We start from the raw sequence: 56,704 nt of genomic DNA, 5'->3' as shown, positions 1-56,704 counted from the left end.
GCCACCGCGCCCTTGTTGTGGGAAAAGCCCTGCCAGAACTCCTTCAGCGGCGAGGGATAGGCCAGCGCCAGGTCCGGCCCGGCGTTGACTTGCGTAGTCTGAGTCATAAGTCCACCTACTGGCTGTTACTTGGCGTGACGGATGCGCGGATTGGCGATGCCGTACAGGATGTCGACGATGAAGTTGGTGACGATCACCAGCGTCGCCACCATCAGGATGCCGTTCTGCACCACCGGATAATCGCGGCGGCTGATGGCGTCGATCAGCCATTTGCCTATGCCCGGCCAGGAGAAGATGGTTTCGGTCAGCACCGCGCCGCCCATCAGCGTGCCCACCTGCAGGCCGATCACGGTCAACACCGGGATCAGCGCGTTGCGCAGGGTGTGGATGAAGATCACTCGCGCCGGCGACAGGCCCTTGGCGCGCGCGGTGCGCACATAGTCTTCGCGCAGCACTTCCAGCATCGACGAGCGCGTCATCCGCGCGATCACCGCCAGCGGAATGGTGCCCAGCACGATGGCGGGCAGGATCAGGTGCATCAAAGCGTTCTTGAAGGCGCCGGCGTTCACTTCCGGATCCGCGACCTCCGCCATCCAGGAGTCGATCAGCATGAAGCCGGTATGCGGCGCGATGTCGAAGGTCAGGTCGACGCGGCCGGACACCGGGGTCCAGCCCAGCTTGACCGAGAAGAACATGATCAGGATCAGGCCCCACCAGAAGATGGGCATGGAGAAACCGGTCAGCGAGATGCCCATCACGCCGTGGTCGAACAGCGAGCCGCGCTTGATGGCGGCGATGACGCCGGCCAGCAGACCCAGCACGGTGGCGAAGATCAAGGCGGAGATCGCCAATTCCAGCGTGGCGGGGAACAGGGTTTTGAACTCGGTCCACACCCCGGTCTTGGTCACCAGGGACTCGCCCAGGTCGCCATGCAGCAGATTGACCACGTAGTCGAAATACTGAGCGTACAGCGGCTTGTCCAGACCCAGGCGATGCAAGGCTTCGGCGTGCATTTGCGGATCGAGCGCGCGCTCGCCCACCATCACCTCCACCGGATCGCCCGGAATCATGCGGATCAGGCCGAAGGTCAGCAGCGTGATGCCGAAGAAGGTTGGCACCAATAAACCCAACCTTCGCAGAATAAAGGAAAACATGAGGACTTCTCCCTTGCGCCGGCCCCGCTGGGCGACTGGGCGCAATACTCAAATGAGACCCAGAGCGACGACGCCTTGCATGGCAAACGGCGAACGACGGCTCTATTGCGTTTTGGGGAGACGTTACCGGAATCGGACGGAGAAGAAGCAAGGAAAACAGCAAGAAGAGCGCCGAAGCGATGGCATGCAACTGAACCACCCACCCACATCAGCTGCGCCACCGCCACGGCAAGTGCAAGATAGCACCCCTCGCCGCAGACGAGCTTGACCCAGGTCAAGCCGGACGCACAGCCTCTCCACGCTGTGACTGACTACCCTCTGAAAACCACCCAGTAGACGTTCCGCCGCCATCGGGCCCGCCGCCTCTGCGTGCGACTGGAAACCCAAGGCTTGTAGTGGCCAATAGCGCTCCGCTTCAGCGTCGGTCCCGGCCGCAACGCGGACAGGCCGGCATCAGGAGCGCCATTCGCCGAACTTAGCCAAAACATCGGGGGCCAGGCCCCCGATGTCGCCGTGTTTTTATTATTTCAGGCTTACTTGACGCTGACGCCATAGAAGGAGTTCAGGCCGAAGGGGCTGACCTTGAAGCCCTGCACCGATTTCAGCATCGGCTGATTGACGGTGGAGTGGGCGATGGTGGTCATCGGCACTTGCTGTTTGACGATTTCCTGAGCCTTCATGTACAGCTTGGTGCGCTCGGCCACGTTGGCGGTGCGCTTGCCCTTCTGGATCAGGTCTTCAAACGGCTTGTAGCACCACTTGGAGAAGTTGTTGCCGTTCATCGCGTCGCAGCCGAACAGCACGCCCAGCCAGTTGTCCGGATCGCCGTTGTCGCCGGTCCAGCCGATCAACATGGTGTCATGCTCGCCGGCCTTGGCGCGCTTGATGTACTCGCCCCATTCGTAGGAAGTGATCTTGGCCTTGACGCCGATCTTGGCCCAGTCCGACTGCACCATTTCCGCCATCAGTTTGGCGTTGGGGTTGTACGGACGCTGCACCGGCATCGCCCACAAGCTCAGTTCAAAGCCGTTGGGGTAGCCGGCCTTGGCCAGCAGCGCCTTGGCCTTGGCCACATCGTAAGGCGCGTCTTTCAGGCTCTTGTTGTAGGACCACTGGGTCGGCGGCATCGGATTGGTGGCCGGCTGGCCGGCGCCCTGGTACACCGCGTCGATGATGGCTTTCTTATTGATCGCCATGTCCAGCGCCTGACGCACTTCCAGCTTTTCCAGCGGCTTGTGCTTGACGTTGTAAGCCAGGTAGCCCAGGTTGAAGCCCGGCTGCGCGGTCACCGACAGCTTGGAATCGGCCTTCATCGCGGCCAGATCAGTCGGACGCGGGTTGACGGTGATCTGGCACTCGCCGGCTTTCAGCTTCTGGTAACGCACGGAAGCGTCGGTGGTGATGGCGAACACCAGATTGTCCACTTTCGGGCCGTCGGCCTTGTTCCAGTATTCCTTGTTGGCGGCGAAACGGATCTGCGCGTCTTTCTGGTAACGCTTGAAGATGAACGGGCCGGTGCCCACCGGCTGCTGATTGATCAGTTGCGGCTTGCCGGCCTTGAGCAGCTTGTCCGCGTACTCGGCGGACTGCACCGAGGCGAAGCTCATCGCCAGGTTCTGCAGGAAGGCCGCGTCCAGGCTCTTCAGAGTGAACTTGACGGTGTTGGCGTCAATTTTCTCGACCTTGACGATATTGGTGTCCAGGCCCATATCGGTGAAATACGGGAATTCGGTCGGATAGGCTTTGCGGAACGGATGGTTTTTGTCGACCATGCGGCTGAAGGTGAACACCACATCGTCGGCGTTGAATTCACGGGTCGGCTTGAAGTAGTCGGTGGTCTGGAACTTCACGCCCTTGCGCAGATGGAAGGTGTAGCTCAGGCCGTCGGCGGCCACATCCCATTTCTCTGCCAGCGCCGGCACCACCTTGGTGCCGCCGCGTTGGAACTGCACCAGGCGGTTGAACACGGTTTCGGCGGAAGCGTCGAAATCGGTGCCGGTAGTGTATTGACCAGGGTCGAAACCCGCCGGGCTGCCTTCGGAGCAGTACACCAGGGTGCCGGCGGCCTGGGCGGCCATCGCGGTCCCGGCGATCAGGCCGGCTGCCAACAGCGCTTTCTTGACAGTTTGCATCTTTATTTCCTTTCCCTTGTACAGACTCATCGGTCTTTCTTGTCAGCGGGATCCTAGCCCGCCATGGGGGGATACATTATGCAGAGAGGACGCTTTTGACAAGCGTCCTCTGCTTTTTTCTGCCAAGGGCCCTTCGCGCTAGGACTATTTTTTCCGGCTTATCAGATTTTCCTCAGCACAACGCTGCCCACCGAATAGCCCGCGCCAAAAGATGAAATGACGCCGACATCTCCGCTCCGCAGGTCATCCGAATGCAGATGGAATGCAATCACGGAGCCGGCGGAACTGGTGTTGGCGTAACGGTCCAGAATCACCGGCGCCTCTTGATCGCCGGCCTCGCGGCCCAGCACGCGCCGGGAGATCAGCTGGTTCATCGCCAGATTGGCCTGGTGTAGCCAGAAGCGCGCCACCTCGGCCGGCGCGATGCCCAGGCCTTCCAGATGCGCGGCGATATGATCGCCCACCATCGGGCAGACTTCCTTGAACACCTTGCGGCCTTGCTGCACGAAAAGCTTGTCCGGCTGGCCTATCCCCGCCTCGTCGCAACGATTGAGGAAGCCGAAGTTGTTGCGGATATTATTGGAGAACACCGTGGCCAGCTTGCTGCCCAGCACCTCGTAACGCTGCGCCGAGCTCGCCGCCTCGGCGCGCTCCAGCACCACCGCGGTGCAAGCGTCGCCAAAGATGAAGTGGCTGTCGCGGTCGCGGAAGTTCAAATGGGCGGAACAGATTTCCGGATTCACCATCAGCACCGCGCGCGCCTGGCCGCAAGCGACGGCGTTGACCGCGGTCTGAATGCCGAAGGTGGCGGACGAGCAGGCCACGTTCATATCGAAGGCGTAGCCCTGGATGCCGAGCGCCTGCTGCACTTCGATGGACACCGCCGGGTACGGACGCTGCATATTGGAGCAGGCGACGATGACCATGTCGATGTCCGCGGCGCGGCGGCCAGCGCGTTCCAGCGCCTGGCGCGCCGCGGCCACCGCCATCTCCGCCTGCACCGACAACTCGTCGTTGCCGCGCTCCGGCAAACGCGGCGCCATTCTGGCCGGATCCAGCACCCCGCTCTTGTCCATCAGGAAACGCTGCTTGATGCCGGAGGCTTTCTCAATGAATTCGGAACTGGACTCGGCCAGCGCTTCCATTTCTCCGGCGGCGATCCGGTCCGCGTGCTGCTGATTGTGAGCGTGTACAAAGGCATTGAAAGCCGCGACCAGTTCCTGGTTGCTGACCGCGTGCGGCGGCGTGAACAAGCCGGTTCCGCTAATGACGACCTTGTGCATGAATTGTCCTTTTAGCCCCCCGTGACCCGGGTAAGTGTAGATTTTTGTTGCGGCGACGACAGTCCTCGCTGCGCCGCCCGAGCGGAAATGCCCGCCCCGTTTCGGCCCGTCCGCGGACGACCCTTATCCGTCGCCGGATTCTACACCAAGCCCTTCATCTGAAAGTAATAAAACCGCAAACGCCGCCGCGGCGCGGCTCGCGGCCCTTCCCGCCTCTGCGCGGCCGGCTCGCGCCGCCCTGCCGACGCCCGATTCCGGCCTGCGGCCTGCCGCGGATCCCGTAGGCAAAACTACCCCTCGAACTAAAAACCGAGTAAAATGATCGGCTTTGCGCAGCCGCATCCTCTTGCCTCCGCCGATAATAGTTGACTAAAACAGTCGGATATTAGGTATAATCGTCTGCATCAGGAATTCATCCTCCTCCAAATACCCACTCTTGGAGACCAGAGACATGCGTTTAACCACTAAAGGGCGTTTTGCCGTCACCGCGATGCTGGATCTGGCATTGCGCGAGAGCGGCGGCCCGGTCACGCTGGCCGGCATCAGCGAGCGTCAAGGCATCTCGCTCTCCTACTTGGAACAACTCTTCGGCAAGCTGCGGCGCGCCGAACTGGTGGACAGCGTGCGCGGCCCCGGCGGCGGCTACACCCTGGCCAAGACCCCGATCGACATCTCCGTGGCCGACATCATCACCGCCGTGGACGAGCCGGTGGACGCCACCCAGTGCGGCGGCCGCGAGAACTGTCGCGGCAATCAGCGCTGCATGACCCATGATTTGTGGACCAATCTGAACGTCACCATTTTCGACTACCTGTCCAAGGTCAGCCTCGCCAGCCTGGTTGAGCAGCAAAAGACCAAGGAAAACACTGTATTGCAGGATAAGCGCGAATGCAGCGTGGTTCACGCTTCTGCCGCCTCCGGCGCCCTGTGAGGCGCGGACCCATCTTCTGTGGAGAGAATATAAATGAGCCAGCTCAAGCATCCGATCTACCTCGACTACTCGGCCACCACGCCGGTAGACCCGCGCGTTGCCGACAAGATGATTCCCTATCTTTACGAAAAGTTCGGCAACCCGGCCTCCCGCAGCCACAGCTTCGGCTGGGACGCGGAGGAAGCGGTGGAGAACGCGCGCGCTGAAGTGGCCAAGCTGATCAACGCCGACTCCAAGGAAATCGTCTGGACCTCCGGCGCCACCGAGTCCGACAACCTGGCGATCAAGGGTGCCGCCCACTTCTACAAGAGCAAGGGCAAGCACCTAATCACCGTCAAGACCGAACACAAGGCGGTGCTGGACACCATGCGCGAGCTGGAGCGCCAGGGCTTTGAAGTGACCTATCTGGGCGTGCAGGACAACGGCCTGCTGGACATTGAAGAATTCAAGGCCGCCATCCGCCCGGACACCATCGTCGCCTCGGTAATGTTCGTCAACAATGAAATCGGCGTGGTGCAGGACATCGAACAGCTGGGCGAAATCTGCCGCGCCAAGGGCGTGATCTTCCATGTCGACGCCACCCAGGCGCCGGGCAAGGTAATCATCGACATGGAAAAGCAGAAAGTGGACCTGCTCAGCCTGTCCGCCCACAAAGTGTACGGCCCCAAAGGCATCGGCGCCCTGTACGTGCGCCGCAAGCCGCGCGTGCGCCTGGAAGCGCAGATGCACGGCGGCGGCCATGAGCGCGGCTTCCGCTCCGGCACCCTGGCCACCCACCAGATCGTGGGCATGGGCGAAGCCTTCCGCATCGCCCGCGAAGAGATGGACAGCGAGCGCGAACGCATCCGCATGCTGCGCGACCGCCTGTGGAACGGCATCAAGAACATGGAAGAGGTCTACATCAACGGCGACATCGACCAACGCGTGCCGCACAACCTCAATGTCAGCTTCAACTTCGTCGAAGGCGAAAGCCTGATCATGGCGATCAAGGAGCTGGCCGTATCCAGCGGTTCAGCTTGTACCTCGGCTTCGCTGGAGCCGTCCTACGTGCTGCGCGCGCTGGGCCGCAACGACGAAATGGCCCACAGCTCGATCCGCTTCACGCTGGGCCGCTTCACCACCGAGGAGGAAATCGACTTCGCGGTGAATCTGCTAAACCAAAAGATCGGCAAGCTGCGCGAACTGTCCCCCTTGTGGGAAATGTTCAAAGACGGCGTGGATCTGAATTCGGTTCAATGGGCCGCCCACTAAGGGCGACAGCAATATCCAGCGCCGAGCCGGCCAGGCCGGAGCGGCGCTGAAGGAGACAATCATGGCATACAGCGACAAGGTAATGGATCACTACGAAAACCCGCGCAACGTGGGCTCTTTCGAAAAAGGCGACGACAGCGTGGGCACCGGCATGGTGGGCGCGCCGGCCTGTGGCGACGTGATGAAGCTGCAAATCAAGGTGGGCGAGGACGGCGTGATTCAGGATGCCAAGTTCAAGACTTACGGCTGCGGCTCCGCCATCGCCTCCTCCTCGCTGGTGACCGAATGGGTCAAGGGCAAATCGCTGGACGAGGCGCTGGATATCAAGAACACCGCCATCGCCGAAGAACTGGCCTTGCCGCCGGTGAAGATTCACTGCTCCATCCTGGCCGAAGACGCGATCAAGGCCGCGGTCAACGACTACAAGCAAAAGCACGGCAAATAATCAGCAGGGACACATCATGGCTATCACCCTTTCCGAACGCGCCGCCGCTCACGTCAGCGCCTTCATCGCCAAACGCGGCAAGGGCTTGGGCATCCGTCTGGGCGTCAAGACCTCCGGCTGCTCCGGCATGGCCTACAAGCTGGAGTTCGTCGACGCGGCCAGCGACGAAGACGTGACCTTTGAAAGCCATGGCGTCACCGTGTTCACCGATGCCAAGAGCCTGGCCTATCTCGACGGCACCGAGCTGGATTACGCCAAGGAAGGCTTGAACGAGGGGTTTCAGTTCAACAACCCCAACGTCAAAAACGAGTGCGGCTGCGGCGAAAGCTTCAACGTCTGACCCCGGCAGGCGGGCGCGCTTCGGCGCCGCCCGCCCGTCGTCCAACTGTACGCTAGGTTTTCCGGCCCCGTCCCTATGAGCACCGATTTCAGCCAAGACTTCTTCTCCCTGTTCAATCTGCCGCGCCGTTTCGCCATCGACGGCCAAGCGCTGGAGCACGCCTGGCGCACCGCCGCGGCCCAGGTCCATCCCGACCGCTACGCCAGCAGCTCCGACGCCGAAAAACGCAGCGCGCTGATGCAGGCCACCCGGGTCAACGAAGCCTACCAAACGCTGAAGTCGCCGCTGAACCGCGCCCGCTACCTGCTGACGCTCGCAGGCGTGGACACCCAGGAAGACACCAACACTCAGATGCCGGCCGCCTTCCTGATGGCGCAGATGGAATGGCGCGAAAACATCGAAGACGCCCGCGCCGGCGGCGAACTCGAACGCCTGGAAGCCTTGTCGCGCCAGTTGCGGGACGAGAGCCGCTCGCATCAGGCCGAGCTGGCGCTGGCGCTGGACCAGCGCGCTGACTTGGACGCCGCCGCGCTTCTAGTGAGAAAATTGCGGTTTTTGGAAAAACTGGACCAGGAAATCGGCGATGCCATCGAGGCGCTGCTTGACTGAGCCCTCGGCCGCCGGCCCTTCCCCGTCGTGGGGATCGCGCTCCGGCCCGTCCTCTCCATCCGCCTCCGCCGCAGCAGGCGGCTTACCTCGAACTGATTTGAACTGAATATGGCCTTACTGCAAATCGCCGAACCCGGCCTCTCCGCCGCCCCTCACCAACACCGCTTGGCGATCGGCATCGATCTGGGCACCACCAATTCCCTGGTGGCCTCGGTGCGCAGCGGATCCGCCGCCGTACTCAAGGACGAGCACGGCCGCAGCCTGCTGCCCTCGGTGGTGCGCTACGCCGAAGAAGGCGGCGTCAGCGTGGGCTACGACGCCCAGAAAGAGCAGAACAAGGACCCGCACAACACCATCGTCTCGGTGAAGCGCTTCATGGGCCGCGGCCTGGCCGATCTGCCGGACGTCCGCAACCTGCCCTATCGCTTCGTCGACGCACCCGGCATGCTGCAACTGGTGACCCGCGGCGGCATCAAAAGCCCGGTGGAAATCTCTGCCGACATTCTGCGCACCCTGAAACAGCGCGCCGAAGCCAGCCTGGGCGGCGATCTGACCGGCGCGGTCATCACCGTGCCGGCCTATTTCGACGACGCCCAGCGTCAGGCCACCAAGGACGCCGCACGTCTGGCCGGCCTGAACGTGCTGCGCCTGCTGAACGAACCCACCGCCGCCGCCATCGCCTACGGGCTGGACAACGGCAGCGAAGGCATATACGTCGTCTACGATCTGGGCGGCGGCACCTTCGACGTATCCATTCTCAAACTCAGCCGCGGCGTGTTCGAAGTGCTGGCCACCAGCGGCGACTCCGCGCTGGGCGGCGACGACTTCGACCATCGCGTCTACTGCTGGATGCTGGAACAAGCCGGCCTGTCCGGGCTAGGCGCCCAGGATACCCGCTTGCTGCTGACCCGCGCCCGCGAGGCCAAGGAAGCGCTGACCGAGCACGCGGAGACTCAGATCACCGCGCTGCTGTCCGACGGCCAGGCCCTGAACCTGACGCTGGACCAGGACACCTTTCGCGGCATCACCAAGAACCTGGTGGACAAGACTCTGCTGCCGGTGCGCAAGGCGCTGCGCGATGCCGGCGTCGCCGCGGACGAGGTCCATGGCGTGGTGATGGTGGGCGGCGCCACCCGCATGCCCCAGGTGCAAAAAGCCGTCGGCGATTTCTTCCGCCAGGAGCCGCTGACCAATCTGGACCCGGACAAGGTCGTCGCCTTGGGCGCGGCGATCCAGGCCAATGTGCTGGCCGGCAACAAGGGCGACGACGAGTGGCTGCTGCTGGACGTGATCCCGCTGTCGCTGGGCATCGAGACCATGGGCGGCCTGACCGAGAAGATCATTCCGCGCAACAGCACCATCCCTGTGGCCCGCGCTCAGGACTTCACCACTTTCAAGGACGGCCAGACCGCGATGTCCATCCACGTGCTGCAAGGCGAGCGCGAGCTGGTGGCCGATTGCCGTTCGCTGGCCAAGTTCACCTTGAGCGGCATCCCGCCGATGGTGGCCGGCGCGGCGCGCATCCGCATCACCTTCCAGGTGGACGCCGACGGCCTGCTGGAAGTGTCCGCCCGCGAACAGACCAGCGGCGTGGAAGCGCGCATCGAGGTCAAGCCCTCCTACGGCCTGAGCGACGAGGAAATCAGCCGCATGCTGACCGAGTCCATGACCCATGTGCATGAAGACATCGAGGCGCGCAAGCTGCGCGAAGCCGTCGTCGACGCCACCAGCCTCAGCGAGGCCTGTCGCGTTGCGCTCGCCAGCGACGGCGATCTGCTGGACGCCGACGAACGCGCCGCGGTGGAAGAGGCGCTGGCCGCCGTGGACGCCGCCATCGCCGCCGCTCAAATCGCGCGCGAGGTCAACGAGGCCTCCGGTCGCCTCAACCGCGCCACCGAAGAATTCGCCTCGCGCCGCATGGATCGCAATATCCGACGCGCGCTCAAAGGCCACAACATTTCCGATTTGTAAGGATCCGCCATGCCGCGAATCATCGTATTGCCCCACGCCGACCTCTGCCCGGAAGGCCTGGTCATCGACAACGCCGAACCCGGCCAGAACATCTGCCAGGTCCTGCTGGATCACGATATCGAGATCGAGCACGCCTGCGAAATGTCCTGTGCCTGCACAACCTGCCATTGCATCGTCCGCGAAGGCGGCGACTCCCTGAACGAAGCCGACGAGCTGGAAGAAGACCTGCTGGACAAGGCCTGGGGACTGGAAGCCCAGTCCCGGCTGTCCTGCCAGGCCATTGTCGCCGGTGAGGATTTGGTGATAGACATTCCCCGGTACACCATCAACCACGCCCGCGAACACCACTAGGAACACGCCCTAAAATCCCTGTAGCCGCGTTGCGCCGCCTTGCCGTACCTCATGTACTGTCCGCGGCGGCGCGCCTTGCTACAGCCGCTGCGCTGGATTTTATGAGCGGTTCCCCGCTCAGGAGACAAGAAGATGAAATGGACCGACGTGCTGGACATCGCCATCGAACTGGCGGAAACCCATCCGGAAGTCGACCCCAAGACCGTGCGCTTCGTTGATCTGCACAACTGGGTCGTCGAGCTGCCGGATTTTGACGACGACCACAGCCGCGGCGGCGAACGCGTGCTGGAGGCGATCCAGCAAGCCTGGATCGACGAGGTGGAATAAGCCTCCCCGCCCCCCGTTTTAGCAAGGCCGCGTCGCAGGATGCGGCCTTTTTGCCGTCTTGGGCCCAAAACCCGCCGTCTCCGCATAGGAAAAGACGGGCCGATGGCGGTATCATCGGACAAAGGCTGCGACAGCCCGCCGGCAGCCTCCTCTTTCGAAACGGAGCTCCCTGATGTTCACCCTCATCATCGGCAATAAAAACTACTCCTCCTGGTCCCTGCGCCCCTGGCTGGTGCTGAAAATGCTGGACGAGCCGTTTGAAGAGCAGCAGATCGATCTCTACCTGTCCGACACCAAGGCCCGCATCCTGGCCGCCAACCCGGCCGGCAAGGTGCCCGTGCTGATAGACCGCAAGCTGCGGATCTGGGATTCGCTGGCCATCTGCGAATACCTGGCCGAATGCTTTCCTGCCGCCAAGCTGTGGCCGGACGACGCGGGACTGCGCGCGGTCGCCCGCTCCATCGTCGCCGAGATCCACTCCGGCTTCTCCGCGCTGCGCGAACACCTGGCGATGAATCTGACGCTGCGCCACATCAATTATCAGAGCACGCCGGCGGTGGAGTTCGACATCGCCCGCATCATCTCGCTGTGGGAAGAGCATCTGCCGCGCCACCAGGCCAACGGCGAATTCATCTTCGGCGGCTTCAGCATCGCCGACGCCTTCTTCGCCCCCATCGCCACCCGCTTCCACACTTATAACGTCAAATTGCCGGAGCAATCGCAGGCTTACGTCGATCGTCTGCTGGCTTTGCCGGCGATGCGGGAGTGGTATGAGGCCGCCCAGGCGGAAGGTCAGCGCGCTTCATAGCGGATAATGTCGCAATTAGAGTGGAAGGACGCGCCATAACTCATTAGAATGGCGCGTTTTTTTATCATTTTTACGCGTAGAAGGATAGTTTCATGACCACCCCGTTCATCATCGGCGTTGCAGGCGGCAGCGGCAGCGGTAAAACCACGGTGACCAATCAAGTGCTGGAAACCATTGGCTCCGAGATGGCGGCAGTGATCATTCAAGACTATTACTACCGCGATCAGAGTCATCTGACCTTCGAACAGCGGCTGGCCACCAACTACGACCACCCGCAAGCCTTCGATTGGCCGCTGCTGATCGAACACATCGACGACCTGCGCAACGGCCGCGCCATCGAAATGCCGGTCTACGACTTCGCCAACCACACCCGCGCCGAGGAAACCATCACCGTGCAGCCGGCGCCGGTCATCGTCATCGAAGGCCTGTTCCCACTGTACGACGCCGCGCTGCGCGACATGATGTCCTTGAAGATCTTCGTCGACACCGATTCCGACGTGCGCTTCATCCGTCGTCTCAAGCGCGACATCACCGAACGCGGCCGCACCACCGACAGCGTGATCGAACAATACCTGACCACGGTGCGCCCGATGCACAACCAGTTCATCGAGCCCACCAAGCGCTTCGCCGACGTGATCCTGCCGCACGGCGCCAATGATCCGGCGGTGGACATCATCACCACCAAGGTGGCCAGCCTGATGGTGCACAACTGATTTACCCGGCGGCGTCCGCGCCGCCGTCTTCCGCCCGCTCAGCGGGCCCCAAGCACAGGAGCACTCCATGCACACGATCAAACCGCGCAATCCGCACGCTTGCGCGCCCATCATGAAAAAAGGCGGCGCCCACGGACAAAGCCGCTCCGGACAGCGCCAGGCCGGACGCCAGGCCATGCTGGCCGAACTGGATCTGGATTGGGATCTGGATTGGAACGAAGCGGACGCCTATCCGCCGCAGCCGCAAGCCGCTGCCGACGACGAGCCGGCGGTTTTTGGCGACGTGAATAACAAAGAGCCGCGCAATGCGCGGCTCTTTGTTATTCACGGGGCCCAGCCGGCGTTTAAACGTCGGACTTCAACTGCAGCAAATCCCAGCGATTGCCGTACAAGTCCTCGAACACCACCACGGTGCCGTATTCCTCCTCGCGCGGCTGCTCGCTGAAGCTCACGCCCGCCGCCGCCATGCGGCGGTAATCGCGCCAGAAATCGTCGGTATGCAGGAAGAAACCCACGCGGCCGCCGGTCTGGCCGCCCACCGCCGCCTGCTGCCGCGCATTGCTCGCCTTGGCCAGCAGCAGCGCGCACTCGCTCGCTCCCGGCGGCGCCACGCGCACCCAGCGCTTGTCCTCGCCCTGGCGCTCATCCTCCAGCAAGACAAAGCCCAGCTTGTCCACATACCAGGCGATGGCTTCATCGTAATCCGTCACCACCAGGGCGACCGAACCCAAAAACTGTTTCATATCACGCTCCAAACAAAAACGGCGCCCCCGAGGACGCCGTGACGCGTTAGCCGCTCAAACCCCAAGGGGCCCAAACCGGCAGCGCTTACTTGCCGATATGCGGCGCCAGCGTATGCAGCAGCTGCGCCAGCACTTTCGGGTTGGCGGCGACGATGTCGCCGGACTCCAGCCAGCCTTGTTCGCCGGACAAATCGGTGACGATGCCGCCCGCTTCCTGCACGATCAGGCTGCCCGCGGCGATGTCCCAAGGCTTGAGGTTCAGCTCCCAGAAACCTTCCACGCGGCCGCAAGCGACATTGCACAGGTCCAGCGAGGCCGCGCCTTCGCGGCGTACTCCGGCGGTCTTGGCCAGCACATCCTTGAGCATGCCCAGGTATTGGTCGATATAGCTTTGGTCGGACACCGGGAAGCCGGTGGCGATCACGCATTCATTCATCATGAAGCGTTTGGACACGCGGATGCGGCGATCGTTGAGGAAGGCGCCGACGCCGCGCGAGGCGGTGAACAGATCGTTGCGGTTGGGGTCGAAGACCACGGCTTGCTGCACCTGGCCCTTGTGCGCCAGCGCGATGGAGATCGCGTACTGCGGGTGGCCGTGCAGGAAGTTGGTAGTGCCGTCGATCGGATCGATGATCCACTCGTATTCCGACGAACCGATGCCTTTCGCGCCGGACTCTTCTGCTAGAATCGCGTGCTTGGGATAAGCTTCCAGAATGGAAGCGATGATGGACTCTTCCGCGGCGCGGTCCACTTCGGTCACGAAGTCATTGTGTTTCTTGCGCTCTACGCGCACCGCGTCGAGATTCAGCGACGCGCGCTGGATGACACTGCCGGCGCGGCGAGCGGCTTTCACCGCGACATTGAGCATCGGATGCATTGACGGCCTCTACACTTTCAACCATGACAGACGTCCGCCACATGACGCGACGTCTGCTAGTAACAATCTGGGTTAAGGAACAAGAAAAACCCGGCGCAATCGGGCAAGGCCGCACGCCTGCCCAATCCGGCAAACGCTGGCCTTGCGCGCAAAACGGCGCGCGGGCTTTTCGATAAGCCGGCTATTTTAATGTGAAACTGCTGATGAATAAACCCCAAGTACCTGATTTTCTGAAAAACATTCGCATCGTGTTGGCCCGCCCCAACCATCCGGGCAATATCGGCTCCGCCGCCCGGGCGATGAAAACCATGGGCCTGAGCCGGCTGTATCTGGTTGAACCCAAAGTGTTTCCCAGCGACGAGGCCAATACGCTGGCCTCCGGCGCGGTGGATCTTCTGGAGCAGGCCACCGTGGTGTCCAGCCTGGCCGAGGCCTTGCAAGACGTCACCATCGCCTGCGCGCTGACCAGCCGCCGTCGCGAGCTGACCACCCCGCTGTCCACCCCGCGCCAGACCACGCCGGAACTGGTGGCGCGCGCCCGCGCCGGCGAACAAGTGGCCCTGGTGTTCGGCAACGAGACCTTCGGCCTGTCCATTGAAGAAGTCGAACAATGCAACCGCCTGGTCACCATCCCCGGCAACCCGGACTACTTCTCGCTGAATCTGGCGATGGCGGTGCAGGTGATGACTTACGAACTGTTCAGCCACACCGGCGTGGACGTCGACTATCTGCGCGCCGACAGCGACGCGGCGGCGCTGGGCGAGGTGGAGGGCTTCTGCGGCCACCTGGAACAGACCATGGACAAGATAGGCTATTTCCGCCGCCGCAACAGCGAACGGATGATGCGCCGGATGCGCACCCTGTTCAACCGCGCCGGCCTGCTGCGCGAGGAAATCGACATCCTGCGCGGCTTCCTCAAACAGGTGCAGCGCGCCGCCGACGGCGAAGTCCGCCGCGACGCGCCCGGACAGGATGGCGAATAAGCCGCCGTTCACCCTGCCCTACGCGCACCCGGCGGTGCGCGATCTGGCTTTTCTGCTCTCCGCGCCCTCTCCCTGGCGCAGCGGCGCGGACATCCCGCCGCAGCGGCTGCTGGGGGCCGACGGCCCGGCCTTGCTGCAAACGCTGGACGCCGATCCTGCCGAACTTCAGCACTGGCTGGCGCGCCAGCCCACCCGCCGTCTGGGCCATTACGCGGAACGGCTGCTGTCCTTCTGGTTCCGGCTGGCGCCGCACATCGAACTGGTGGCCAGCAATCTGCCGGTGCGCGCGCCGGACGGCCGCACCGTCGGCGAGTTCGACTTCCTGCTGCGCCTAGACGGCCAACCGCTGCATCTGGAAGCCGCCAGCAAGTTCTATCTGCAACTGGGCCGCAGCGCGGACACCTTGACCGGCCCCAGCCTGCGCGACGCCTGGGCGCTGAAAGCCCATAAACTGCAAACCCAGCTGCGCCTGTCCCGCCACCCGGCGGCGCAAGCGACGCTGCCGGCGGGCTTTGAGGGCTGCGCGGTCGGCGCCCGGCTCAGCGGCTGGCTGTTCCACGCCCGCGACACCGCGCCGGAAGCGCCGCCCGGCGCCCAGCCGCTGTACGGGCAATACTGGCCGCTGCGCGGCGACTGGCCGGCGTTGAATGCGGATTCGCGCTGGGCCTGGCTGCCCAGGCTCAGTTGGCTGGCGCCGGCGCGCCGCTCGCCGGAACACACCGCCGACGCGGCGGAACTGCGCGCGCGCCTGGAACAGGCCGAGGCGCCGCAGCTGCTGGCCGAACTGCAGCCCGGCCCCGACGGCGACTGGCATGAAGTGGCCCGCGGCTTCGCCGTGCCGCCGGGCTGGCCTCAGGAGGCGCCGCTGTCGCGGCTGCTGCTGCAAATCGCGGACTGCGCGCCGGCCCCATGAAAAAAGGCAAGCCCGAGGGCTTGCCTTGCGTTTTCCATCTGCCCGCCCGCGCGGCGGAATCAATGTCCGTTGGCGTGAGCGCAGCCGGAAATCAGCGCCTTCAATTCGTCCACCATCACCAGTTGGATGTGCTTATGATCGACGGTGATCCAGCCTTGCTGCTGGAACTTGGACAGCGTGCGGCTGACGGTTTCCAGCTTCAGGCCGAGGAAGCTGCCGATTTCCTCGCGGCTCATGCGCAGGATGAAGTCGTTGGCGGCGAAGCCGCGGGTGGACAGACGCTGCGACAGATTGAGCAGGAAGGCGGCCAAGCGCTCTTCCGCCTTCATGTTGCCCAATAACAACATTACATTCTGATCGCGAACGATCTCGCGGCTCATCAGACGGTAGAAATGGTGCTGCAGGGTGGGAATTTCGCGGCCCAGGCTCTCCATGCGGCTGAACGGCAGCTCGCACACCTCGCTGTCCTCCAGCGCGATGGCGTCGCAGCCGTGCACATTGGCGGAAATGCCGTCCAGGCCCATCAGTTCGCCGGACATATGGAAGCCGGTGACCTGCTCGCGGCCGTCCTGACTGGCGACGCTGGTCTTGAAGAAGCCGGTGCGCACCGCGAACAGCGAACGGAAGCCCTCGCCGCTGCGGAACAAGTACTCGCCGCGCTTCAAACGGCGGCTTTGGCGGATCACCGCGTCGAGCTGGGTCAGCTCCTCGCGGTTAAGCCCCACAGGTAGACAAAGTTCCTTCAGGCTGCAGTTGGAGCAGGAGACCTTCAGGTTATGCAAAGAGATATGGTTCTGATCGGACATGGCATGTTTAGTACAAGCTTGCGATGAAGCTTGACCCTTATCAAAGCGAAATTCGCAGGATTTCCGCAAATTTACCAGTCCACCAGAGGTTTTGCCATCCAAATACGACATGAAGACCACCCACCCATTTTCTCCTGCCCATTTTGAATTCGACCGCGCGCTGATTGAGCGCCTCGACGGGACAGGTCCTAGATATACGTCATACCCGACAGCGGATCGCTTTACGCCGGGTTTTGCCGAAAGAGACTACATCCACTGGCTACGGCAGCGCAGCATCGGCGCCAACCGGAAACCTTTATCATTGTACGCTCATATACCTTTTTGCAACACTATCTGCTACTACTGCGGTTGCAACAAGATCATCACCAAGGACAGCGGCAAAGCGGACTTGTACCTGGACTACCTGGAGAAGGAGGTCCGCATGATCGCCTCCTGTCTGGGCCGCCGCGAGCAAGTGATACAGCTGCATTTCGGCGGCGGCACCCCCACTTTCTTGTCCGACGCGCAACTGGAACGATTGATGACCTTGCTCAAGACTCATTTCGAGTTCTTGAAGGAGGGGGAGTATTCCATAGAAATAGACCCGCGCAAAGTCAGCGCGGCGACAATCTTCAAACTGGCCGAACTCGGATTCAACCGCATCAGCGTCGGGATTCAGGACTTTGAACCGGCGGTGCAGCAGGCGGTGAACCGGGTGCAGTCCGAAGAGGAAACACTGGAGGTGATCCAGGCCGCGCGCGACGCCGGCTTCAAGTCCGTCAGCGTCGATCTGATCTACGGCCTGCCGCTGCAGACTCGGGAATCGGTGCGCCGCACGCTGGACAAGGTGATCGCCATCGGGCCGGACCGGCTGGCGCTGTACAACTACGCCCACCTGCCCACCGTGTTCATGCCGCAGCGGCGCATCAACGAGGCCGATCTGCCCTCGCCGGAAACCAAGCTGGACATCCTGCAGGACTCGGTGCAGCGCCTGGCCGACGCCGGCTATGTCTTCATCGGCATGGATCACTTCGCCAAGCCGGACGACGAACTGGCCTCCGCCCTGCGCCAGGGCCGGCTGCAACGCAATTTCCAGGGCTACTCCACCCATGCGGACTGCGACATGATCGGTCTTGGCGTGTCCTCCATCGGCAAGGTCGGCCCCTGTTACAGCCAGAACGCCAAGGACCTGGACAGTTATTACGCGGCGCTGGACAGCGGCCATCTGCCGGTGTTGCGCGGGCTGACGCTGGACAATGACGACATCCTGCGCCGCAGCATCATCCAAGGCCTGATGTGTCGCTTCTCGCTGTCGGTGGAAGCGCTGGAAGAGATCCACGGCATCAACTTCGCCGAGTACTTCGCCGAAGAACTGCCGCAGATCCGCGAATACCAGCAACTGGGCCTGCTGTCCTTCGACGGCGACTTCATCATGGTGGAGCCCAAGGGCCGCTTCCTGATCCGCAATATCGCGATGATCTTCGACCGCCATCTGCGGGAGCGCCGCACCCAGGCGCGCTACTCCAAGACCATTTGAACGGGGCTAGCAACAAAACAGCCCGCGTCAGGACGCGGGCTGTTTATCGTTGGAGCCGGACGCAGGCTTACCAGATGTCTTTTTCCACCTTGGCGGCCAGTTCCGGGTAATCCGCCACCTTGAACACCGGGGTGGACTCGCCCCGCTTCAGCTGACGCTCGTAATCCTTCAGCACAATGAAGAAATAACGCGACAGCAGCACGATGGCCACCAGATTGATCAGCGCCATCAGGCCCATGGCGAAGTCGGCCATATCCCACACCAGCGGCAGGCTGGCCACCGCGCCGAACATCACCATCGCCAGCACGATCAGACGGAAGGCCAGCAAGATCCCCTTATTGCTGCGGATGAATTCGACATTGCCCTCGGCGTAAGCGTAATTGCCGATGATGGTGGAAAAGGCGAACAGGAACATCGCCACCGCCAGGAAGGACGCGCCTATCGGGCCGAACTGCGATTCGATCGCCTTCTGCGTCAGCGCCACGCCGCTCAAACCCTGGTCATACACGCCGGACAGCAGAATGATGGCGGCGGTGGCGGTACAGATCACCATGGTGTCGATGAAGACGCCGAACATCTGGATCGCGCCCTGACTCGCCGGGTGACGCGAAGTCGCCGTCGCCGCCGCGTTGGGAGCGGAGCCCATGCCCGCCTCATTGGAGAACAGGCCGCGCTTGATGCCCAGCATCATCGCCTGGCTCACCGCATAGCCGGCGAAGCCGCCCGCCGCCTGCTCCAGACCGAAGGCGCTCTTGACGATCAGCACGATCAAACCCGGCAGCTCGGCCGCGTGCGCCGCCAAGACATAGAAGGTCATCAGCAGATAAATGGCCGCCATCACCGGCACCAGCCACTCGGCCACCCGCGCCACCGAGCGCACGCCGCCAAAAATGATGGGGGCGGTCATCACCACCAGGGCGATGCCCACCATATAGCGGTTCCAGCCCCAGGCGCCCTCGGTGGCCGCCACGATGGAGTTGGCCTGCACCGCGTTGAACACCAGGCCGAAGGCCAGGATCAGACACAGGGCGAAGATCACGCCCAGCCAGCGTTGCCCCAGGCCTTTCTGGATGTAGTAGGCCGGGCCGCCGCGGAAGGTGTCGTCATGGTGATTGGTCTTGAACAGCTGCGCCAAAGTCGATTCGGCGAAAGCGCTGGCCATGCCCAGCATGGCGGTCAGCCACATCCAGAACACCGCGCCGGGGCCGCCGGCGGCAATGGCGATGGCCACGCCGGCGATATTGCCGGTGCCCACCCGGCTGGCGAGGCCGGTGGCGAAAGCCTGGAACGGCGAAATATCGTCCTTGCTGCGATGGCCGCCGCGGCCGCCCATCATTTCGCGCCAGCCGCGCGCGAACAGCCTCAGCTGCAACAGGCCGGAACGCAACGAGAAATACAAGCCGACGGCCAGCAACAGGCCGATCAGCATCTTGCCCCAAATCACATCATTGGCGGCATTGATAAACGAATGAAGCAAGTCCATGGATCCTCTTAAAGCTCTGAGCGTGGCAATCTGGAAATGGGCGACGCGCGCCGGAAGGATTTCAGACTGGAAGATTGACCCCGTCCCGATCTTGGCGTCGGGCTCGAGGGTTGCGGTCTTGACGAGACAGCTCCCCGCGGCCGTCAGGCCGCCTGCTTCGGGACACCGCTTCGTCAGACTGTTTTGATGCGAAACCCGGCGAATTTAGCAAAATAGAGTGATTGCTGGCAATGCCGGACGCCATCGGCCAAAGCCGCGCCAGCCGGCTTTCCGTCGCAGCCGGACACGCCTTTGTCATTGATCCCGTCCAGAGAGCGGCCTATTTATCCAAGCACAAAACAATCAAAAGTCATTTTTGATGACTTAAGCATTATGGCCGGTTGCCTTCATACGCCAGACAAGGCAAAGCTCATGCTCCCGCCCGCAATGAACTGATACGCGGCGCTTCAGCCCAGCCATCGCATTTCATGCGGCAATCGCAGTCCGTGAAAATTGCCTATTCTGGAACTGGCGCGGTAGACGTTCACATTGCGGGCGTCGCCGCCACAGTCAGGAGCGAAATCATGACAACGCCCGTGGTAAGGCTGATGCAGCGCTTGAGCTACCCCAGCCGCTTTGCGCTGATCGGCGCGGTCTTTGCCGTCGCCTTACTCTATATGGTGTACGGTCTGTATCGAACCAATCAGGACAATATCGACTTTTCGCAAAAAGAAAGAGTCGGCGTGTCCTACATCCAGCCGCTGCATCACCTGCTGGGCGCGCTGGAACAAGCCCAGGATCTGGCCGTGCGAGCGGCGCAGGGCGAGGCCGCCGCCAAGGCGGCGCTGCCGGCAGCGCAGGCGCAGTTGGAACAAGGCTGGAACCGGCTGCAAAGCGCCCATGAACAATACGGCGCCATCCTGCAAACCGACGAGGCCTGGAAAACCGCCAGCGCCGCGCGAGGCACGCTGTCGCGGATAGGCGCGGCGCCGCCGCCGCAAGTGATCGCCAGCTTTGACAGCACCGCGGACAAACTCAACGCCCTGCTCGGCGCCGCCAGCGACAATTCCAATCTGACGCTGGACCCGGACATCGACAGCTATTACCTGATGGACGCCGCCACCGCCAAGCTGCCCTCGCTGAGCAACTACATCGGCGAAGCGCTGGCCTGGGCCGCCAAACCGGAAGCCGGCCAGGCGCTGACGCCGGCGGAACGCGACCGCCTGGTGGAACTGCGCCCGCTGATCAACGGCGCGCTGGACGGCTTGAATGGCGATCTGGCCAAGGCGCTGGCCTACAATCCGGCGCTGAAGACCGCGCTGAACGCCGAATCCCAGGCCTTGGCCGCGTTTCATCAAGGCCAGGGCGCGGCCATAGACAAGGCCATCGCCGGCCAAACCGGCGCGGCCTTGGCTGTGAGCGGCATGGCGGCGAAAAACGCCGAGATCGGCGCCCGCTTCGGCGACGTGACGCTGAACAATCTGGACACGCTGCTGCAAGCCCGCATCGAACGGATGCAGGCCCAGCGCAATTTCTACATCGGCATCGGCCTGGCCGCCATGCTACTGGCCAGCTTCCTGTTCCACCAGCTCTATCTGTCCATCACCCTGCAACTGGGCGGCGAGCCTTTCTACGTTCAAAGCGTGGTCGAGCAATTGGCCGCCGGCCAGCTGGGCACCCGCATCCAGTTGCGCGAACAGGACCGTAGCAGCTTGCTTGCCTCCATCGGCCAGATGCGCGACCAATTGCGCGACACCGTGACCCAGTTGCTGGACACCTCGCGCGAAGTCAATTCGGCCGCCGACCAGATGGCGCAAAGCGCCCAGAACGTGTCCCACAGCAGCACCAAGCAAACTCAGGCGGCGGCCAGCATGGCGGCGGCGATCGAGCAGTTGAGCACCAGCCTGATGGTCAGCGCCGAGCAATCGGAACAAGCCAATCAACTCTCGCGCGCCGCGGTCAGCCAATCCAGCGAGGGCAACGCCATCATCCACGACGCCAGCGCCAGCATGGACAGCATCGTGCGCGACGTGTCCTCGGCCTCGGAAACCATAGGCGCGCTGGGCCAGCAATCGGAGTCCATCGCCAGCATCGTCGATGTGATCCGCGATGTCGCCGACCAAACCAATCTGCTGGCGCTGAACGCCGCCATTGAAGCCGCGCGCGCCGGCGAACAAGGCCGCGGCTTCGCCGTGGTGGCCGACGAGGTGCGCAAGCTGGCGGAACGCACCGCGCAATCCACCACTGAGATCAGCACCATCGTCTCCGACATCCAGCGCACCTCGCAGCAGGCCATCGCCAATATGCAAACCGGCATGAGCGCCATCATGCAAGGCCAGGAAAACACCCGCAACGCCGGCGCCAGCATCGCCTCCATCCGCCAATGCGTGGACCAGGTGCTGGACAGCATCCATCAAATCACTCAGGGGCTGAAGGAACAGAGCAGCGCCAGCCAGTCCCTGGCGCAAAACGTGGAGAGCGTGGCGCGGATGTCGGAAACCAACGCCAGCGCCGTCGAAGCCAGCGCGCAGACCGCCGGCGAACTGCAGTCGGTGTCGCAGCGGCTGGGCCAGCTCGCCGGCCGCTTCAGCGTCTAGGCCGCGATGCGGCGCCTGCTGTGGCTGGGGATCGCGGCGCTGGCCCCGGCGCCGGCCGCGGCGGCCGGGCTGACCATACTGGTCAGCCCTCAGCCTCCCATCATCGAAGTGTCAGCCGATCAGCAACGCGTCTCCGGCGCCGCCATCGACCTGATGCGCGCGCTGTCGCAACGCGCCGGCCTGCCGTTCAAGTTCGCGCCCTACCCCACCGCCCGCGCGGTGCTGCTGGTCCGGCACACCCCGGACACCTGCCTGACCGCCGCCCGCTTTCCCGAACGCGAGGCGCTGTTCCGCTGGAGCGAGCCCATCATCCGCCTGCGGCTGGTGCTGCTGGCGCGTCAAGACGAGACCCGCCGCTTCGGCAAGGCGGAGCAGGCCCGGCAATTCCACATCGGCGCCGTGCGCGGCACCGCCGTGGCCAGCCGGCTAAGACAACAGGGCTGGGCGCTGGACGAAAGCGCGGATTTGGAAACCAGCCTGCGCAAACTGCAATTGGGCCGCATCGACTTGCTGGCCACGCTGGATGTGGGCATACAGGGCATGGCCGACAAAATGAAAATGGCGACGCCGCGCGTCGCCCTGGTGGTGAATGAGACGGACATCTATTTCGCCTGCCATCCTCAATTGAGCGACGACGCCATGCAACGGCTGAACCACGCCATCCTGACGATGAAGGCGGACGGGAGCTTCAAGGCTTTCAATCTGAAATAGGCCGCAGCAAATCCAAGCGATCCGTGCAGACGCTGTCCACGCCCCAGGCCAGCAAGCGCTCGGCGTCGGCCGGCCGGTTCACCGTGTAGCACAGCAATTGAAAGCCGGCTCGCTTGATCTCGGCGCTCAGCTCAGCGCTCAAGCTCTGGTGATCACAGTGCAGCGCAATACAAGCCAGCTCACGCAAACGCGCCTCCCAGTCCGCCGGCGCCTGCTCCACCAGCCAGGCGCGCGGCAGACGTGGCGCGGCGTCGCGCGCGGCGCGCAGCGCCTCGTCGGAAAAAGACGACAGCAAGGGCGGCTGCGCGGCGCCGGCCCATAGCCGCGCGGCTTCCGCCGCCACCGCCGCGCCGGTGTCCGCCTCCCGTCCCGGGCAAGGTTTGATCTCGATGTTCAAGGCGATGCCGTGCGCAAGGCAATAAGCGGCGACATTGTCCAGCGTCGGCATCGGCTCGCCGGCAAAAGCCGCGCCCTTCCAGCCGCCGGCGTCCAGCCGCGCCAATTGCGCCATGCTCATCGCCGCCGCCGCGCCGCGGCCGTTGCTGGTGCGCTCCACCGTGTCGTCGTGCAGCAGAAAGCAGACATTGTCCGCGGACAGCTTCACATCGCATTCCGCGCCGCGGTAGCCGTAGCGCAAGCCTTCGCGAAATCCCGCCAGGGTGTTCTCCGGCGCCAGGACGCCGCCGCCGCGATGGGCGATGAAGCGGGGATAAGGCCATTGCCGGCCGGACGTGGATTGGGACATGGGCGCTTCCTTGCGGACCTCGGACAAAAGGCGTCATTGTCGCCGACGCGGATTGCAGGCGGATGACGCGCTTCCAGTATGGCAAAAGCCGCCTCTGCTCGGCAAAGGCGGCTTCGTCAAGGACGGAAATCGCAAGCTTATTGGTAAGTCAGCGCATTGGCCTTGCCGTGGAACACCCGATAGACGAAGGCCGTGTACAGCAGAATCACCGGCAGCACCACCGCCGCGCCCCAGAAGATCACCCACAGCGCCGCGGTGTCGCTGGCCGCCTGCCAGATGTTCAACCGGCCGATCACCACCTCCGGGAACACGCTATAGGTCAGGCCCCAGAACGACAACAGCACGATGCCGACGGTGCAGGCGAACGGCGCCCAGCACCAATTGTCGTTGCCTGCCGCCTGGCGCACCGCCAGCCGCGGCAGGATCACCCACAAGGTGGCGAACAACACGATGCAACCCAAGGGCAGCGGCAGCAACAGCAGGAACTCCGGCAAGGCGAACCACTTGGCGGCGATATGGCTGCTGGCCAGCGGCGTGGCAGCCGACACCAGCAGCACCGACAGGCCGGCGCCGGCCAGGCTGCGCCGCGCCCAAGCCACCGCCTTGGCCTGCAAAGCGCCGCTGGTCTTCATGATCAACCAGCCTGCGCCCAACAGCGTATAGGCCGCCGCCAGGCCGATGCCGGCCAGCAAGGCGAAACCCCAGGCCAGCCAGCCTTCGGCGAAACCGGTCAGATAGCGGCCCAGCATCACGCCCTGGGTCAACGCCGCCAACAGGGAACCGCAGGCGAAGGCGACGTTCCACCACGGCTTGTGCGGTTCGCGCGCCTTGACGCGGAAATCGAAAGCCACGCCGCGCACGATCAAGCCGGCCAGCATCAGCGCCACCGGCAGATAGAGTTCGCCCAGGATGATGCCGTGCGCCAGCGGGAAGCCCACCAGCAACAAGCCCACGCCGAGCACCAGCCAGGTTTCGTTGGCGTCCCAGAACGGACCGATAGACGCGATCATCATGTCCTTCTCGTCGTCCTCGGCGAAGGGCAGCAACAGGCCCACGCCCAGATCGTAACCGTCCAGCACCACGTAAATCAGCATGGCCAGGGCCATCAGGCCGGCGAACACCACCGGCAACCAGTACACAGCGCCACTCATGCCAGTTTCTCCTCAAGATGCGCGGCCTCGCCGCCGGACTGGCCGGCAGCCTTGCCCGCCATGTAGAACAAGACCGACACATAAGCGGTCAGCAACACCAGGTATAGACCCAGATACATCGCCAGGGTGGACGCCACCATGCCTCCGGTCGCCGGACCCGCCGCCTGCGCGGTGGTCAGCACCCCTTCCACCAGCCACGGCTGACGGCCGATCTCGGTCACGTACCAGCCGGCCAGGGTCGCTACCCAGCCGGCGAAGGTCATGCCCACCAGCGCCCGCAGCATCAGCGGCGCCAGCTGGCCGCGGCGGCGCAGTTGCCAACAGGCCAGCCAGGACACCAGCAGCATCAGCGCGCCGACGCCCGCCATCACCCGGAAGCTCCAGAACACCTTGCCCACCGGCGGATGCTGGGCGAACTCGTTGAGGCCGCGGATCTCGCCGTTGGGATCATGAGTGATGATCAGGCTGGCCAGTTTGGGAATGCCCACCGCCATATCGTTCTGCCGCGTTTCCGCATTGGGCAGCGCGAACAGCAGCAAGGGCGCGCCCTTCTCGGTATGCCAGACGCCTTCAATCGCCGCCAGCTTGGCCGGCTGATGCTTGAAGGTGTTCAGACCGTGCATGTCGCCCACGAAGATCTGCAGCGGAATCAGCAAGGCCGCGGTGATCACGCCGGTTTTCAAGGCCATCTTGGCCCCGTCGCTGCGGTCGCCCTTCAGCCGGCGATAAGCGGACAGGCCGGCCACCAGGAAGGCCGTGGTCAGGCCGGAAGCGATCAGCATATGGGTCAGCCGGTAAGGCAGCGAAGGATTGAAGATCACCTCCAGCCAGCTGGTCACCACCGCCTTGCCGTCCACCATCTTGAAGCCGGCCGGGGTCTGCATCCAGGAATTCAAGGCCAGGATCCAGAACGCCGACACCGTGTTGCCGAAGGCGACCAGGAAGGTGGCCCAGGTATGCACCCGCTCCGACACCCTGGAACGGCCGAACAGCATCACGCCGAGGAAGGTGGCCTCCAGGAAGAAGGCGGTCAGGATTTCGTAAGCCAGCAAGGGACCGGCGATATTGCCCACCGTCTGCATATAGCCCGGCCAGTTGGTGCCGAACTGGAAGCTCATGGTCACGCCGCTGACCACGCCCAGCGCGAAGGACAGCGCGAAAATCTTCACCCAGAAGCCGTAGGCGTCCATCCAGCCCTGCTGGCCGGTCTTGAGATAGCGCAGTTTGAAGAACAGCAGCACCCAGCCCATCGCGATATTGATGGTGGGAAACAAGATGTGGAAGGAAATATTGGCGCCGAACTGAATGCGCGCCAATACCAGCGGGTCAAAGTCCATAGCTACTCCCTGTCGCCGTCGCGACTGGTCAGTTTCGAAAGCGAGTGGGTGAACTGCAGGATCTTCTGCACCTGCGAGCCCAGTTTCATCAAGCGTTGCAAGGTCTCCACGTCCATGTGCTGGATGTCGGAAAACCAGGTGGTCACCAGTTCGATCAACTGGTGCATCTCCTTCATCCGCTGCTGCGCGTGGCGTTCCGCGTCGCTGGCCGGCTTCTCCATGATGGCGCCGCGCAACATGGTCAGCGTGGGCTCCACCTCGCGCTTTTTGCGCTCCTCGGCCAGGGTCTTGAAGATGGCCCACACATCGTCGGGCGTGGAGAAATATTCGCGGCGGTCGCCGGGAAAGTGCTGCAGCCGGACCAGGCGCCAGGACTCCAGCTCCTTGAGTCCCATGCTGACGTTGGAGCGCGAGAAGCTCAGGCTTTCGGCGATTTCATCCGCGTTCAGCGGCTTCTCAGATACATATAGCAGCGCGTAGATCTGCCCGACGGTGCGATTGATGCCCCAGCGGCTGCCCATTTCACCGAAATGCAGCACGAAAGACTGGACGAGTGGCGATAGATTCATGACGTTCTCAATTTTCAGGAATTTCTGAAACTTTGATATAAATCATAAATTCGCAATGAAACCAAGTCAATCACAACCATCGTTGAGCGGCTCGCTTGACAAGACGCCGCCTCTTGCAAACCGCATTGCGACGCCCATGCCCGGCGCGGCTGACGCCGCTGTCGGGCTGCGCTAAAATAGCGCCGACTCTCCAAAGCCCCGCCCCGCGCGGGGCTGAAATCTTTAATCAGGGATGCCCGGCGCCCGCGCGGCCTTGATCCGCGGGCCGCGGCCGCGGCATCCTGTTGTCCATTGAAAACATAAGAGCCCATAGCCGATGAGCACGCCCCAACACACCCCGATGATGCAGCAATACCTGGCCATCAAACGCGAACACGCCGACAAGCTGGTGTTCTATCGCATGGGGGACTTCTACGAACTGTTCTATGAGGACGCGGAGAAGGCGGCGCGCTTGCTCGACATCACCCTGACCACACGCGGCGCCAGCGGCGGCAATCCGATCAAGATGGCCGGCGTGCCCTATCACGCCGCGGAAGGTTATCTGGCGCGCCTGGTCAAGATGGGCGAATCCGTCGCCATCGCCGAACAGATCGGCGATCCGGCCCTGTCCAAGGGTCCGGTGGAACGCAAGGTGGTGCGCATCGTCACCCCCGGCACGCTGACCGACGCCGCGCTGCTGGACGACAAGCGCGACAACCTGGTGCTGGCGGTGAACATGGTCAAGGGCGTGCTGGGCCTGGCCTGGCTATCCCTCGCCAGCGGCGAATTCAAAGTGCTGCAAACCCGGGTGGACGATCTGCACAGCGAGCTGGAACGCTTGAAACCGGCCGAGCTGGTGATCCCGGACGACACCGGCCTCAATGTGTTCGAAACCGTGGCCGCGCCCAAGAAAAAACTGCCGCCGTGGCAGTTCGACATCGAATCGGCGCAGATGACGCTGACCCGGCACTTCGGCACCCGCGACCTGGCCGGCTTCGGCGCCGACACCCTGCCGGTGGCGGTGGGCGCCGCCGGCGCGCTGCTGGAATACGTCAAGACCACCCAGAGCGTGAACCCGGCCCACATCGCCAATCTGGCGGTGGAAGACGCCGGCGAACTGATCCGCATGGACGGCGCCACCCGCCGCAACCTGGAACTGACCGAAACCATACGCGGCGAACCGTCGCCGACCCTGGCCTCGCTGCTGGACGGCTGCGCCACCAGCATGGGCAGCCGTCTGCTGCGCCATTGGCTGCATCACCCCATCCGTAGCCACGGCAAGCTGGCGCGCCGGCTGGAAGCGGTGCGCGCCCTGCTGCCGGCCTACGACGACGCCCACGCCCAGCTGCGCGAAGTGGCGGACATCGAACGCATCACCGCCCGCATCGCGCTGCGCAGCGCCCGCCCGCGCGATCTGGCCGCGCTGCGCGATTCGCTGAAGGCGCTGACCGGCGTCAAGCGGCTGGCCGCCGGCCTGGACGCCGAGCTGCTGGGCGAGCTGGCGCGTCTGCTGCCGGACGACTCCCCGGTGGAAACCATGCTCAGCCAGGCCATCCTGCCCGAGCCCTCCACCTTCCTGCGCGACGGCGGCGTGATCAACCACGGCCTCAACGCCACGCTGGACGAATTGCGCGCGATCCAGACCGACTGCGGCGCCTTCTTGCTGGCGCTGGAAGCGCGCGAGAAGGAACGCACCGGCATTCCCACGCTGAAAGTGGAATTCAACCGCGTGCATGGCTTCTACATCGAAGTCACCAAGGCCCAGGGCGACAAGGTGCCGGACGATTACCGCCGCCGCCAGACGCTGAAGAACGCCGAACGCTACATCACACCGGAACTGAAGGAATTCGAAGACAAGGCGCTGTCGGCGCAGGACCGCGCGCTGGCGCTGGAAAAGCAGTTGTACGAAGACCTGCTGGACCAGCTGGCGCCGCACATCCCCGACCTGAAGCTGATCGCCCAGGCGGTGGCCGGGCTGGACGTGCTGTCCGCCTTCGCCGAGCGCGCCAGCGTCAACAACTACGTGGAGCCGGAATTCGTCGCCGAACCGCGGCTGGAAATCATCGAAGGCCGCCACCCGGTGGTGGAGGCGGAGGTGGAGCGCTTCATCGCCAACGACACCCGGCTGTCCGACACCCGCAAACTGCTGCTGATCACCGGCCCGAACATGGGCGGTAAATCCACCTATATGCGCCAGAACGCGCTGATCACCCTGATGGCTCACGTCGGCAGCTTCGTGCCGGCCCAACGCGCGGTGATCGGGCCGATAGACCGCATCTTCACCCGCATCGGCGCCTCGGACGACCTGGCCGGCGGCCGCTCCACCTTCATGGTGGAAATGACGGAAACCGCCAACATCCTCAACAACGCCACCGAACACTCGCTGGTGCTGATGGATGAAGTGGGCCGCGGCACCTCCACTTTCGACGGCCTGGCGCTGGCCTGGGCCATCGCCAAGGCGCTGATAGAGAAAAGCCGCGCCTATACCCTGTTCGCCACCCATTATTTCGAACTGACCAGCCTGGAAAGCGAATATCCCAGCGTCGCCAACGTCCATCTGTCCGCGGTGGAGCACAAGGACCGCATCGTGTTCCTCCACCATGTGGAGGAAGGCCCGGCCAGCCAGAGCTACGGCCTGGCGGTGGCCCAGTTGGCCGGCGTGCCCGGCAAAGTGATCCGGGAAGCGCGCCGCTATCTGACCGAACTGGAGAACCACTCCGCCAGCCGCGTGCAGCCAGACCTATTTATCAGTTTACCCACGACGGCAAACGTGGAACCGGAACCGAATCCCGCGGTCGAACGCCTTCTGGAGGTCGATCTAGACGATCTCTCGCCACGGGAAGCGCAAGCTCTGCTCTATGAATTAAAGAAACTGGCCAAATGACCAGGCCAGACCCGGGGACGTTTCCTATATTACTAGAAGGTAACATCCGAGACAGGAGCAACAACAATGTCGCTTGAAAACACTGCCACCGCCCCGGGCCTGGTCCAGCTGTTCAGTCAGGTCACGGACGATGGAAGCATTGCCCTTTCCTCCATCCGCGAGCGGGCCAACCTCGAATTGTCCAGCTTCGCCGAACTGGCGAACCAACAATTGCAACAACTGGACATCAGCATGCCGCCTGCGATCAGCCTGATCAGCACGCCGGCCTGCCAGCTGGACTTGGAAAACAACCACCCGCATGCCGAGGAAATCCGGGCCTGGTTGCTGGGCAATGACAACATCACCCGAAAATTCAAGGAAGTGGAAGTGCTGTACGAGATCGTGCGCGCCGCGGAAAGCATAGGCGAGACCTTCCCGGAAAGCTCGACCTTCCACATCGGCTTAACCAGCGCCGGGCCTATCGCCTACTTCGAGGACAGCCACCGCGCCTAAACGCAGGCCCAAAGAACAGGGCCGCGTGCGACACCCAGGACGGGGAAGCGAAAGCTTCCCCGTTTTTCTTTGCGCCGTCGGCGCCAGGCAAACTCAAGGCTTGCGCGGGCCTCCGCGCCGAAAACCGCCGCCGCGCGGCTGCGCGCCGGGCTTGGCGGTGCGCTGAGCTTGCGAGACCCGCGGCAAATCCGCAAGATCCACCTCCAGCTCGCGCATGTCCCCCGGCTGCAGACCGTCCAGCGCCCACGGCCCGATCGCCGCCCGCACCAGGCGCAGCGTCGGCAGCCCCACCTTGGCGGTCATGCGCCGCACCTGGCGGTTCTTGCCCTCGCTGATGACGATCTCCAGCCAGCCGTCCGGCACCGTCTTGCGAAAACGCACCGGCGGCGTGCGCTCCCACAGCGCGGGCGCCTCGATGCGCCGCGCCTGCGCCGGCTGGGTGGTGAAATCGCCCAGGTCGACGCCGCGGCGCAGCTGCTCCAGCTGCTCCTCGCGAATCTGCCCCTCCACCTGCACCCAATAGGTCTTGGGCAGTTTCCAGCGCGGATTGGCGATGCGGTGCTGCAATTCCCCGTCGCCGGTCAAGAGCAACAGGCCTTCGCTGTCGGTGTCCAGCCGCCCCGCCGGATACACGCCCGGCAAGGGCACGCAGGATTTGAGCGTCGGATGCTTGGGATGCTCGGAAAACTGACAGATGACGCCGTAGGGCTTGTTGAGCAGAATGAGTCGGGACATGGCGTGAAGAGCGGCAAGAAAGAATGAGGCAAATGATACAAGAGCCACGCGCCGCGCGCCGCAAGTTTGCCGGCGAAGCCGGCGCATGCACGCGCCGGATGCGGCCTATAATTCGCATTCGAACCGCCGCCGCGCAGTTATCAAGCATAAAAGTTCAAATGCGCTGCGAGCCAAGCGCGCGCACAGAGGTATAATTCGCTTTTGAAAATTGCCAGAGAGTCTCCGGACCGCGTTCAGGCCGCGTCGCCTGGGCCCGGCATCCGCCTTTCCAAGGTCTTTCAATGCGCCGGCAGCGCCCTGCGCAATCGTTCTGTCGTCACAAGATAAAGGAGATAGAGTAATGCCATCGGAACAGCCCAAAATCATCTACACCCTGACCGACGAAGCGCCGGCGCTGGCGACCAGCGCCTTCCTGCCGGTCGTGCAAGCCTTCGCCGGCTCCGCCGGCATTGAAATCGCCACCGCGGACATTTCGCTGGCGGCGCGCGTCCTGGCCGAATTCCCCGACTATCTGGCCGACGAACAGAAAGTGCCGAACACCCTGGCCGAGCTGGGCAAGCTGACCCAGCAGCCCGACACCAACATCATCAAGCTGCCCAATATCAGCGCCTCGGTGGCTCAGCTGATCGCCTGCGTCAAGGAACTGCAGGCCAAGGGCTACCCGCTGCCGGACTATCCGGAAAACCCGGCCTCGGACGCCGACAAGGCGATCAAGGACCGCTACGCCAAGTGTCTGGGCTCGGCGGTGAACCCAGTGCTGCGCGAGGGCAACTCCGACCGCCGCGCGCCGCTGGCGGTGAAGAACTACGCCAAGAAGCATCCGCACTCGATGGGCGAATGGAAGCAGTGGTCGCAGACCCACGTCTCCCACATGCACCATGGCGACTTCTACCACGGCGAAAAGTCGATCACGCTGGACAAGGCGCGCGACGTGAAGATGGAGCTGACCACCAAGAACGGCCAGACCATCGTGCTCAAGCCCAAGGTCGCGCTGCAGGCCGGCGAGATCATCGACTCCATGTTCATGAGCAAGAAGGCGCTGTGCGACTTCTACGAGCGTGAAATGGAAGACTGCCGCGAATCCGGCATCCTGTTCTCCCTGCACGTCAAAGCCACCATGATGAAGGTGTCCCACCCCATCGTGTTCGGCCACTGCGTCAAGATCTACTACAAGGAAGCCTTCGAGAAGCACGGCAAGCTGTTCGAGGAACTGGGCGTCAACGTCAACAACGGCATGGCCACCCTGTACGAGAAGATCGAAACCCTGCCGGCCTCCAAGCGCGAAGAAATCATCCGCGATCTGCACGCCTGCCAGGAGCACCGCCCGCGTCTGGCCATGGTGGATTCGGCCAAGGGCATCACCAACTTCCACTCGCCCAACGACGTGATCGTGGACGCCTCCATGCCGGCGATGATCCGCGCCGGCGGCAAGATGTGGGGCGCCGACGGCAAGCCTTACGACGCCAAGGCCGTGATGCCGGAATCCACCTTCGCCCGCATTTACCAGGAGATGATCAACTTCTGCAAATGGCACGGCAACTTCGATCCCAAGACCATGGGCACCGTGCCCAACGTCGGTCTGATGGCGCAGAAGGCCGAGGAATACGGCTCCCACGACAAGACCTATGAAATCCAGGAAGACGGCGTCGCCAACATCGTCGACCTCGCCACCGGCGAGGTGCTGCTGTCGCAGAACGTCGAGCAAGGCGATATCTGGCGCATGTGCCAGGTGAAGGACGCGCCGATCCGCGACTGGGTCAAGCTGGCCGTCACCCGCGCCCGCAACTCCGGCATGCCGGCGGTGTTCTGGCTGGACCCGTACCGCCCGCATGAGAACGAGCTGATCAAGAAGGTGCACGCCTACCTGAAGGATTACGACACCAGCGGCCTGGAAATCCACATCATGTCCCAGGTGCGCGCGATGCGTTACACCCTGGAACGCGTGGCCCGCGGCCTGGACACCATCTCGGTGACCGGCAACATTCTGCGCGACTACCTGACCGATCTGTTCCCCATCATGGAACTGGGCACCTCGGCCAAGATGCTGTCCATCGTGCCGCTGATGGCCGGCGGCGGCATGTACGAGACCGGCGCCGGCGGCTCCGCGCCCAAGCACGTGCAACAGCTGCTGGAAGAAAACCATCTGCGTTGGGACAGCCTGGGCGAGTTCCTGGCGCTGGCGGTGTCGCTGGAAGAACTGGGCATCAAGACCGGCAACGACAAGGCCAAGATCCTGGCCAAGACGCTGGACCTCGCCACCGGCAAGCTGCTGGACGAGGACAAGTCCCCGTCGCGCCGCACCGGCGAATTGGACAACCGCGGCAGCCAGTTCTACCTGTCCATGTACTGGGCTCAGGCGCTGGCCGCCCAGTCCGACGACAAGGAGCTGCAAGCCCGCTTCGCGCCGCTGGCCAAGAGCCTGGCCGACAGCGAGCAGAAGATTCTGGCCGAACTGAAGGCGGTGCAAGGCAAAGCGGCCGACATCGGCGGCTACTACCACCCCGATGCCGCCAAGTGCGGCGCGGTGATGCGCCCTAGCGCCAGCTTCAACGCCGCACTGGCCGCCGTGCTCGGCTAAGCGCTGCGCAGCCATGGCGGAAAACCTCCGCCGGACAAAACGCCAAGACTCTCGTCTTGGCGTTTTTTTTGGCCCTGCGAACCCGCACACCATTGCGCAGAACCGCAGAGACCTCATCCCATGATATCGCTCCGCTCCGGAGCCTGCGTGCGCAAACGGGCCCCCTCCTGCCGCCGCCGAACGGCACCAAAAAAGCCCGCGCTACGCAGGCTTTTCATCAGGGGCTGGTATTTAATCAGCGCCGCAGATAATCGACGAAGGCGTAAGCCAGCCCGGCGGCGCTGACATGCGCCTCGCGGCTGTCCTCGCGCCAGAGCTCGGCGGACACCTCGGGGAAATGGGCGTCGCCCGGGTAATCGCCGTCGATCTCGGTCAGACGCAGGCAATCCGCGCCGGCGATCGCCTGGCGGTACAATTCGGCGCCGCCGATCAAACACACCTCCTCCACCGCGCCGGCCAGGACCAAAGCCTCTTCCAGCGAATGCGCGGCCTCCGCGCCGTCGGCGCGCCAATCCGTCTGGCGCGTCACCACGATGTTGCGGCGGCCCGGCAGCGGCCGGCCTATCGAGTCCCAGGTCTTGCGGCCCATGATCACCGGCTTGCCCAGCGTCACCGCCTTGAAGTGCTTGAGATCCTCCGGCAAATGCCAGGGCAGGCGGTTGTCTATGCCTATCACCCGCTTGGCCGCCATCGCCGCCACCAGGGTCAAGCGCGGCTTCCCGGCCGCCGTCATACCGCCACCGCCGCTTTGATGTGCGGATGCGGATCGTAGCCTTCCAGTTCGAAATCCTCGAACTTGAAGCCGAAGATGTCCTTGACCTGCGGATTGATCTTCATCGTCGGCAAAGCGCGCGGTTCGCGCGAGAGCTGCAACTCGGTCTGCTCCAGATGGTTGCTGTACAGATGCGCGTCGCCCAGCGTGTGGACGAAATTGCCCGGCTGCAGTCCGCACACCTGCGCCACCATCATGGTCAGCAAGGCATAGCTGGCGATATTGAAGGGCACGCCCAGGAAGATGTCGGCGGAGCGCTGATAAAGCTGGCAGGACAGCTTGCCGTCGGCCACGTAGAACTGGAACAGGCTGTGGCAGGGCGGCAGCGCCATCTCGTCCACCAGCGCCGGGTTCCAGGCCGACACGATCAGGCGGCGCGAATCCGGGTTGTTCTTGATCATCGCCACCACATTGGCGATCTGATCGATGTGGCGGCCGTCCGGCGCCGGCCAGCTGCGCCACTGGTAGCCGTAGACCGGCCCCAGATCGCCGTTTTCATCGGCCCACTCGTCCCAGATCGACACGCCGTTTTCCTTCAGATAGCGGATATTGGTCTCGCCGGACAGGAACCACAGCAATTCATGGATGATGGAACGCAGATGGCACTTCTTGGTGGTGATCAGCGGAAAACCCTGTTGCAGGTCGAAACGCATCTGGTGGCCGAATACCGAACGGGTGCCGGTGCCGGTGCGGTCGGACTTGTCGTGGCCATGTTCCAGCACATGGCGCATCAGGTCGAGATACTGTCGCATTGTGTTCATTCCATCTTTGATACCAGCCATTGTACCCGACTTGAAGCCGGCTCGGAAAAGCTGGCCCGGCCTCGCCGCTTCGGCTACCATTCTCTTTAAAATCAAGACAGAAGCATGAAACACCGGACATGGCTGAAGATTCCGATCTAGAACGCACCGAACCCGCGACCGCGAAACGGCTGGGCCTCGCCCGAGAAGACGGCAATATCCCGCGCTCGCGCGAGCTGACCACCTTCGCCATCACCATGGCCGGCGTGGCGCTGCTGATGGCCCAGGGCGGCCACATCGCCACCAATCTGGCGCAGACCATGCGCATGCTGCTCACCTTCGACCAGACCACGGTGCACAATGTGGAGCCGGCGCTGACCCGCTTCAAGGAAACCATTTTCAACGCGCTGTGGAGCCTGGCGCCGCTCCTGGCCGGCCTGGCGCTGGTTGCGCTGTTCGTGCCCATGCTGGTGGGCGGCTGGAACCTCACTTTCAAGGCGGTCGAGCCCAAGTTCAGCAAACTCAACCCCTTGCCCGGCATCAAACGGATATTCTCGGTCAACGCCGCCACCGAAGCGCTGAAGGCCATTCTCAAGAGTGTGCTGATCGGCGGCATCGCCACCTGGTTCATCTGGCGCGAGCGCGCGGAAATCATCGGCCTGATCTCCATGCCGCTACCCACCGGCATCGCCAAGATGACCGATATGATCATCACCACCTTCTTCGTGGTGACTTCGGCGATGATTCTGCTGGTGGCGATAGACGTGCCCTTCCAGCTGTGGAGCTATCACAAGAAGCTGCGCATGACCAAGGAAGAGGTCAAGCAGGAATACAAAGAGGCCGAGGGCTCGCCCGAGGTCAAGGGCCGCATCCGTCAGATGCAGCGCGAAGCCGCGCGCAAGCGCATGATGCAGGAGATTCCCAGCGCCAACGTCATCGTCACCAACCCTACCCACTACGCGGTGGCGATCAAGTACGACGACGGCATGCGCGCGCCGCAAGTGGTGGCCAAGGGGTCTTTGAAGCTGGCGGAAAAAATCATCGACACCGGCAAGGACCACCACGTCATCGTGATGCGCTCGCCCAGCTTCGCCCGCGCGCTGTACTTCCACGCCGAAATGGGAGAGGACATTCCGGCCAAGCTCTATTCCGCCGCCGCCCAGGTGCTGGCCTATGTGTTCCAGCTCAAGAGCTATCAGGACAACGGCGGCCTGGCGCCGGTGTTCCCGGACCAGCTGGACGTGCCCGCCGAGCTTGACCCGCAAAGCAAACGCCAGCAAGATGCGACGCCACCATAATGATAAGGTCGACGAACCGATTCGACCGGCTTGAGCCATAAATCCAGCATGGACTCCATACTAGACATACTGAAGCGCTTCAAAGTCACCCAGCTGGCCGGCCCCGTGCTCATCATCCTGATTCTGGCGATGATGGTGCTGCCGCTGCCGCCGGTGCTGCTGGACATCTTCTTCACCTTCAACATCGCCGTTTCGGTGATCGTGCTGCTGGTGGGGATCAATGTGCGCAAGCCGCTGGACTTTTCCGCCTTCCCCACCGTGCTGCTGGTCACCACCTTGCTGCGGCTGTCGCTGAACGTCGCCTCCAGCCGGGTCATCCTGCTGGAGGGCCACTCCGGGCCGGACGCCGCCGGCAAGGTGATCGAATCCTTCGCCCACTTCCTGATCGGCGACAACGTCGCCATCGGCATCGTGGTCTTCGTCATCATCACCATCATCAACTTCGTGGTGATCACCAAGGGCGCCGGCCGCATCGCCGAAGTGAGCGCCCGCTTCACCCTGGACGCGATGCCCGGCAAGCAGATGGCCATCGACGCCGACCTCAACGCCGGCCTGATCGGCGAGGACGAAGCCCGGCTGCGCCGCGTCACCATCGCCGAGGAAGCCAACTTCTTCGGCGCGATGGACGGTGCCTCCAAGTTCGTGCGCGGCGACGCCATGGCCGGCATCCTGATCATCATCATCAACATCGTCGGCGGCTTGATCGTGGGCATGGTCCAGCACGATCTGGACGCCGGCGTCGCCGCCAAGACCTATACCCTGCTGACAATCGGCGACGGCCTGGTGGCGCAGATTCCGGCGCTGATCATCTCCACCGCCGCCGGCATCGTGGTGTCCCGCGTGGGCACCGACAAGGACATGTCCGAGCAATTCCTCGGCCAGATGTTCACCAAGCCGCAAGTGCTCTACATCACCGCCGCGGTGATCGGCATGGTCGGCCTGATCCCCAATATGCCGCACTTCTCCTTCCTGCTGATCGCCGGCAGCCTGGGCCTGCTGGGCCGCATGATGGAGAAGCGCCAGAAGGCCGAGGCGCAGCAGGCGGAGCAGCAGCAACAGGCCGCGCCGCCGCCGGAACACACCACGACCGAAGTCAGCTGGAACGATGTCCAGCACGTGGACCAGTTGGGCATGGAAGTGGGCTACCGGCTGATTCCGCTGGTGGACCGCAGCCAGGACGGCGAACTGCTGCGCCGCATCCGCGGCATCCGCAAGAAGATCGCCCAGGAGCTGGGCTTTCTGGTGCCACCGGTCCATATCCGCGACAACCTGGAAATCAAGCCCAACGCCTACCGCATCCTGCTCAAGGGCGTGGAGCTGGGCCTAGGCGAAGCCTTCATCGGCCAATATCTGGCCATCAATCCGGGCCGGGTCAACGGCGAACTGGCCGGCACCCCCACCACCGATCCGGCCTTCGGCCTGCCGGCGATCTGGATAGACGCCGGCAAGCGCGAAGAGGCGCAGAGCCTGGGCTATACCGTGGTGGACGCCAGCACCGTGGTGGCCACCCATATTTCCAATCTGCTGCAGACCCACGCGGCGGAATTGCTGGGCCGCGAGGAAGTGCAGGCGCTGATCGATCATCAGGCCAAGGAATCGCCCAAGCTGATCGAAGACCTGGTGCCCAAGGTGGTGCCGATAGGCACGCTGCAAAAAGTGCTGCAACAGCTGCTGACCGAAGGCATCCACATCCGCGATTTCCGCACCATACTGGAAACGCTGGCCGATCACGTGGCCACCACCCAGGACATCGACGAACTGACCAATATCGTGCGCACCGCGCTGTCCCGCGTCATCGTCCAGCAATTATTCCCCGGCGAGCAAGAATTACCCTTGATGACCCTGGAGCCGACATTGGAAAATGTGCTGATGCAGGCGGTGCAATCCAAGACCGGCGGCGGCCTGGAACCGGGCCTGGCGGAAAATCTGCTGGCCAGCGCCGCCCAGGAAACCGAACAAGTGGAAATTCAAGGGTACAATCCGGTACTCTTGACCGCGCCGGGACTGCGGCCTTTGCTGGCGCGCTTCCTGCGCCGCGCGCTGCCGCAGCTGCGTGTTATTTCTCATAATGAGATACCGGACAATAAATCAATTCGTATAATTGCTGTAATTGGGGGAAGCAAGGGCTAATCGAACATGGTGGTGAAAAAGTTTTTCGGCAAAACCACGCGTGACGCGCTCAGACAAGTTCGAGAAGAACTGGGCGCGGACGCCCTGATTCTGTCCAACCGCCCCACCATGGGCGGCGGGGTGGAAATCATGGCGGTGGCCGACGCCGACGTCGCCAACCTCGCCACCAATCTGGCCACTTCCTCCAGCAAGCATCCGCCGCGCAACGCGCCGCCGGTGGTCAACCGCGCGCCGTCGCCGCTGCCCACCCCGGCCGGCGCCGCGGTCAACCGCGCCATCGCCCGCACTTACGCCATGCCGGTGGAGCCGCTGGACAGCCCGCCGCCGCCGCGCATCGAAGCGCAAGCGCCACGTCAGCGCATCGAGCCGGCCTTCGCGCCGGAGCCTCAGGCCGCGCCGCGGCCGGCCCAGCCGTCCTATCCGCCGCAGTACGCGCAAGCCGCGCCCCAGCCCGCCGCCCCGCGCGTGCAGCCGCCTGCGCAAACCGCGCCGCCTCCCCGCCCCGCCGCCTCTCCGGTCGCCAACAACGGCGAGGAGCCGGAAGTGATGGCGCAGGAGCTGAAGCAGATCGGCGACGAGATCAAGCTGCTGCGCAGCCTGCTGCAAAGCCAGCTGGCCAGCTTCGCCTGGTCCGATATGGAAGGCAAGGCGCCCAATCGCCTGGAACTGTTCAAACATCTGCTGGCCATGGGCTTTTCCGCCCATCTGATCCGCCAGCTGATCGAAAAGATGCCGGCCCAGTACGAGGCCGATGTCGCGGTCAAATGGGCGCGCTCGGCGCTGATGCACAATCTGAAATGCGCGGACGCCGACAAGGAAATCATGGACCGCGGCGGCATCTACGCGCTGGTGGGCCCCACCGGCGTCGGCAAGACCACCACCGTCGCCAAGCTGGCGGCGCGCGCCACCATGCGCTTCGGCGCCCAGCACGTGGCGCTGATCACCACCGACAGCTACCGGATCGGCGCCCAGGACCAGTTGCGCATCTACGGCAAGATTCTCGGCATCCCGGTGTTCTCCATCCAGAACGAGGGCGATCTGCAGCTGACGCTGGCCGATCTGTCCAACCGCCACATCGTCTTCATCGACACCGTGGGCATGGGCCAGCGCGACGCCCGCGTGCTGGCGCAGATCGAAATGTTCCGCACCGCCGGCCGACCGATAGAAAGGCTGCTGCTGCTGGCCTCCAACGCCGACGGCCAGACGCTGGAAGACGTGGTGCGCCGCTATCGCGGCGACGGCCTCACCGGCTGCGTGCTGTCCAAGATAGACGAATCGGTGGCGATGGGCCCCAGCCTGGACGTGATCATCCGCAACCGGCTGCGCCTGTTCTACATCACCAACGGCCAGCGCGTGCCGGAAGACCTGCACGCCGCCCACGCCGGCTTCCTGGTGGACCGCGCGATGCGTTCGCAGCAACAGCATTCCCCCTTCACCCTTCAGGCCGACGAACTGCCCATCATGAACGCGGCCCAGGCCGGATGGTTGTAAGCGCGATGCAGGATCAAGCCGCCAGCCTCCGCCTGCTCAGCGCCCGGTCCGCGCGCGCGCCCAGTTTCGCCTTCATCGGCTCCGCCAGCGCCGGCGCCAGCACCCTGGCCACCGAACTGGCGCTGGGCCTGGCCTACGCCGGCCAGCGGCCCTTGCTGGTGGACTGCACGCTGGGCCAGGTTCAGGCGCGCCGTCTGGGCGTGCCCACCACCGCCACGCTGGAAAGCCAGGTGCTGACCCTGGGCGGCCTGGACGAGATGATGATGAGTTCGCGCCAGGGCATTCAGTTGATCAATCTCTACGCGCGCCCGGAAGAGCGCGCGCTGTTCTCCGCCCAGCTATGGCTGAGGCTGGGCAGCGAATTCGCCGCGCTGGAGCGCGACGCCTCGGTGCTGCTGGTGGACGCCCCCAGCCCCGCCCACGACCCAGTGCCGGCCAGCGTGGCCGACAATTTGGTATTAGTGCTCACGCCGGCGGCGGAGTCGCTGACAACGGCCTACGCTAATATCAAGAGGTTGTCCGGCAGCTACGGCCGCCAGCGCTTCAATGTGCTGATCAACCGCGCGCGCCATCTGGAGGAAGCGCGCGAATTGTTCACCCGGCTGTCCGCCGCCACCGGCGAATTCCTGTCGGTATCGCTGCGCTGGGTGGGCTTTGTGCCGATGGACAACGCGGTGCGTCGCAGCCAGACGCTGCGCCGGCCGTTGATGGAGGCGTTTCCGGACAGCGAGGCCGCGATGGCCTTCTCGCAGCTGGCCGCGGTGCTGCCGCAGTGGGACACCCAGGAAACGCCGCGCAGCGGCACCGGATTCATGGATTTGTTGATTGCCGCCTCGCGCGACTGGGCCGAGGCGGATGGAGTCAAACCGCTATGAGCTTGCCGTCCTTACGCCGAACCGGCTACGCCGCCGCCTCGCCTCCCGCCGAGATCGACGTGGAGGCCTACGCGCCGCTGGTCAAGAAGCTGGCCGGCATGATGATCGCCCGGCTGCCGGCCTCGGTCGACATCGACGACCTGATCCAGGTCGGCGTCATCGGCCTGATCGAAGCCGCGCGCCAATTCGACCCGGCCCAGGGCGTGATGTTCGAAACCTTCGCCAGCCAGCGGGTGCGCGGCGCCATGCTGGACGAACTGCGCCGCGAAGACTGGATGCCGCGCCAGGCGCGCCGCCACTCGCGCCAGATCGAAGACGCGGTCCGCCAGCTGGAACACCAGCTGGGCCGCTCGCCGCTGGAATCGGAAATCGCCGCGCAAATGGGACTGGAGCTGGAACAGTACCAGGACATGCTGGGCGATTGCCGCGGCATGACCTTGCTGCATTTCGAAGATTTTTCCAACGACGACGGCGACGCGCTGCCCGACGCGGTGGCCAATGTCGCCGACGACGACTCGCCGGACCCGTTCGCCGCGCTGGCCGACGGCGGCTTCCGCCAGGCGCTGATAGACGGCATCAAGCTGCTGCCGGAGCGCGACCAGTTGGTGATGTCCCTGTATTACGAGCAGGAATTGAACTTGAAGGAAATCGGCGCGGTGCTCGGCGTCTCCGAATCGCGAGTCAGCCAACTGCACAGCCAGGCCATCGCCCGGCTGCGCGCGCGCATCAAGGACTGGCTCTGACCCTCCGCGCCCTGACGCGGCATAACATTAAAAACCGGAACTTCGCGTGGACAAGATAAGCATTGTAGCCATTCTGATGGGCCTGACCGCCATTATCGCGGGGCAGGCGCTGGAGGGCGGCAACATCGGCTCCCTGATGCAGCTGACCGCCTTCATGATCGTCATCGGCGGCACCGTCAGCGCGGTGATGCTGCAAAGCACGCCCAAGCAATTCGCCGCCGGCGTGCGCATGCTCAAATGGATCTTCCAGCCGCCGGTGCTGGATCACGACAAGATGATCCGCGAAGTCATCAACTGGAGCCAGACCGCTCGCAAGGGCGGCCTGCTGGCGCTGGAAGGCTACATCAATCTGCAAAAAGACCCCTTCATCAAGAAAGCGCTGCAAATGCTGGTGGACGGCGCGGAGCCTGACACCCTGCGCTCGGTGATGGACGTGGAGATCTCCATGTTCGAACACGCGCGCAAACAGGCGGCGCGCATCTGGGAATCCGCCGGCGGCTACGCGCCGACCATGGGCATTCTGGGCGCGGTGCTGGGCCTGATCCACGTGATGGAAAACCTGTCCGACCCGTCCAAGCTGGGCGCCGGCATCGCCGTCGCCTTCGTCGCCACCGTCTACGGCGTCGGCTCCGCCAACCTGTTGTTCCTGCCCATCGCCAACAAGCTCAAACACCTGATCGCCTCGGAAGTCGCCTTGAAAGAGCTGGTGGTGGAAGGCCTGGTCTCCATCGCCAACGGCGAAAACCCGCGCATCATCGAAAGCCGTCTCAAGGGCTTCCTGGCGATGCACGAATAAAAAGCGCGCGCCCAGCGCGCGCTTTCCCGCCAGCGGCCTAAGACCCTGTTCAATGTCTGCTGCGCTTCAGCGATACAGCGTTGAAAACAAGCTCAAAATGCTCATGTGCCACGTGCACATTCCGCTTTTTCGCTCGTTTTCGCCTTGTCTCGCCCTTGCTCGCGAGACTTTGAACAGGCTCTAAGCGCCCGCCTTCCTCCTCTCCACACTCCCCCTCCCCGTCGTCGTTTTTTGAAAGACAGGCCCCGCCTTTTTCGCTGCAATGGTCGGCGCGGCCAGACCCCTGGCCCGAAACCAAAGCAGCGCCCTCGCGCCGGCCCAGCGCCACAGCGAGGGAAAGCCCTTCTCCATCCCCTATTCCGCCTGGAACAGCAGATGAAAATATCGAGTCCGATATCCATCAAAACAATCTACGAACAATTGCTTCAACAGCCGGCGGCCAAGCAGGGCAAAGCCCAAGACCTGAGATTCGGCCTGAGCAAAAGCGGCGCCCTGGTGGTGTACAACAGCCGGCTGCACAGCCTGCTGCACCCGGATCAGACCAAACGCGCCAAGGCCTTCGTCCGGCAGCTCTGCCAGGACCCAAACGCGCAAGCCAATCTTTACCACGCCAAAAAGGCCTTGATCAGCCAAAGCCGCGTCGTGCACGACCACGCCAAATACGGCGATCCCACGGCGAACTTCAGGCAGGACGTCAGACAAAACAAAACCGTCACCACCTCCTCGCCGCAAGAAAAGCTCTTGTTCGAGCGGGATAAATCGCAAGTGTTGTCCGGCAGCGTCGCTCCGCTGATCGGCAAGGGCGTGCTTTCCGTCGAAGGCGGCGCCCAGGCCTCCGCTCCGGCCGGCGTCGTCGACTGCGTCCGCCACGACCGGGAGGGCGATAAAAAAGGCGGCGACGCCGTCTCCTCCGACTTCATCAAGTACTCTCACGGCGGCCAGGCCAAAGCCAAGGAGCTGATTCCCGGCACGCCGATCGGCAACTATTACAATAAATTCCAGTTCGGCGACACGCTGCGGCTGATCGAAATCGGCAACGGCCTGCAAGGCACGGTGGGGGTGAAGTTCGACACCGGCGCGCTACGGGACGGCGATTGCTGCCTGTTCAACTCCGGCGCGCTCTCCGGCTGCACCATGGTCTACGCGCTGAAAGCAGGAGTGCTTTACGCCTATCACGCCGGCACCGTGAAAAACGGCGACGGAGAATGGGAGACGGCGACCGACGGCGCGCGCTCCATTGTGGACGCCCATAGACGGCTATGCGGCGACCAAGCTCCGCCAGACCGTCCGGTCGGCAATAACCGCGAACTGGCCGCCTTTCTTCGCGATCACTTCGATCACGCGATGATGGTCTACAGCGGCAAGGGGGAAACGCCGGATCTAGCAGACAGCGGCCATGTCCACCACTTTGACTACAACAAGACGCCGCTGGGGCAAGAGCTGGCCAGCGTCGGCAACGCGTTGGCGCTGCTCAAGAAGACCGGCGACAGCCTGAGCCTTGAGTTCCTGGGCGACAGCATGCGGATCAATCACAACTGCGGCGTTCATTCACAGGACGCCGAAATTTACGCGGTCGACATGAGTCGGCTTTGAGCCCACGGCCAATCAGCTACGCGCCGCCGCTACTGGAAAAACTGCTGTAGGTAATCGACGAAAGCCCGGACCTTGCCCGGCACGTGCCGCCGCGCCGGGTACACCGCCGACAAGTCCAGGCAGTGCCAGTCGTAATCGCTGAGCAGCGGCACCAGCGTGCCGTCCGCCAGGCCCTGCTCCACCAGAAAGCGCGGCTGCAGGATCACCCCCATGCCGTGGACGGCGGCGTCCGTCAGGATGTCGCCGTTGTTGGCGCGCAGCATGCCCTTGACCTTGACCCGGCCGCTGCTGCCGTCCGGCGCGGTGAAATCCCATAGATTAGGCTGCGCGGTCAGCGCGTACAGCAGACACTGATGCTCGGCCAGATCCGCCGGCGTCGCCGGCGTGCCGCAGCGTTGCAGATAGCTGGGCGCGGCGACGACCAGATCCCGTATCCGCGCCAGCCGGCGCGCCACCAGGGAAGAGTCGGACAGATTCGACACCCGCAGCCCCAGATCGAAGCCCTCCTCCACCAAGTCCACCCGCCTGTCGTTCAAGTTCAGCTCCACTTCGATCTGCGGGTACTGCAGATGAAAGCCCGCCACCGCGCGCCCCAGATAACGCATGCCGAAGGACACCGGCGCCGACACCCGCAAACGCCCCACCGGACTACTGGCGCCGTGCGATAAACGCGCGTCCAGATCGTCAAGCTCGGCCAGCAGGCCGCCGGCCTGCCCCAGATAGGTCTCGCCCGCCTCGGTCAGCGACAAACGCCGCGTGGTGCGATGCATGAGCCGCACGCCCAGACGCCCTTCCAGACTGGACACCAGCTTGGTCACCATCGCCCGCGACAGCTCCAGCCGCTCGGCGGCGGCGGCGAAACTGCCCAGCTCCGCCACGCAGACGAAGGCGCGGATTTCCGAAAAGCGGTCCATGATCATTTCCTATTGGTAAACAATATTTTTATTAATAGCGGATTTATTGAGTTTTCTCTACATGGTCAAATGCTCTCCATCGCAAACTTGATTGGAACCCACCATGAACCGCTTCCAGAACCCCGCCCTCGGCACCCTGATCCTGCGCCTGTCGCTGGGCCTGATGTATCTGTCCCACGGCCTGCTCAAGCTGCTGGTGTTCACACCGGCCGGCACCGCCGGCTACTTCGCCAGCCTGGGCCTGCCCGGCTTCGTCGGCTACCTGGCCATCCTGGCCGAAGTCGGCGGCGGCCTGCTGCTGCTGTCCGGCTTCTTCGCCCGCTGGGTGGCGCTGGCGCTGACCCCGCTGCTGCTCGGCACCATCGTGCTGGTGCACGGCGCCCACGGCTGGATGTTCGCCAACGAAGGCGGCGGCTGGGAATACCCGGCCTTCCTGATCGCCGGCTCGCTGGCCCTGTTCTTCCTCGGCGACAACAAGCGCCAGGCCTGAAACAACGGCGCCTGACCGCCTCCAAGACGGCGGCCCTCTCGAGAGGCCGCCGTTTTTCATTTCGCGCATAACAAAAATGCAACAGCCGCCCGGCCGCGGGCCCCGCCGCCAAGACGCTCGCATTTCCACGCCAAACCCATCCCCGTCGCAGCCCGCCTCGTCCCTCCGCCATCGTCTCCGCGCGAACTAGTGCAAATACGTGAATTCCTACTTGCGCAATTTCTTGATTGCCATCAAGCTGCACCGTTATTTCGATGTAGTTAAACTACAATATTGGCATCATATCGCCAGCTGGACAGTAAGCGTCTGTACTGTTGCCGCGCGATGGATGCCGCAGCGCCATCGAATCAAGACAGGCCTTTCCGTACGGTGTACCCTATCCGGCACGCCACGCGGAACCGCTCATGAAGAAGCAGGCCGACGCTCGTAATAAAACAACTGATAAATTCCCGATCTGAGGAGTTACATATGAGCACACCCTTGCCAAGACTGAAGATCCTCGCCCCCCTCTCCGGGTGGCTGGTCGCCCTGGACACCGTCCCGGATCCGGTGTTCGCCGGCAAGATGGTGGGAGACGGCATCTCGCTGGACCCCACCTCCTGCAGTCTGCTCGCGCCGGTGTCCGGCGTCGTCAGCAACCTCCATTCCGCGCACCACGCGCTCACCATCACCTCGCCCGAAGGCGTGGAAGTGATGGTGCACATCGGCATCGACACCGTGATGCTCAAAGGCCAGGGCTTCCAGCCGCTGGTGGAACAAGGACAACACGTCAGCGCCGGCCAGGCGCTGATCGACTTCAATCTGGACATGGTGGCGCGCAACGCGCAGAGCCTGCTGACCCAGATCATCATCACCAACGGCGACGAAACCGTCAGCGCCATGCACCGCGCCAGCGGCTTGGCCGAGGCCGGCAAGACCGCGGTGCTGGAGTTGGAGCTGGCCGGCGCGGCCGCCGCCGCCGCACCCGCGGCCGGCGGCGCCAAGCTGCTGTCCCCGGAAATCGAAATCACCAACCCCGCCGGCCTGCACGCCCGGCCGGCCGCGGTCTTCGCCAGCAAGGCGAAAAGCTTCCAGGCCGACATCCACCTGCTGCTGGACGAGCAGTCCGCCAACGCCAAATCCGTGGTCGGCGTGATGGGCTTGTCCACCCGCAACGGCGACAAGGTGCGCATCGAAGCCGTCGGCGCGGACGCCGAACAGGCGCTGGCCGAGCTGACCCAGCTGCTGCTGGACCGCTGCGGCGAAGCCGAAGACGAAGCGCCGGCCGCGCCCGCGCCCATCGCCGCCGTCGCCCAACAACAGGAAAGCGCCGAGCTGCTGGTCGGCGTCGGCGCCTCTCCCGGCCTGGCCATCGGCCGCGTCTATCATCACCGGCTGCAGGAATTCGACGTGCCGGAATTCGGCCAGGGCGCCAGTCTGGAACAGCAACACTTCGCCCGCGCCACCGAAGAAGCCGCTCAGCAGATCGACGCGGTCAAGAGCCAGCTGACCGACAAGGCCAAGCAGGCCATCCTGTCCATGCACCAGGAACTGCTGCAAGACCCGGACCTGCTGGCGCAGACCTACGCCGGCCTGGCCGACGGCAAATCCGCCGCCTGGTCCTGGCGCGCCGCCTTCAGTTCCTACTCCGCGCGGCTGGAAGCGCAAGACAACGCGCTGCTGCGCGAACGCGCCAACGACATCCGCGACGTGGGCCGCCGCGTGCTGGCGCTGCTGGCCGGCGTCAAGCAGGCCAGCCTGGACGTGCCTGCCGGCTCCATCCTGATCGCGGAAGACCTGACCCCGTCCGACACCGCCGCGCTGGACCCCAACAAGGTGCGGGGCTTCTGTACCCGCACCGGCGGCGCCACCAGCCATGTGGCCATCCTGGCGCGTTCTCTGGGCATCCCGGCGATCTGCGGCATCTCCCAGGCCGCGCTGGCCCTGCCCGATAGCGAACAAGTCATCATCGACGGCGGCCGCGGCACGCTGCGCATCGCGCCGAACGCCGAACAGCTGGCCACCGCCGAGGCGGAGATCGCGCAGATCGCGGAGCGCCGCGCCGCCGAGGCGGCGATGTCGCAGCGGGAAGCCCGCACCAGCGACGGCGTCCGCATCGAAGTGGTGGTCAATATCCGCAACGCCGCCGACGCGCGCGAAGCGGTGGCCAAGGGCGCCGAGGGCGTGGGCCTGCTGCGTTCGGAGTTTCTGTTCGACAACCGCGACACCCCGCCCAGCGAGCAGGAACAGGCGGAGGAATACTGCGCGGTGGCCCGCGCGCTGGGCAAGGAGCGCCCGCTGGTGGTGCGCACCCTGGACGTGGGCGGCGACAAGCCGCTGTCCTACCTGCCGCTGCCCAAGGAGGACAACCCCTTCCTCGGCCTGCGCGGCATCCGCGTCAGCCTGGAGCGCCCGGACCTGCTGCGCACCCAGTTGCGCGCCATCCTGCAAGCCGCGCCGCTGACCCGCTTGCACATCATGTTCCCCATGGTGGCCTCGCTGGACGAACTGCGCGCCGCCAAGGCCGTGCTGGCCGAGGAGCAGGCCGCCAGCGGCCAGCATGACGTCAAGGTGGGCATCATGGTGGAAGTGCCGTCCGCCGCCGTCATGGCCGCGCGCTTCGCGCCGGAAGTGGACTTCTTCTCCATCGGCACCAACGACCTGACCCAGTACGTGCTGGCGATGGACCGCGGCCACCCGCAACTGGCCAAGCAGGCCGACGCGCTGCATCCGGCGGTGCTGGCGATGATCGCAATGACTTGCGACGGCGCCCGCGCCCACGGCAAGTGGGTGGGCATCTGCGGCGGCCTCGCCTCCGACGAGCGCGCCGCGCCGCTGCTGGTGGGCATGGGGGTCAGCGAGCTGTCGGTCAGCACGCCGGCGCTGGCCGCGGTCAAGGCCACGCTGTCGCGCTGGAGCGCGGCGGAGTGCGAGGCTCTGGCGCAACAAGCGCTGGCCCTGTCCACGGCGAGCGAAGTCCGCGAACACCTGAACGCGCAAGCCCGATAAACGAGACTCTCCGGCCATCCGGAGCGATGTAGGGCGGCGAATGCGCCGCCCGCTATTTCCTACGCTGTTGAGCAAGGAATGAACCACCATGTTTAGTCAATCATTCGCATTTCTGCAAAAGATCGGCAAAGCGCTGATGCTGCCGGTGGCCGTGCTGCCGGTGGCCGGCCTGCTGCTGGGCATAGGCGCCACCGATTTCCACACCCAGAACACCGTCGCGCTGGCCATCCTGTCGCTGATGAAGAACTCCGGCGACGTGATCTTCGGCAATCTGCCGCTGATCTTCGCCGTCGGCGTGGCGCTGGGCTTTACCGAAAACGACGGCGTGGCGGCGATCGCCGCCGTGATCGGCCACCTGGTCACCACCGTCACCCTGGGGGTGATGGCCGGCCTGATGGGGGTCAAGCCCGACACCATCATGGGCCTGCCGTCCATCCAGACCGGCGTGTTCGGCGGCATTCTCGCCGGCGGCCTGGCGGCCTATATGTTCAACCGCTTCTACCGGATCAAGCTGCCCGAATACCTGGGCTTCTTCGCCGGCAAGCGCTTCGTCCCCATCATCACCGCCATCAGCGCCATCGCGCTGGGCGTGGCGCTGTCCTTCATCTGGCCGCCGATAGGCAACGGCATCAAGAGCTTCTCGCAGTGGGCCGCGGTCAGCGATCCGCGCACCGCCGCCACCGTCTACGGCCTCGTAGAACGGCTGCTGCTGCCCTTCGGCCTGCACCATATCTGGAACGTGCCCTTCTTCTTTGAAATCGGCGCCTTCCCGGACGCGATCAGCGGCAAGATGATACACGGCGACATCAACCGCTTCTTCGCCGGCGATCCGACCGCGGGCATCCTGTCCGGCGCCTTCCTGTTCAAAATGTTCGGCCTGCCGGCCGCGGCCATTGCCATCTGGCATTCGGCCAAGCCGGAGAACCGCGTCAAGGTGGGCGGCATCATGATTTCCGCCGCGCTGACCTCCTTTTTGACCGGCATCACCGAGCCCATCGAATTCTCCTTCCTGTTCGTGGCGCCGGTGCTCTACCTCCTCCACGCCTGCCTGGCGGCGTCGGCGCAGTTCATCGCCAACACCCTGGACATGCACATGGGCTTCACCTTCTCCCAAGGCGGCATCGATTTCCTGATGTTCAACCTGATCGGCGACAAGGCCAAGCACGCCTGGTACGTGTTCATCCTCGGCCCGATCTACGCGGCCATCTACTACGGGGTGTTCCGCTTCGTCATCGCCAAGTTCAACCTGAAAACCCCGGGCCGCGAGGACGAGAGCGCCGACGCCGGCGCGGCGGTCAGCGAAGACGCGCGCGCGCGCGAACTGGTTCTGGCCTTTGGCGGCCGCAGCAACATCAGCAGCCTGGACGCCTGCATCACCCGCCTGCGCATCGCGGTGCGGGAGCCGGCCAAGGTCAACCAGGCCAAGCTCAAGAGCATGGGCGCGTCCGGCGTGGTGGTGGTGGGCAACGGCATCCAGGCCATCTTCGGCCCGCAGTCGGAAAACCTGAAAACCGATATGGAAATCTATCTGCGCGGCGCGGGCGCGGACGCCGAAATCGACGCCCCGGCCAGCGCGCCGGCTCCGGCGGCGCAAGCGGCGACGCCGACGCCCGCAGCGGATCAAGGCCAGGCCGCGGCGCTGCGCCAGGCGCTGGGCGGCACGGCCAATCTGGCCAAGGTGGAGGCCATCGCCCATACCCGCTTGCGCGTGGAGCTGAAGCAGGGCTCGCTGCTCAATCAGGACGCGGCCCGCGCGGCCGGCGTGGCGGCGATGCTGGAAGTGGCGCCCGGCATCTGGCATTTGATCGTCGGCGATCAAGCCGCCGGCCTGGCTCAGGCGCTTCAAGGCTGAGCGAACCGAAACGATCCGCACCACGTAAAAACGCCAGCGCAAGCGCTGGCGTTTTTTATTGGCAGGGCCTGTCTCGGCTATAAGGCGAACAACTCGCGCAGATGGCGCGCCACGCCGGCTTCGCGGTTGCTGCCGATGCGCGGCACATCCGGCAGTTGCTCGGCCAGCCGCGCCTGGGCGTTGCCCATCATCCGCGGATGGCCGGCGGTGCGCAGCAGTTCAATATCGTTCTGACCGTCGCCAAAGGCCAGGCAATGCGCCTTGTCCAGGCCCAGATCCGACAACACCAGCTCCAGCGCGTGGCCCTTGGACACCCCGGGCGCCATCACCTCCAGGCAATCGTCGGCCGAGAAAGTAATGTACAGCTCATCGCCGAAGGCCTGGTGCAGCTTGCGCTCCACCTCCAGCAAATACGCGTGCTCGCCGATGTAGAGCACTTTGCCGACACCCTCGCCGCCGTGCCCGGCCAGATCGGCCAATTGATAGCGCAGGCCGGAATCGGCGTGGAAATTGAGTAGATACTGGCAGGGTTGGTCGATCAGCCAGGCGTCGTCCAGATAGAAATTCAGCACCGTGCCGGCGGCGAACTCCGGCTGCGCCAGCCGGCGCACCAAGGCGGGATCGATATCCTGGCGATGCACCAGCTTGTCGTCGGGATCATGCACCCGCGCGCCGTTGGACGTGATCAGGTGAGCGCGGATGCCCAGCGCCTGGCGTATGCCCTGCACGTCCAGATAATGACGGCCGGTGGCGATGGCGAAACGCACGCCGCGCGCCTGCAGGGCCTGCAAGGTGCTGGCGGTGAAATCGTCCACCGCGTGATTGGGATCCAGCAAGGTGCCATCCAGATCGGATGCGATGAAGTGATACACCATCAAACTCCCGCGACAACAGAAGCGCACAGTATACGCCCGCCCGGCGGCGCTGCCCATCAATGCGAGCGAGCGCTTTCTGGTCCGAACCGGGATCAGTCGGGCGCGCTCTCCCCGCCGAACTGCTCATAGGCCTGCAAGGCCTCCGCCGCCGTCATCAAGGAAGGACCGCCGCCCATATAGACGGCCACTTGCAGCATCTCCATGAATTCGGCGCGACCGCAGCCCAGTTCCACCAGCGCCTTGGCATGAAAGGCCAGACAGCCGTGGCAGCGGTTGGCGATGCCTATGGCCAGCGCGATCAGTTCCTTGGTCCGGTTCGACAAGGCGCCGTCCGCGTGAGCGGCCCGGCTCATCTGGCCGAAGCCTTTCATCGTTTCCGGGATTTCCTTGCGCAGCTTGCTCAACTCCGCGCCCAGTTCCGCACTCAAATCAGGGTAATGAAAGCTCATGCTCGTCTCCTTAACATAACAATATATATTATATATAATCATATATTGAAAGAGGAAAGCAAGCCGCAATGCAAAAAGCCGAACTCATCGAGTTCGGCTTTTCAGGTAGCTGGCGGCCAGTCGCCATGGACAGCATGTAAAACGCCTCCGCCGCCCGCTCGGCCTAAATCCCCTCCCTGCCCGACAAGGCCAGCAAACGCTCCTTGCGGGTTTTGCGCATGCCCACCAAGCTGATGACGATCCACAGCACCTGCGCCAGCAATGAAGCCAAGTTGAAGGCGTAACACAGCGAGATCAGCAGCAGCATCGCGCCAATCAGATTGAAGCCGCTATAGCTGTAGTCGCTCAAGTCCACCAGCCTCCATTGCAGCAGGCTGTAGGCCAGGAGATAGAAAAACACCCCGATCAGCCCTATCCAGTCATACCACATCATCGCTCACCATCCTTGCGGTGTTCCGCCTTATTGGACCTGACGAGGCACCCATTCGTCCCATTCCCGCCGTTGCAGCAATTGCTCCCCCTCCCAAGCGCTTTGCTCCGCCTGAATGCGAAAATGATGGGCATCCGCCGTCAGCCTCAACTCGCTCTCCACCCTGACCCGCCAATCACCGCGGCCGGCGCTATAGCTCCACTTCACCACGCCGCTGGCCGATAAAGGCTGATCGGGCCGGATACGGTAAGTTTCCTCGCAGCTTTGCGCCACTTCCAAACCATGGTCGTCAAAGCGATAGTGGCCGAAGTCGTCGCGAATCTCGGTGCGCACCTCGCCGCTCATCGCGTCCTCGATGATTTCGCGGCTGCTGGCGGGAGAGCGCAAATAACTCAGCGCCAGCGGCGGCGCGCCTTCCGGCTCGGCAAAGGGCTGCGCCACCACGGTGCTCAGATCATGCACCGGCAGGCTGAGCGTGGCGCCGGCCAGGTCCAATGTCAGCCGGGCATGATCCGCCGCCGGCCAGATCAGCGGGAAGTAAGCGCTGGAAACGCTCAAGCGCAGCCGATGGCCCGCCGGAAGACGGTAGCCGCAATCGTCCAGTTGCAGCCGGATATCCATCCACTCGTCCGGCCTGACCGCCCGCCGCTGTTGATAACCGTCGCGCAGCGCCAGGTTCAGCACCCCGTAACTGATGCGGGTAACCGCGCCATCCGGCGCCACATCGTTGAGCCGCACCGCCAGTTGACCGCTGGGGCTGTCGCACTTCAGCCGCAGCCGCAGCGTCGGCGCGCCCAACAGCGGCAGCTCCCGCTCCAACGCAAGGCTGTCGAACACCAGCGAGCCGGCGTCGTCGCGGCGCTGATCCAGCGGGAACTCCGGTCCCAGCCAGATCACGCAGTATTCGCCGCAGGCGGCGCCGGTGGTCAGCGGCGAACGAATCGCGGCCTCCCCCTCGCCGGCCATGTCCGGCCGCAGCTCGCCCGTGGCGTTCAGCCCCCACTCCCTTCGCTGAACATGCGGGCTGGGCCAGGCCGGGTCGCGCAGCCAGACGCCCGGACGTGCGGCATAACTGGCCCGCGGCGGCGCCGCGTCTTGCAGATACAGGGTGACCGGGTCTTCCGCCATGACGCCGGTGTCGATATCCTTCAGCCAGTAGTCCCACCAGCGCAGCGCTTCCTGCAAAAAACCGATCGCCGGATCCGGTACCGCGAAGTGCGGATACTTATGGGCCCACGGACCGATCAGCGCTTTTTTCGGGCAACTCAGATGCCGCATCATCCGGCCGACGGCGTTGTGATAGGCGTCCCCCCAACCGCCCACCGCGTAAACGGCGGCCTTGATGCTGCTGTAATCGGCGCAGATGGAACCATGCCGCCAATAGTCGTCGTCGGTCTGATGGCTCAGCCAGGTTTTGAGCAGCAGAGGCATCCGCTCCAAGCGTTGCAGCCAACGCTCCCGCCAGGCCTCGCCCACCAACAGCGGATCGGGCGCGGCGGCGCAATAGCTGAACATGGTGCCGGCCCAGCCCAGGTTTTCCAGCAATAGCGCACCGCCCTTATAGTGGATGTCGTCGGCGTAGCGATGGTCGGTGGAGCATAGCGTGATGATGGCCTTCAAGGCCTCCGGTTGGCGGGCCGCCACTTGCAGGCTATTGAAGCCGCCCCAGGAGATGCCCATCATGCCGACCTTGCCGCTGCACCATGCTTGCGCGGCGATCCAGGCAATCACCTCCAGCGCATCGTCCTGTTCCTGTTGCAGGTATTCATCGATGAAGTCGCCATCGGACTCGCCGCAGCCCCTCATGTCCACCCGAAGGCATGCATAACCGTGGCCGGCGAAGTACGGGTGAGTCAGTTGGTCGCGCACGGCAGTGCCGTCACGCTTGCGGTAAGGCAGGTATTCCAGAATCGCCGGCACCGGGCTGACTTCGGCATCCATCGGCAGCCACATCCGCGCGGCCAATTGGCAGCCGTCAGCCAGCGTGATGGTGAAGTGCTCCACTTCGCGAATGGCCCGCGGCAGCTGAGTGACGGTTTTCATGATCGCGTCTCCTTGACGACTACGGGCGCGTCGGAAGGCGGACATGTCAGCTTGCCGGAACGCACCAAGGCGATAAGCGACAGCATGCAGCCCATGATGATGAGCAAGGCCGGCAAACCACCTAGATTGGACATCATTTTGACGCCATCGACGCCGCCGGCGTAACTGGTCATCACCCAAGACACCACGCCGATCACCCCGCCCCACACCACTTTCATGCCCATGCCCGCTTTTTCGGCGCTGTCTGAGGAAAAACCGGCGGTGCACAGATTGCTGATAGCGTCGGTATTGCTGTCCGCCGCAGTGACATAGTTGAGGAAGGCGATGAACACCACCATGGCCACCATCAGTTCGCTCAAGGGCATCTGGCGGATGATGGTGTACAGCACATTCTCCACGCCCTGGCTCTCCAGCACGCCTTTGAGCAGGCCGGCCTGGCCCAAATCAATGGATAGGGCCGTGCCGCTGAAAATCATGATCCACAAGGCGGTGAAGCCGGCCGGCAGCAGCAAATTCATCACAATCACCTCCCGCACGGTGTAACCGCGGGAGATCTTGCCCAGAAACATGGCGCTGATCGGCGCCCAGGCAAACCATACCGCCCAATAGAAAATGGTCCAGGAGCCCGCCCAACCATCCTGGCTGGCCGCGCCGGTGGACAGGCTTAACCGAAAGAACTGGTTCAAATAGTTGCCAAACGACTCCAGACCAAACGCCAGGATGAAAGTAGTCGGCCCAAAAATCAGCAAAAACCCGGCCAGCCCCAGCAAAACCCAGGTATTGACGCTGGACAACCAGCTCAGCCCGCGTTGCAAGCCGCTGAGCGCCGAACAGACAAAGGTCACGACAATGCAGGCAATCACCAGGCCGATGCTGAACGGGCTGGCAGGCAGGGGCAGATACTGGTTGATGCCGCCCACTAGCGCCAAGGCGCCGGTGCCCAGGCTGGACGCCATGCCGGCGACCAGAGAGTACAAAGCCAGGGCGTCGATCAATTGCCCGCTGCGGCCGCCCACCCAGCGCCCCAGCAAGGGCCGCAACATGCTGCCTACCGAGAACGGCAGCTTGAGGTTGTAAAACACCAAGCCGAACAGCAGAGCCGGCACGGTGTAAATGGCGTAAGGGGTGAATGTCCAGTGCAGAAACATGGCCGACATGGCAAAACTGGCGGCCTCAGCGCTACCGGCGCGCAGGCCATACGCCGCCGGCGGGTAGTACAGGTGGTAGATCGGCTCGGCCGAGGTCCAGAACAGCACCCCAACCGCCATCGTGGTCATCAAGGTGACGGCGAACCAGCGCTTGCGACCCAACAAGGGCAAGGCGTCCGCACCGCCGATGCGCAGCTTGCCTATCGGCGAGCAGTAGACCCAGACACAGGTCAACAACAGGCTGAAACTGGCTAGGCTGAATAGCCAGGAAAAGTGGCCCAGTATCCATTTATTGGCTGCGCCGGCCAGACGGAGGAAGACCGACAGGTCAAGATAGCTGAGCAGCAAGGCCGCCAACAGCAGCAAAAAGGTGGGCCAGAATACCAGGGGCCGGATGCGATGATGGCTACGCATGGTTTGTCTCCTTGATGGAGCCTGCCGCCGCTGTCGCCCCTGGGGCGGCGGTTCTGATGCCGGCGCGGCTTGCAGGCAAGCCTGGGCTATTACCCAGGCCAAACCAGTGTCGGCGATAAACCCAAGCCGGGACAAACGATAGTTTTAGATAGATTTATGTTTTCAGCTCATCAATCAAGCCGTGTAATCGCCATCTTGCAGGCGTGAGGCCATCATCCGATGTCACCGCCGCATCACCGCCAGCGAGGCCAGCCAATCCGCGAACAATCTGGTAGCCGGCTTGGGTCGTCTCCGTTCCGGCAGCAACAAGTAAAAAGCGCCGCTCATCGTCACCTTGGCGTCCGACGCCATCACCAGCGCTCCGCTGGCCAGATAGCTGTCGATCAGATACCCCCAGGCCAGCGCCACCCCCTGCCCGGCCAGCGCCGCCTGCACTGCCAAATGGTGGTTGGTCACGCTCAATTGTCTGGCGGCCGGCCTCCAGGCAATGCTTTGGGCGGCAAACCACTGCGGCCAGTTGAACCAGTCGCGCTGACCGCCATCCATGGTGATCAGCGTCTCGTCCAACAAAGCCGCTGGCTGGGCCGGACCGGCCGGCAAATAGCCCGGGCTGCAAACCGCGTACATGTGCTCATCGAACAAGGCCACCGCATCGGCGTCCTTGGGAGGCTGACGGAAATAGTAAACGCCGAGGTCGAATTCGAATGCCTGCAGCTCTTGAATATTATCGTTGGCCAGAATGCGGATTGAGAGGTCAGGCTGAGCTTGGCGGAAGGCGGAGAGATTGGGCATGAGCCACAAGGAGGCGAGCGCGGTGGAACAGGCCACCGTCACCTGCTTGTCTTGCTGCCAATGCATCAGACTGGCGGTGGCGCCGGCCAATTGCTCCAGGGCGGAGCGGACTTCGCTCAGGTATTGTTCGCCGGCCGGAGTCAATTCCACCTTGCGGGTGCCCCGCTGCAGCAATTTGCACCCCAGATAGTCTTCCAGTAACTGCAGCTGACGGCTGACCGCGCCTTGCGACAGATTCAGTTCACCGGCGGCCTGGGTAAAACTGGAGAGCCGGGCCACAGCTTCAAAAGCGATCAGGGTATAAAGAGGCGGCAGCGGTTTCATGGCCTCATTATGGCACGCCCCCCAAAACCGGCGACAGGACAGGCGTCCGGCGCCGCAATGCAAAAAGCCGAACTCAACGAGTTCGGCTTTTCAGATATCTGGTGGCCAGTCGCGGAATCGAACCACGGACACGCGGATTTTCAATCCGCTGCTC

51 protein-coding genes (1 of these 51 cut by a window edge) are annotated in these 56,704 nt (G+C 63.7%); 28 read left to right on the top strand and 23 right to left on the bottom strand.

Annotation, left to right across the window (positions count from 1 at the left end; all coding sequences use genetic code 11):
- From ACODRW_RS21565 to ACODRW_RS21550, 4 genes are all read right to left on the bottom strand, one after another.
- A protein-coding gene (locus ACODRW_RS21565) for an ABC transporter permease subunit (protein WP_107800341.1) crosses the window boundary here: on the bottom strand, nt 1-107 show its 5' end (the start). The gene continues 808 nt to the left of window position 1, outside the view; 107 of the gene's 915 nt are visible here — the first part of the coding sequence; its start codon is at nt 105-107; its stop codon lies beyond the left edge, outside the window.
- An 18-nt stretch (nt 108-125) separates the two neighbouring features.
- Nucleotides 126-1,154, bottom strand: coding sequence for an ABC transporter permease subunit (locus ACODRW_RS21560; protein WP_107800342.1), 1,029 nt, complete (start codon nt 1,152-1,154; stop codon nt 126-128).
- Between the two features lie 533 nt (nt 1,155-1,687).
- Complete coding sequence (locus ACODRW_RS21555) at nt 1,688-3,286, bottom strand: ABC transporter substrate-binding protein (protein WP_107800343.1); 1,599 nt, start codon at nt 3,284-3,286, stop codon at nt 1,688-1,690.
- 161 nt (nt 3,287-3,447) lie between these two features.
- Nucleotides 3,448-4,569 carry a beta-ketoacyl-ACP synthase III gene (locus ACODRW_RS21550; protein ID WP_488906657.1) on the bottom strand — a complete coding sequence of 374 codons (1,122 nt, stop codon included), beginning with the start codon at nt 4,567-4,569 and terminating at the stop codon, nt 3,448-3,450.
- 451 nt (nt 4,570-5,020) lie between these two features.
- Between ACODRW_RS21550 and iscR the strand changes: the two genes are divergently transcribed.
- From iscR to udk, 10 genes are all read left to right on the top strand, one after another.
- A complete protein-coding gene (iscR, locus tag ACODRW_RS21545; protein WP_107800345.1) occupies nt 5,021-5,500 on the top strand; it encodes a Fe-S cluster assembly transcriptional regulator IscR in 480 nt (159 codons plus the stop codon).
- Between the two features lie 33 nt (nt 5,501-5,533).
- A complete protein-coding gene (locus ACODRW_RS21540; RefSeq protein ID WP_107800346.1) occupies nt 5,534-6,751 on the top strand; it encodes an IscS subfamily cysteine desulfurase in 1,218 nt (405 codons plus the stop codon).
- Between the two features lie 61 nt (nt 6,752-6,812).
- On the top strand, nt 6,813-7,196 hold the full coding sequence (gene iscU, locus ACODRW_RS21535) for a Fe-S cluster assembly scaffold IscU (protein ID WP_048411946.1): 384 nt from the start codon (nt 6,813-6,815) through the stop codon (nt 7,194-7,196).
- A 16-nt stretch (nt 7,197-7,212) separates the two neighbouring features.
- Nucleotides 7,213-7,536: an iron-sulfur cluster assembly protein IscA gene (iscA, locus tag ACODRW_RS21530; RefSeq protein WP_107800347.1), complete on the top strand. Its 324-nt coding sequence runs from the start codon at nt 7,213-7,215 to the stop codon at nt 7,534-7,536.
- 75 nt (nt 7,537-7,611) lie between these two features.
- Nucleotides 7,612-8,145 (top strand): Fe-S protein assembly co-chaperone HscB, encoded by a 534-nt coding sequence (hscB, locus tag ACODRW_RS21525; RefSeq protein ID WP_253314521.1) that lies wholly within the window; start codon nt 7,612-7,614, stop codon nt 8,143-8,145.
- Nucleotides 8,146-8,253: 108 nt separating this feature from the next.
- On the top strand, nt 8,254-10,116 hold the full coding sequence (gene hscA / locus ACODRW_RS21520; RefSeq protein WP_227104694.1) for a Fe-S protein assembly chaperone HscA: 1,863 nt from the start codon (nt 8,254-8,256) through the stop codon (nt 10,114-10,116).
- Nucleotides 10,117-10,125: 9 nt separating this feature from the next.
- Nucleotides 10,126-10,467 carry an ISC system 2Fe-2S type ferredoxin gene (gene fdx / locus ACODRW_RS21515; RefSeq protein ID WP_488906656.1) on the top strand — a complete coding sequence of 114 codons (342 nt, stop codon included), beginning with the start codon at nt 10,126-10,128 and terminating at the stop codon, nt 10,465-10,467.
- Between the two features lie 132 nt (nt 10,468-10,599).
- Nucleotides 10,600-10,794, top strand: a complete 195-nt coding sequence (gene iscX, locus ACODRW_RS21510; RefSeq protein ID WP_107800351.1) for a Fe-S cluster assembly protein IscX — start codon at nt 10,600-10,602, stop codon at nt 10,792-10,794.
- Nucleotides 10,795-10,966: 172 nt separating this feature from the next.
- A complete protein-coding gene (locus ACODRW_RS21505) occupies nt 10,967-11,602 on the top strand; it encodes a glutathione S-transferase family protein (protein WP_107800352.1) in 636 nt (211 codons plus the stop codon).
- A 92-nt stretch (nt 11,603-11,694) separates the two neighbouring features.
- Complete coding sequence (gene udk, locus ACODRW_RS21500; protein WP_048413454.1) at nt 11,695-12,315, top strand: uridine kinase; 621 nt, start codon at nt 11,695-11,697, stop codon at nt 12,313-12,315.
- A gap of 1 nt (nt 12,316) precedes the next feature.
- On the opposite strand, the gene ACODRW_RS21495 is transcribed toward udk, so the two are convergent.
- From ACODRW_RS21495 to ACODRW_RS21485, 3 genes are all read right to left on the bottom strand, one after another.
- On the bottom strand, nt 12,317-12,643 hold the full coding sequence (locus ACODRW_RS21495) for a hypothetical protein (protein ID WP_235087051.1): 327 nt from the start codon (nt 12,641-12,643) through the stop codon (nt 12,317-12,319).
- A 16-nt stretch (nt 12,644-12,659) separates the two neighbouring features.
- On the bottom strand, nt 12,660-13,058 hold the full coding sequence (locus ACODRW_RS21490) for a VOC family protein (protein ID WP_107800353.1): 399 nt from the start codon (nt 13,056-13,058) through the stop codon (nt 12,660-12,662).
- 85 nt (nt 13,059-13,143) lie between these two features.
- Nucleotides 13,144-13,935, bottom strand: coding sequence for an inositol monophosphatase family protein (locus tag ACODRW_RS21485; RefSeq protein ID WP_048411783.1), 792 nt, complete (start codon nt 13,933-13,935; stop codon nt 13,144-13,146).
- A 203-nt stretch (nt 13,936-14,138) separates the two neighbouring features.
- On the opposite strand from ACODRW_RS21485, the gene ACODRW_RS21480 reads away from it, so the two are divergent.
- Both ACODRW_RS21480 and ACODRW_RS21475 read left to right on the top strand, forming a co-directional pair.
- Entirely contained in the window at nt 14,139-14,918 is a 780-nt protein-coding gene (locus ACODRW_RS21480; RefSeq protein WP_107800354.1) for an RNA methyltransferase, read from the top strand.
- The gene (locus tag ACODRW_RS21475) at nt 14,908-15,831 is read left to right on the top strand and encodes a DUF1853 family protein (protein ID WP_488906655.1); all 924 of its coding nucleotides are present in this window, start codon (nt 14,908-14,910) and stop codon (nt 15,829-15,831) included. Before ACODRW_RS21480 ends, ACODRW_RS21475 begins: the two co-directional genes overlap by 11 nt.
- Nucleotides 15,832-15,890: 59 nt before the next feature.
- On the opposite strand, the gene fnr is transcribed toward ACODRW_RS21475, so the two are convergent.
- Nucleotides 15,891-16,637 carry a fumarate/nitrate reduction transcriptional regulator Fnr gene (fnr, locus tag ACODRW_RS21470; protein WP_043590811.1) on the bottom strand — a complete coding sequence of 249 codons (747 nt, stop codon included), beginning with the start codon at nt 16,635-16,637 and terminating at the stop codon, nt 15,891-15,893.
- A gap of 109 nt (nt 16,638-16,746) precedes the next feature.
- On the opposite strand from fnr, the gene hemN reads away from it, so the two are divergent.
- Nucleotides 16,747-18,153, top strand: a complete 1,407-nt coding sequence (gene hemN, locus ACODRW_RS21465; RefSeq protein WP_488906654.1) for an oxygen-independent coproporphyrinogen III oxidase — start codon at nt 16,747-16,749, stop codon at nt 18,151-18,153.
- A gap of 67 nt (nt 18,154-18,220) precedes the next feature.
- On the opposite strand, the gene ACODRW_RS21460 is transcribed toward hemN, so the two are convergent.
- Complete coding sequence (locus ACODRW_RS21460) at nt 18,221-19,636, bottom strand: alanine/glycine:cation symporter family protein (protein ID WP_107800357.1); 1,416 nt, start codon at nt 19,634-19,636, stop codon at nt 18,221-18,223.
- A 563-nt stretch (nt 19,637-20,199) separates the two neighbouring features.
- Here ACODRW_RS21460 and ACODRW_RS21455 point away from each other — a divergent pair.
- On the top strand, nt 20,200-22,212 hold the full coding sequence (locus tag ACODRW_RS21455) for a methyl-accepting chemotaxis protein (RefSeq protein WP_227104704.1): 2,013 nt from the start codon (nt 20,200-20,202) through the stop codon (nt 22,210-22,212).
- A gap of 6 nt (nt 22,213-22,218) precedes the next feature.
- Nucleotides 22,219-22,923, top strand: coding sequence for a substrate-binding periplasmic protein (locus ACODRW_RS21450; RefSeq protein WP_107800359.1), 705 nt, complete (start codon nt 22,219-22,221; stop codon nt 22,921-22,923).
- On the opposite strand, the gene ugpQ is transcribed toward ACODRW_RS21450, so the two are convergent.
- The 4 genes from ugpQ to ACODRW_RS21430 all read right to left on the bottom strand — a co-directional run bounded on the left by ugpQ (nt 22,910) and on the right by ACODRW_RS21430 (nt 26,725).
- Nucleotides 22,910-23,668 (bottom strand): glycerophosphodiester phosphodiesterase, encoded by a 759-nt coding sequence (ugpQ, locus tag ACODRW_RS21445; protein WP_107800360.1) that lies wholly within the window; start codon nt 23,666-23,668, stop codon nt 22,910-22,912. The genes ACODRW_RS21450 and ugpQ overlap by 14 nt on opposite strands.
- A 137-nt stretch (nt 23,669-23,805) precedes the next feature.
- Entirely contained in the window at nt 23,806-24,819 is a 1,014-nt protein-coding gene (locus ACODRW_RS21440; RefSeq protein WP_019100876.1) for a cytochrome d ubiquinol oxidase subunit II, read from the bottom strand.
- Nucleotides 24,816-26,156 carry a cytochrome ubiquinol oxidase subunit I gene (locus ACODRW_RS21435; protein WP_227104710.1) on the bottom strand — a complete coding sequence of 447 codons (1,341 nt, stop codon included), beginning with the start codon at nt 26,154-26,156 and terminating at the stop codon, nt 24,816-24,818. The genes ACODRW_RS21440 and ACODRW_RS21435 overlap by 4 nt, the downstream gene beginning before the upstream one ends.
- Nucleotides 26,157-26,158: 2 nt before the next feature.
- Nucleotides 26,159-26,725: a GbsR/MarR family transcriptional regulator gene (locus ACODRW_RS21430; RefSeq protein WP_107800362.1), complete on the bottom strand. Its 567-nt coding sequence runs from the start codon at nt 26,723-26,725 to the stop codon at nt 26,159-26,161.
- 316 nt (nt 26,726-27,041) lie between these two features.
- On the opposite strand from ACODRW_RS21430, the gene mutS reads away from it, so the two are divergent.
- Nucleotides 27,042-29,588 (top strand): DNA mismatch repair protein MutS, encoded by a 2,547-nt coding sequence (gene mutS, locus ACODRW_RS21425; RefSeq protein WP_253314529.1) that lies wholly within the window; start codon nt 27,042-27,044, stop codon nt 29,586-29,588.
- A 66-nt stretch (nt 29,589-29,654) separates the two neighbouring features.
- Nucleotides 29,655-30,080, top strand: a complete 426-nt coding sequence (locus tag ACODRW_RS21420) for a hypothetical protein (protein WP_107800364.1) — start codon at nt 29,655-29,657, stop codon at nt 30,078-30,080.
- 93 nt (nt 30,081-30,173) lie between these two features.
- Here ACODRW_RS21420 and ACODRW_RS21415 read toward each other — a convergent pair whose 3' ends face one another.
- Nucleotides 30,174-30,815, bottom strand: coding sequence for a pseudouridine synthase (locus ACODRW_RS21415; RefSeq protein ID WP_486635749.1), 642 nt, complete (start codon nt 30,813-30,815; stop codon nt 30,174-30,176).
- A 340-nt stretch (nt 30,816-31,155) separates the two neighbouring features.
- Between ACODRW_RS21415 and ACODRW_RS21410 the strand changes: the two genes are divergently transcribed.
- On the top strand, nt 31,156-33,393 hold the full coding sequence (locus tag ACODRW_RS21410) for an NADP-dependent isocitrate dehydrogenase (RefSeq protein WP_227104716.1): 2,238 nt from the start codon (nt 31,156-31,158) through the stop codon (nt 33,391-33,393).
- A 235-nt stretch (nt 33,394-33,628) separates the two neighbouring features.
- On the opposite strand, the gene ACODRW_RS21405 is transcribed toward ACODRW_RS21410, so the two are convergent.
- Both ACODRW_RS21405 and ACODRW_RS21400 read right to left on the bottom strand, forming a co-directional pair.
- On the bottom strand, nt 33,629-34,126 hold the full coding sequence (locus ACODRW_RS21405; RefSeq protein WP_488906653.1) for a dihydrofolate reductase: 498 nt from the start codon (nt 34,124-34,126) through the stop codon (nt 33,629-33,631).
- Nucleotides 34,123-34,917: a thymidylate synthase gene (locus ACODRW_RS21400; protein ID WP_488906652.1), complete on the bottom strand. Its 795-nt coding sequence runs from the start codon at nt 34,915-34,917 to the stop codon at nt 34,123-34,125. Before ACODRW_RS21400 ends, ACODRW_RS21405 begins: the two co-directional genes overlap by 4 nt.
- A 128-nt stretch (nt 34,918-35,045) precedes the next feature.
- Here ACODRW_RS21400 and flhB point away from each other — a divergent pair, with 128 nt between their 5' ends.
- The 7 genes from flhB to ACODRW_RS21365 all read left to right on the top strand — a co-directional run bounded on the left by flhB (nt 35,046) and on the right by ACODRW_RS21365 (nt 43,831).
- The gene (gene flhB, locus ACODRW_RS21395; RefSeq protein ID WP_107800370.1) at nt 35,046-36,203 is read left to right on the top strand and encodes a flagellar biosynthesis protein FlhB; all 1,158 of its coding nucleotides are present in this window, start codon (nt 35,046-35,048) and stop codon (nt 36,201-36,203) included.
- A 48-nt stretch (nt 36,204-36,251) separates the two neighbouring features.
- A complete protein-coding gene (gene flhA / locus ACODRW_RS21390; RefSeq protein ID WP_107801935.1) occupies nt 36,252-38,333 on the top strand; it encodes a flagellar biosynthesis protein FlhA in 2,082 nt (693 codons plus the stop codon).
- A 6-nt stretch (nt 38,334-38,339) separates the two neighbouring features.
- The gene (gene flhF, locus ACODRW_RS21385; RefSeq protein ID WP_227104722.1) at nt 38,340-39,824 is read left to right on the top strand and encodes a flagellar biosynthesis GTPase FlhF; all 1,485 of its coding nucleotides are present in this window, start codon (nt 38,340-38,342) and stop codon (nt 39,822-39,824) included.
- Nucleotides 39,825-39,829: 5 nt separating this feature from the next.
- Nucleotides 39,830-40,699, top strand: a complete 870-nt coding sequence (locus ACODRW_RS21380) for a MinD/ParA family ATP-binding protein (protein ID WP_107800372.1) — start codon at nt 39,830-39,832, stop codon at nt 40,697-40,699.
- On the top strand, nt 40,696-41,442 hold the full coding sequence (locus tag ACODRW_RS21375; RefSeq protein WP_081545393.1) for an RNA polymerase sigma factor FliA: 747 nt from the start codon (nt 40,696-40,698) through the stop codon (nt 41,440-41,442). Before ACODRW_RS21380 ends, ACODRW_RS21375 begins: the two co-directional genes overlap by 4 nt.
- 46 nt (nt 41,443-41,488) lie before the next feature.
- Nucleotides 41,489-42,238 carry a flagellar motor protein gene (locus ACODRW_RS21370; RefSeq protein ID WP_081545394.1) on the top strand — a complete coding sequence of 250 codons (750 nt, stop codon included), beginning with the start codon at nt 41,489-41,491 and terminating at the stop codon, nt 42,236-42,238.
- Nucleotides 42,239-42,613: 375 nt separating this feature from the next.
- Nucleotides 42,614-43,831 (top strand): cytotoxic necrotizing factor Rho-activating domain-containing protein, encoded by a 1,218-nt coding sequence (locus ACODRW_RS21365; RefSeq protein WP_488906651.1) that lies wholly within the window; start codon nt 42,614-42,616, stop codon nt 43,829-43,831.
- 29 nt (nt 43,832-43,860) lie between these two features.
- Here ACODRW_RS21365 and ACODRW_RS21360 read toward each other — a convergent pair whose 3' ends face one another.
- Nucleotides 43,861-44,745, bottom strand: coding sequence for a LysR family transcriptional regulator (locus tag ACODRW_RS21360; protein WP_107800376.1), 885 nt, complete (start codon nt 44,743-44,745; stop codon nt 43,861-43,863).
- 103 nt (nt 44,746-44,848) lie between these two features.
- Here ACODRW_RS21360 and ACODRW_RS21355 point away from each other — a divergent pair, with 103 nt between their 5' ends.
- The 3 genes from ACODRW_RS21355 (at nt 44,849) to ptsG (ending at nt 50,075) form a co-directional block, all read left to right on the top strand.
- A complete protein-coding gene (locus ACODRW_RS21355; protein WP_019103721.1) occupies nt 44,849-45,235 on the top strand; it encodes a DoxX family protein in 387 nt (128 codons plus the stop codon).
- Between the two features lie 468 nt (nt 45,236-45,703).
- Nucleotides 45,704-48,223: a phosphoenolpyruvate--protein phosphotransferase gene (gene ptsP, locus ACODRW_RS21350; RefSeq protein WP_488906650.1), complete on the top strand. Its 2,520-nt coding sequence runs from the start codon at nt 45,704-45,706 to the stop codon at nt 48,221-48,223.
- Nucleotides 48,224-48,311: 88 nt separating this feature from the next.
- A complete protein-coding gene (ptsG, locus tag ACODRW_RS21345; protein ID WP_488906649.1) occupies nt 48,312-50,075 on the top strand; it encodes a PTS glucose transporter subunit IIBC in 1,764 nt (587 codons plus the stop codon).
- Nucleotides 50,076-50,152: 77 nt separating this feature from the next.
- On the opposite strand, the gene ACODRW_RS21340 is transcribed toward ptsG, so the two are convergent.
- From ACODRW_RS21340 to ACODRW_RS21315, 6 genes are all read right to left on the bottom strand, one after another.
- Complete coding sequence (locus tag ACODRW_RS21340; protein ID WP_199225918.1) at nt 50,153-50,950, bottom strand: Cof-type HAD-IIB family hydrolase; 798 nt, start codon at nt 50,948-50,950, stop codon at nt 50,153-50,155.
- 92 nt (nt 50,951-51,042) lie between these two features.
- Nucleotides 51,043-51,399, bottom strand: coding sequence for a carboxymuconolactone decarboxylase family protein (locus ACODRW_RS21335; RefSeq protein WP_488906648.1), 357 nt, complete (start codon nt 51,397-51,399; stop codon nt 51,043-51,045).
- Between the two features lie 163 nt (nt 51,400-51,562).
- Entirely contained in the window at nt 51,563-51,832 is a 270-nt protein-coding gene (locus ACODRW_RS21330) for a CBU_0592 family membrane protein (RefSeq protein ID WP_107800380.1), read from the bottom strand.
- A 27-nt stretch (nt 51,833-51,859) separates the two neighbouring features.
- The gene (locus tag ACODRW_RS21325) at nt 51,860-53,872 is read right to left on the bottom strand and encodes a CocE/NonD family hydrolase (protein ID WP_488906647.1); all 2,013 of its coding nucleotides are present in this window, start codon (nt 53,870-53,872) and stop codon (nt 51,860-51,862) included.
- The gene (locus ACODRW_RS21320; RefSeq protein ID WP_107800382.1) at nt 53,869-55,434 is read right to left on the bottom strand and encodes a BCCT family transporter; all 1,566 of its coding nucleotides are present in this window, start codon (nt 55,432-55,434) and stop codon (nt 53,869-53,871) included. Before ACODRW_RS21320 ends, ACODRW_RS21325 begins: the two co-directional genes overlap by 4 nt.
- A 222-nt stretch (nt 55,435-55,656) precedes the next feature.
- Entirely contained in the window at nt 55,657-56,550 is an 894-nt protein-coding gene (locus tag ACODRW_RS21315; RefSeq protein WP_488906646.1) for a LysR substrate-binding domain-containing protein, read from the bottom strand.
- Between the last annotated feature and the right edge of the window lie 154 nt (nt 56,551-56,704).

This window comes from Chromobacterium sp. FG89 (assembly GCF_057808735.1).
Note: the sequence above shows the minus strand (reverse complement) of the source record. Positions and strands in the feature narration are given on the sequence as shown.

What these genes read in the sequence shown, in the direction of transcription:
- ACODRW_RS21330 (WP_107800380.1), bottom strand. Translation starts at nt 51,832, where the DNA reads ATGATGTGGTATGACTGGATAGGGCTGATCGGGGTGTTTTTCTATCTC.
- ACODRW_RS21400 (WP_488906652.1), bottom strand. Translation starts at nt 34,917, where the DNA reads ATGCGACAGTATCTCGACCTGATGCGCCATGTGCTGGAACATGGCCAC.
- ACODRW_RS21405 (WP_488906653.1), bottom strand. Translation starts at nt 34,126, where the DNA reads ATGACGGCGGCCGGGAAGCCGCGCTTGACCCTGGTGGCGGCGATGGCG.
- ACODRW_RS21435 (WP_227104710.1), bottom strand. Translation starts at nt 26,156, where the DNA reads ATGGACTTTGACCCGCTGGTATTGGCGCGCATTCAGTTCGGCGCCAAT.
- flhB (WP_107800370.1), top strand. Translation starts at nt 35,046, where the DNA reads ATGGCTGAAGATTCCGATCTAGAACGCACCGAACCCGCGACCGCGAAA.
- ACODRW_RS21420 (WP_107800364.1), top strand. Translation starts at nt 29,655, where the DNA reads ATGTCGCTTGAAAACACTGCCACCGCCCCGGGCCTGGTCCAGCTGTTC.
- ACODRW_RS21380 (WP_107800372.1), top strand. Translation starts at nt 39,830, where the DNA reads ATGCAGGATCAAGCCGCCAGCCTCCGCCTGCTCAGCGCCCGGTCCGCG.
- hscB (WP_253314521.1), top strand. Translation starts at nt 7,612, where the DNA reads ATGAGCACCGATTTCAGCCAAGACTTCTTCTCCCTGTTCAATCTGCCG.
- ACODRW_RS21375 (WP_081545393.1), top strand. Translation starts at nt 40,696, where the DNA reads ATGAGCTTGCCGTCCTTACGCCGAACCGGCTACGCCGCCGCCTCGCCT.
- ptsG (WP_488906649.1), top strand. Translation starts at nt 48,312, where the DNA reads ATGTTTAGTCAATCATTCGCATTTCTGCAAAAGATCGGCAAAGCGCTG.
- ACODRW_RS21415 (WP_486635749.1), bottom strand. Translation starts at nt 30,815, where the DNA reads ATGTCCCGACTCATTCTGCTCAACAAGCCCTACGGCGTCATCTGTCAG.
- ACODRW_RS21410 (WP_227104716.1), top strand. Translation starts at nt 31,156, where the DNA reads ATGCCATCGGAACAGCCCAAAATCATCTACACCCTGACCGACGAAGCG.
- ACODRW_RS21340 (WP_199225918.1), bottom strand. Translation starts at nt 50,950, where the DNA reads ATGGTGTATCACTTCATCGCATCCGATCTGGATGGCACCTTGCTGGAT.
- ACODRW_RS21365 (WP_488906651.1), top strand. Translation starts at nt 42,614, where the DNA reads ATGAAAATATCGAGTCCGATATCCATCAAAACAATCTACGAACAATTG.
- ptsP (WP_488906650.1), top strand. Translation starts at nt 45,704, where the DNA reads ATGAGCACACCCTTGCCAAGACTGAAGATCCTCGCCCCCCTCTCCGGG.
- ACODRW_RS21560 (WP_107800342.1), bottom strand. Translation starts at nt 1,154, where the DNA reads ATGTTTTCCTTTATTCTGCGAAGGTTGGGTTTATTGGTGCCAACCTTC.
- ACODRW_RS21450 (WP_107800359.1), top strand. Translation starts at nt 22,219, where the DNA reads ATGCGGCGCCTGCTGTGGCTGGGGATCGCGGCGCTGGCCCCGGCGCCG.
- ACODRW_RS21430 (WP_107800362.1), bottom strand. Translation starts at nt 26,725, where the DNA reads ATGAATCTATCGCCACTCGTCCAGTCTTTCGTGCTGCATTTCGGTGAA.
- ACODRW_RS21455 (WP_227104704.1), top strand. Translation starts at nt 20,200, where the DNA reads ATGACAACGCCCGTGGTAAGGCTGATGCAGCGCTTGAGCTACCCCAGC.
- mutS (WP_253314529.1), top strand. Translation starts at nt 27,042, where the DNA reads ATGAGCACGCCCCAACACACCCCGATGATGCAGCAATACCTGGCCATC.
- flhA (WP_107801935.1), top strand. Translation starts at nt 36,252, where the DNA reads ATGGACTCCATACTAGACATACTGAAGCGCTTCAAAGTCACCCAGCTG.
- ACODRW_RS21480 (WP_107800354.1), top strand. Translation starts at nt 14,139, where the DNA reads ATGAATAAACCCCAAGTACCTGATTTTCTGAAAAACATTCGCATCGTG.
- ACODRW_RS21320 (WP_107800382.1), bottom strand. Translation starts at nt 55,434, where the DNA reads ATGCGTAGCCATCATCGCATCCGGCCCCTGGTATTCTGGCCCACCTTT.
- ugpQ (WP_107800360.1), bottom strand. Translation starts at nt 23,668, where the DNA reads ATGTCCCAATCCACGTCCGGCCGGCAATGGCCTTATCCCCGCTTCATC.
- ACODRW_RS21555 (WP_107800343.1), bottom strand. Translation starts at nt 3,286, where the DNA reads ATGCAAACTGTCAAGAAAGCGCTGTTGGCAGCCGGCCTGATCGCCGGG.
- iscA (WP_107800347.1), top strand. Translation starts at nt 7,213, where the DNA reads ATGGCTATCACCCTTTCCGAACGCGCCGCCGCTCACGTCAGCGCCTTC.
- udk (WP_048413454.1), top strand. Translation starts at nt 11,695, where the DNA reads ATGACCACCCCGTTCATCATCGGCGTTGCAGGCGGCAGCGGCAGCGGT.
- hemN (WP_488906654.1), top strand. Translation starts at nt 16,747, where the DNA reads ATGAAGACCACCCACCCATTTTCTCCTGCCCATTTTGAATTCGACCGC.
- ACODRW_RS21475 (WP_488906655.1), top strand. Translation starts at nt 14,908, where the DNA reads ATGGCGAATAAGCCGCCGTTCACCCTGCCCTACGCGCACCCGGCGGTG.
- hscA (WP_227104694.1), top strand. Translation starts at nt 8,254, where the DNA reads ATGGCCTTACTGCAAATCGCCGAACCCGGCCTCTCCGCCGCCCCTCAC.
- flhF (WP_227104722.1), top strand. Translation starts at nt 38,340, where the DNA reads ATGGTGGTGAAAAAGTTTTTCGGCAAAACCACGCGTGACGCGCTCAGA.
- ACODRW_RS21440 (WP_019100876.1), bottom strand. Translation starts at nt 24,819, where the DNA reads ATGAGTGGCGCTGTGTACTGGTTGCCGGTGGTGTTCGCCGGCCTGATG.
- ACODRW_RS21505 (WP_107800352.1), top strand. Translation starts at nt 10,967, where the DNA reads ATGTTCACCCTCATCATCGGCAATAAAAACTACTCCTCCTGGTCCCTG.
- iscU (WP_048411946.1), top strand. Translation starts at nt 6,813, where the DNA reads ATGGCATACAGCGACAAGGTAATGGATCACTACGAAAACCCGCGCAAC.
- ACODRW_RS21360 (WP_107800376.1), bottom strand. Translation starts at nt 44,745, where the DNA reads ATGGACCGCTTTTCGGAAATCCGCGCCTTCGTCTGCGTGGCGGAGCTG.
- ACODRW_RS21355 (WP_019103721.1), top strand. Translation starts at nt 44,849, where the DNA reads ATGAACCGCTTCCAGAACCCCGCCCTCGGCACCCTGATCCTGCGCCTG.
- iscR (WP_107800345.1), top strand. Translation starts at nt 5,021, where the DNA reads ATGCGTTTAACCACTAAAGGGCGTTTTGCCGTCACCGCGATGCTGGAT.
- ACODRW_RS21460 (WP_107800357.1), bottom strand. Translation starts at nt 19,636, where the DNA reads ATGGACTTGCTTCATTCGTTTATCAATGCCGCCAATGATGTGATTTGG.
- ACODRW_RS21335 (WP_488906648.1), bottom strand. Translation starts at nt 51,399, where the DNA reads ATGAGCTTTCATTACCCTGATTTGAGTGCGGAACTGGGCGCGGAGTTG.
- ACODRW_RS21550 (WP_488906657.1), bottom strand. Translation starts at nt 4,569, where the DNA reads ATGCACAAGGTCGTCATTAGCGGAACCGGCTTGTTCACGCCGCCGCAC.
- ACODRW_RS21540 (WP_107800346.1), top strand. Translation starts at nt 5,534, where the DNA reads ATGAGCCAGCTCAAGCATCCGATCTACCTCGACTACTCGGCCACCACG.
- fnr (WP_043590811.1), bottom strand. Translation starts at nt 16,637, where the DNA reads ATGTCCGATCAGAACCATATCTCTTTGCATAACCTGAAGGTCTCCTGC.
- ACODRW_RS21485 (WP_048411783.1), bottom strand. Translation starts at nt 13,935, where the DNA reads ATGCATCCGATGCTCAATGTCGCGGTGAAAGCCGCTCGCCGCGCCGGC.
- ACODRW_RS21315 (WP_488906646.1), bottom strand. Translation starts at nt 56,550, where the DNA reads ATGAAACCGCTGCCGCCTCTTTATACCCTGATCGCTTTTGAAGCTGTG.
- iscX (WP_107800351.1), top strand. Translation starts at nt 10,600, where the DNA reads ATGAAATGGACCGACGTGCTGGACATCGCCATCGAACTGGCGGAAACC.
- ACODRW_RS21490 (WP_107800353.1), bottom strand. Translation starts at nt 13,058, where the DNA reads ATGAAACAGTTTTTGGGTTCGGTCGCCCTGGTGGTGACGGATTACGAT.
- fdx (WP_488906656.1), top strand. Translation starts at nt 10,126, where the DNA reads ATGCCGCGAATCATCGTATTGCCCCACGCCGACCTCTGCCCGGAAGGC.
- ACODRW_RS21325 (WP_488906647.1), bottom strand. Translation starts at nt 53,872, where the DNA reads ATGAAAACCGTCACTCAGCTGCCGCGGGCCATTCGCGAAGTGGAGCAC.